Here is a 57,671-nt window from a genome sequence, read left to right on the forward strand (position 1 = left end):
TTCTTCGCAATGACGGGCAGATGTTTCGTTCCTCAACATGACATTGGAGAAGCAGACGGCTGTATTGCAGATTGCTTTGTGCCTCGCAATGACGGGCAGATGTTTCGTTCCTCAACATGACATTGGAGAAACAGACGGCTGTATTGCAGATTGCTTTGTGCCTCGCAATGACGGGTGCTTAAAGCAGATTGCTTCATTCTTCGCAATGACGGGTATCTATTAATCATTTAAAACAACAATTATGAACATTGTACAAAGGGCTAGTAGCCCAACACCAAAGTTTTTTAAAACATTACGCAATATTGGGCTTGCCTTAGCGAGTATTAGTGCTGTTATTGTATCTGCACCTATCGCATTGCCTGCGGTTATTGTAACTGCTGCCGGGTATATAGCAGTAGCAGGTGGCGTGATAAGCGCTGTGAGCCAGCTTACTGTAGACAATGGCACCCATACAAATGGTAGGGTAAACAAGTAGTTATTATGCTAGCGCATTTAAAACTAAGGATTGGTACCATAGCGGGAACAGCAGGTGGAACGCTATTGAGCATTGTAACACATTTGGGCGAAGAGATAGTACGCACTGCTGTACTAGCTGCGATAGGTGCAGCAGTAAGTTTTGCGGTGTCTTTTTGTTTACAGCGAATCGTACAACGCTGGAAAAAATAATATAGCCTGCTTTGGTAAAAGCCCTGAGCAATCAGGGCTTTTTGTTTTTGTTTCGCATATTTTGTGGATGGCGCTGAATGTTGGTTTTGGAGGTTATTGGTCATAGGTCATTGGTTATAAGTCATTGGTCATAGGTATAAGTCATTGGTCATTGGCAATGGGTCATTGGTTATAGGTCATTGGCAATAGGTCATTGGTTATAGGTCATTGGCAATAGGTCATTGGTTATAGGTCATTGGTTTTGGGTTTTGATGAACTGCAAGTTGAGTGCGTGGTGACTATTTGATAGGTTTCTTTATGTGCTTTTTGTTTTTTTCGATTAGTTGCATTACGTGGTGGTAGTTGTATAACAATAGCCCGCCCACTTTGGTGTATTCGATTTTGCTATTTTTACGCATGTTTCTTAATGTGCCTAGGGAAATGCCTAGCATTTCTTTTACTTCCCAAGTTTTTAGCCATTGGCGTTGTGGAATTTTAGGCGGGGTGTCTGTGATTAAAATTCTTATTTCTTGCAGAATTTCTGCTTTAACTATTAATAGTTCTTGCATGGTTATCATTGCCATACTTTTTTAGAATATTTAACAAATATTGGATTAGAATAAAAATAATGCTCTAAGTTATATATTAAACTATTTCACAAAGATCATTGGTTTTATATTTTAACATTTTTTTAGATAAATACCAATCTTATTTACAGGTTTAATAGTAGGTATTTTGGTTAAAATTTAATGTTCTCAGATGCTTATATTATTGTGCTTTTCTATAAATTCCTTCATAGAATAAGGCATGCTTAGTTTTATCGTTCATTTCAATAATTACATCAAAATGTGTGATAACATAAGGATAATGCAAAAAATAAGGTAAGAACTTGGATGTTATCCAAAAAAAACATATTCTTGCAACCAATCAATTTTCTAACGCTTTGTTTTGCTAGCATGAATTTAACTGTCGAACTTTGTATGTTAGCACTTTATATTTGTGACTGACAGTAGCGAAGCTGTGATAATTTTTAACCTTAACTCTTTTTTTATGATTGAAAGGCGTATATCTTGCTTTTTTGGGGCAGTACTGTTAATTTTACTTTTGTGTTTTTCATCGTGTGTAACCAATAAAAACATTGCGTATTTTCCAACACTACGAGACACGAGCTTTGTTGTAAATAACAGCAATTTGAATCCAAAGATTCAAGCAGGCGATATTATTATGGTAATTGTTAATAGCCCAGATCCAAAAACAGCTACCTTGTTCAATTCCATTAATAATAATAGTGTTTCTGGTGTTCAATCTAACTCCACTATTTCTGCTACTTCGGGTTTGTTGGTGGAAAGGGACGGATCAGTAGTTATCCCTAAAGTAGGCAGGTTAATAGTTGCTGGTAAAACTAAACAACAAGTTACCATTGAATTACAAGATTCGCTAAAAGATTATATTAAAGATCCTATTATAACCATCCGGTTTATGAATTATAGAGTTACCGTTTTGGGTGAAGTAGCCAAGCCAGGTGTTTTATATACCACCAATGAAAAAATGACTATACTTGAGGCACTTGGACAAAGTGGGGATATTACTAATTTTGGCAATCGTACTAATTTACTAGTTATTCGTGATAGTGAAAATGTCTCAATTGCTCACCGCATTAATATATTGAACAATTCTATTTTTAATTCGCCATATTATAATTTGCAACCTAACGATGTATTGTACGTGGAACCGCTAAAACAAAAAGCATATTCTACATCAAAAGCTGTAATTCTAATTCCTATAGTATCTTCTGTACTAACAAGTATTCTATTAATTTTTACTCTTTTTAAATAATAAATTTAATTGAAAATGGATTCAAATGTGGATTTGGTACAAGTAGAAGAATCTAGCTTTTTAAAAAAAACATTAGATAGCTATTTGCCCTTCTGGCCCCTGTTCGTAATAACCATTTTTTTGGGTATAGGCAGTGCCTTTGTGTTATTACGTTATTCAACACCTTTATATGTAGTTAATGCGAAATTGTTTATCAAAGATGATAAAGCGGGATCTGACCAATCGAAACTATTTGATGCTTTAAATGTGACAGGGGATAAAAAAAATGTAGTTAATGAGATTGAGATTTTAAAATCTCCATTAATTATGGAGCGTGTTGTTAAACAATTACACTTATATTACAATTTATCGGTTAAAGGCAGAGTAAATAAGTTGAATGTACCAAGAAATGAACTTCCATTTAATTTAACTGCATTACATCCTGATTCTATTGAAGGAACATCATCTGAAGTACCTATTACATATCTTGCTAGATTAAAGAAAATTAGCGTTTATGGAAAAGAATACCCTTTGAATTCTATTTGTAAAATTGGGTCTGATAGTTTTTTTATCTCAAAAGATTCTTTGAATTCTATTAAAGATGCCAGTTATTTGTTAGAAGTTTTTCCTAGTCAAAGCGTAGCAAGAAAGTTAATTAGCAATATTGATATCAGTTTGGCAAATAAACAATCATCTATTTTAAATGTAAAATATCAAACAATTGATATAGTTGAGGGTAAATTAATACTGGATAAATTATTTGAAGTTTATCGATTAAATACATTGGAGGAAAAAAATGCTGTAGCATTAAAAACACTGAATTTCTTATCTGAACGACTAAAAATAGTTACAAAAGAACTTGATAGTGTTGAGAATAATATACAATCATTCAAACAAGCTAACAATATCGTAGATTTAAGTTCTCAAGGAAAATTGTACTTGCAAAATATTGCTGAAGTAGAAAAAAATAATTCTGAATTGAATATACAATTATCTACTATAAAAGATTTGCGTAATTATGTATTAAATAAGTCAGGCGGTTTAGTTGTGCCTGCAATCAATAATTTAAATAATCCGCTTTTAGTAAGTTTACTGAGTAAGTTGACAGAATCACAATTGGAATATAATCGTGCTGAAAAAATTAATAGTTTAAAATCTGATATCTTAGTACAGATTAAATCTGAAATTAGCAAACTTAAATCTGAAATTCTCGATAATATTTCTAACCTAGAGACTAATTACCAAATTGCAAAAAAGGAAAATAATCAAAATTCGTTGCGCATCTCTTCTGACTTGGGTCAAATACCTGCTAATGAGCGGCAACTACTTAAAATAAGTAGGGAAAGCATCATTAAAAATAGTACTTACACATTTTTGCTCCAAAAGCGAGAGGAGACTGCTCTAAGTTACGCTTCTGCAGTAGCAGACAATAAAGTAATAGAACGAGCAAATTCTAATAATATACCAATATCTCCCATTAAATCAAATACATATTTACTTGGTTTAGTTGTGGGTTTTCTTTTGCCCGTGTTATATCTACTATTAAAAGAAACCCTTAATTATAAGATTCTTTTTAAAAATGAAATTGTAAAAGGTACATCGATACCAATTGTGGGTGAGTTAATGCAAGGGTTGGATAAAGAGACAATTGTGATACGTGAGGGCAAAAGAAGTGCCATTGCAGAGCAAATACGTATATTAAGAACAAATTTATCTTTTGTAGGAATTGTAGATAATAAATCTAAAGTTATTTTGCTTACTTCATCCATTTCTGGTGACGGAAAAAGTTTTGTGAGTATTAATTTGGCAATCAGTTTAGCCCTAACTGGTAAAAGAGCTATTTTACTGGAATTGGATTTAAGAAAACCTAAAATTAGTGAAGCCCTAGGCTTTTCTAGAAATTTAAAAGGTGTTAGTAATTTTTTATCGGGTCAAGCCACTGTTAATGACATACAGAACAAAGTAGATGGCTTTGACAATCTATACTACATCAGCGCGGGTGCTATACCACCGAACCCTACTGAATTATTGGGTAGTAAACAGTTTAGTGATTTGATTGAAAGTCTAAAAAAAGAGTATGATTATGTAATTCTGGATTCACCCCCAATAGGCTTGGTATCAGACTCAATGGTAATAGCAGGTTATGCTGAAATTACCATCTATGTGGTTAGGCACGCATATACGCCTAAATCTTATTTGCCTTTTATGAAATCTTTATACCAAGAAAAGAAATTCAATGATCTTGTTGTTGTTTTTAATGGGTTAAAAACCAGAGGCATAAACGGGGGTTATGGGTATGGTTATGGTTATGGTTATGGTTATGGCTATGGCTATGGCTATGGCTATACGGATGATGTAAAGAAGAAGAGTTGGATAAAGCGCTTGTTTAGTAGAAAATAAGATTTGGATTTCACGAATTTTAAGATTTGGATTACACGAATTGTAACGAATTACACGAATTAGGATGGCGATTATACGAATTTTAAAAATGATTTTAATTGATATTTTTAAATTCAATATCTTAGTGGAACTAATTTTTCTTTAATAGTATATTGATACATGAAAACATATACTTTAACAGTAGTGACGGTAAGGCAAGAAACTGATGATACGGTTACACTTGCTTTTAAACAGCCAGGATTAAAAAAAATTAGATACGAAATTGGGCAGTATTTAAGCTTGGTATTTAAAATTAATAGTCGGCGTTATGTGCGCCCTTAGTCTATTTCGTCTGCACACAATGTGGATTAATACTTAGAAGTTACTATTAAACGTGTGCCTAATGATATTGTTTCTAACCATATTTGTGATGTGGTAAAAGTGGGTGATGTTGTTGAAGTATTAGAACCAATGGGTGATTTTGTAATTCCTCAAGTAATTGACTATGCAGACCATAATATCGTGTTGTGTGGGGCGGGTAGTGGTATTACGCCGCCTTACTCTATGGCGAAACAAATTTTAAATGGTTCAAGTAATAATCGGCATGTGACACTGGTATATGGTAATAGAACGCATGGTACGGTTATATTTAAAGCGCAGATTGAAGCTTTAGCTTACCCCAACCAATTTACTGTCTAGAATTTTTATGCACAATTGGTAGTTACAGAGGAGATGCCCACTATCGTGCAAGATAGAATTGATCCATCTGTGGTTTTAGAGGTACTGTCTCAAGGGTATACTATTACTAAAACATTGCACTATATCTGCGGCCTACTGGTTTAAAATCTTCCGGAAAGGCGGATTTAGAACAACGTTCTGTACCTTATGCACAAATATTTTCAGAAGATTTTGAATTGGTAAAAGACGAAAAAGACTTTATTGATATTGTTACGCAAGTAGTTACTGTAAAAAATAATGGCGTTGCGCAAGCAATAGAAGTTGTAAAAGGCAAGAGTATTTTAGAGGCAGGGCTTGATGCCTTACTAGAAATGCCTTATTCCTGTCAAACAGGTAATTGTTCAGTATGTAATGGTAAGCTTATTAGCGACACGGTAAAGCAAATTTTGCCAAAGCATAGCGATTTAGCAACTAACGACTACCAATTGTGTTGCACCTATCCTGTATCAGATAATGTTGTGTTTGAGATATAATTTTATAATTTTAATCAAAATTTACTATTTATGAAGGTAGTTATTTTAGCAGGCGGTTTAGGTACCAGATTAATGGAAGAAACTGAAGCTAGACCAAAACCTATGGTTGAAATTGGTGGTAAACCTATTTTGTGGCATATATTAAAAATATACGAGGCATACGGGTATAATGATTTTGTACTTTGTTTGGGTTATAAAGCGCATCTTATTAAAGAGTATTTTTTAAACTATTATTTGTATAATTCAGACGTAACTATTGAGTTAGAAAAAAACAAAGTGGATGTTCATTTTTCTAATACTGAATCTTTTAAAATCACACTTGTGGATACTGGTCTTAATACTAATACTGCGGGTAGAATCAAAAGGGTACAAAAATATATTGGGGATGACACTTTTATGCTCACGTATGGTGATGGTTTATCGGATGTAAATATTGCTGAATTGGTTAAGTTTCACCAAAGTCATGGCAGGTTAGCTACTTTAACAACTATACAAACACCCGGTAGATTTGGTAATATTGAAATGGATGCAGCAGGCAATGTAGATCATTTTGTAGAAAAGCCACAGGGTGATGGCATGTGGATAAATGGCGGATTTTTTGTATTAGAGCCAGGTATATTTAAGTATTTGGAAGGCCATATGGATGATATACAATGGGAGAAAAAACCTTTGATAGACATAGCTGATGATGGGCAGCTCGCAGCTTATAAGCACCACGGTTTTTGGAAGCCTATGGATGCATTAAGAGACAGAATAGAATTAGAGCAACTTTGGAGTAGTGGTAATGCGAAATGGAAAATTTGGTAGTAATTTTAATTAACAATTAGTAATTATCATTTAATGTTTCACAATTAATTATTCAATATGTCATTCTGGAATATATATCAAGGGAAAAAAGTATTGGTTACGGGCCACACAGGTTTTAAAGGTTCTTGGCTATGCATTTGGTTGCAAAAACTTGGTGCAGATGTTTATGGCTATTCCTTACCGCCATACAGTGATGCCGATAATTTTGTGACGACAGGTTTGGCTAATCGAATGCATCACCATGAAGGTGATGTGCGAGATAGAGTAGGTTTAAAAGCCTATTTTGAACAAGTACAACCTGATGTAGCTTTCCACTTGGCGGCTCAACCTTTGGTATTGTTATCTTATGATGACCCACATGGCACTTTTGAATCGAACTTGATGGGAGCAGTTAATTTTTTTGAAGCTGTACGTAGTACACCATCTGTAAAAGTGGCTATTAATGTTACAAGTGATAAGTGTTATGATAATAAAGAATGGGTGTGGGGTTACAGAGAAAATGACCCTATGGGTGGCAAAGACCCTTATAGTGCTAGCAAAGGTTGTTCAGAATTGATTACAGCGTCGTATATACACTCTTTTTTTAGTAGAGAAGGGACTTGTGTTGTTGCAAGTGCTAGAGCTGGTAATGTGATAGGTGGTGGTGATTGGGCAAAGGACAGGATTATACCGGATTATTTTAGAGCTTATAAGGAGAATGACAAGTTGTTTATTCGTAACCCATACGCCACCAGACCATGGGAACATGTACTAGAACCCTTGAGTGGGTATTTGAATCTTGGAGCCAAATTGTGGTTAGAGGGACGTAAATATTCGGGTGGGTGGAATTTTGGGCCAGAGGATACTGCTAATTTTTCGGTAAAGGAGTTAATTGATAAAATTTTAGAGGTAGATAGTAAAGGCGGGTACACTATACCCGAGAATTTGGAAAAGCCGCATGAAGCGACATTGCTAAAATTGGATATTTCTAAAGCTGTGAATTTGTTACAATGGAGGCCTTCGTTAACGTTTGATGAGACAGTAAGCTTTACTTTAGAAGGGTATAAAGACGAGTTTGAATCAAGCGGTGAACTATATAAAAAACGAAGCAATCAAATAGATAATTATATTGCAAAAGCCTTGTTAAAAAATTTAAAATGGGCTTAGTTATAACTATTTTATTTTAATTGATAAACAACATAAATTTAATTAAAAATGAAAGTTTCTATAATTGGTGCGAATTCGATGTTAGCTAGTTATTTAATCGATTCTTTAAACAAACTTGAAAATATTGAATTGTTTCTTTTCGGTAGAACCCCATTTAGCCGTGACAAATTAACTGTCCCGAATCAATTTATATATTTTAATTATCCGTCAAAAGAATTAGATTTTGATTTATTATCAAATTCGGATTTAATAGTTTATTGTGCAGCAGCTGGGGTTCAAAGTGGACAAAAAATTGATACTTCAATTATATACGAAATAAATACTTTTTTACCAATTCGTATTATCACATTCCTTGAGAAAATATCTTTTAAAGGCAAATGGATTAGCTTTGGATCTTATTTTGAAATAGGTAATAATAATAACCCCCATTCTTATACAGAAGAAGAAGTAATAAGTAGTACAAAAGAAGTGCCTAACCATTATTGTTCTTCAAAGAGAGTTTTTAGTAGATTTATATCAAGTGGGTTGATATCGATTTCTCATTGGCATTTTATATTGCCAACAATTTATGGTTCAAAAGAAAATCAGAATAGGTTAATCCCTTATATCATACATGCTTTAAAAAATGACTTACCCCTTAAATTAAGTTCAGGACAACAAGTCCGCCAATATTTACATTGTAATGACGTAGTAAAACTTATAATGATAGTTGTAGAAAATCTTTTTGAATCTGGTTTATATAATTGTGTTGGCGAAAAACCTATAAAAATAGCTGATTTAATAAATGAAATATTTACTTTATATGATAAAGATTCATCATTATTTCTAGGTACGTTAAATACTAGAGATGAAAGTATGAAATATTTAGCACTTAATTCTGCTAAATTGCAACAATATATACCCAATTTTGTACTTGGAACTTCATTAAAAGATGGGATTATAGATTATTTATGAGTATACAAACTAAAATAAAACTAATTCCTAGAAAATTAATAGCAGATTCTAGAGGATATTTTTTAAAAGTTTTAACTGGAAAAGAGGATTTTTTGCCTTTATATACAGGTGAAATATACATTACATCTGCTAAAAAAAAAGAGGCAAAAGGTGGACATTATCACCCAAAAGCTAACGAATGGTTTATTCTCTTACAAGGCCAGTGTAGATTAGATCTTGAAGATATAAGCGATAATGAGAAACTAAGTATCTATCTTAGTGCTGATATTCCTCAAATGGTATTTGTTCCAAATAATATTGCACATGTTTTTGTAAATACGAGTGAAGTTGATGAGTTTTTACTATTGGCCTATACAGACCAGTTATTTACACCTGAGGATACTATTCCTTTTAATTTCAAAATAAGTGATTAGTTAGTTTGTTTTATAGTTTAGACTATCCTCTTTGCATATTTTAATATTTATATATTTTAGTAACTAGCTATAAATGATTTATTCTTAGAGAATAATAATGGGTTCAACTGACATAACTTAGCTAACATTCAAATATAAAACCAGTTACTCTTTTATATGAATATTTTAGATGTAGACGTAGTAATGCCATGTGCTGGTAATGCAATCTATTTTAAAGAAGCGTTGGTTTCTGTGTTAAATCAGACTATGTTGCCTAGGTGTATATATGTAGTAGATAATTCGATAAATACAAACGTATATAAAGATATTGTTGATGAATCAAATTCTGATTTAATAAAATATATTAGGGTTAAAAAAAGAATTTCGCAAATTGAAAATTGGCAATATTGTTTGAGCATTGGCGATTCAACATATTTTGCTTTTTTACACGATGACGATGTGTGGGTAAATACCTATTTAGAAGATGCACTAAGTGCGTTGCAAAAAAATACTGGATCCTCAATTGTATTAACAGCGCATCATTTTTTTCAAACAGGAACTTCAATTTATACCATAGAACCAAATGAATTAATACAGAAGAAAGAGAAGTTTAATTTCTATAACTCCTTGACAGATAATATAAAAAACTATATACTTTCTACTACTAATGCATGTCATATGAGTGCTTTAATTTTTAAGAGGTCATCCATTAGTTTTCCTATAAATTCAAGATTCTTGCCAGATCAATCCTTTTTAGCATCATATCTGTATATGTCTAATATATTATTGTTGTCAAAGGTCAATACATATATAAGATTATCTCCGGGCAATGTAACTTCTTCGATGCATAGAAAGGGGTTTGTATCAATAGAAACAATGCAGCATTTGCGTAGTGTGACTGATACATATATAAGGACTAAGGGAATAACAGCGAGGGATGTTGTACACAGGCTTGATATTTCTTATATGTCGTACACTAAACGTCTTAAGCAAGCTTGCTTTTCGTGGCCATTGAACCCAATTTTATTAAGATTTGGAACTGAATTAATTGAGCAAGAGGCACTCGTATTGCACCATAGGAAACTTACGAGTATTGTAATAAAATTGAAATCTTTTTTCTGGGTCATTTTATGTCTCGTTGCAGATATCAGATATTTTTTGAGGGATTTTAATGATAGATAATATAAATAAATGAATAGAAGTTTTGGGCTAGATTTATCAAGAGCAATTGCCGTTTTAATGGTATTAGCAGCTCATTTTATTAAAAAAGTTGATTTTTTAGGTTTTTGGGGTGTCGAATTATTTTTTGCCTTAAGTGGTTATTTAATTGGACAAATAATTTGGCGCAGCCTTGGAACTACTGCTAATCTTACTTTTAAAAAAATTGTTAACTTTTGGCTTAGAAGATGGTTTCGTACTCTACCCAACTATTTTTTGTTTTTCTTTGTGATGTTTTTTTTTCATAATTTAGTCACTGATGATTTGCCGTCTTGGTTAGTTATAATTAAATATGTTTATTTCGGTCAGGGATTATTATCTGAGGTTTCGACTTTTTACAGAGTTTCATGGAGTTTGTGTGTGGAGGAGTGGTTTTATTTACTTTTTCCTTTAGTTTTTTTTATTTTTAAATTAATAAAATTATCTTCTAGATTTTCATTATTTTTTACAATTTTAATCTTTTATTTCTTTTCTTTTATTATGAAAATATATACTATTAATAATGTACAATCTTTACGGGAGATTACGCTCGCAAGATTAGATGCAATTGCTGGGGGGGTATTGGTAGCTTTAATAAGTATGAATTTAAAAAACAATCAGTTACTGTACAAAATTGGATTTTCAGTTGGAGCTAGTTTTTTATTATGTTCTTTTTGTTATATTCTTTTTTTAAATCCAAATGGAGTAACTCAATTAACAACTAAAAGTATTATATACTTAACTATAACTCCCTTGGCATTCTCTATTTGTTTGCCAACTATTAATTTGTTACCTCAACCAAAAAATAATTTTGAATGGTTTAGAAAATTTGTAGAAAATATCAGTTTATGGTCTTATTCTTTATATCTAAGCCACATACCTATTCTTTTCTTAGTATATAAAATATTTGATACTTTTCGAGAAAATATTTTAATGAATGTTTTATCAAAAATTACAGCTTTAATCATTACACTTTTAGTTTCTAGATTTCTCTACAAATATTTTGAGTTGCCTATAACAAAATTGCGACCAAAAGAACTTTAAATTATTATGTTACTTTGAAAGATACAACGACGTCTAAATTATTATCAGCCACTTTTTTGGGTTTGATAGCTAGGGTTTCTACGATTGGAATTAGATTTTTATCGCTGCCATTAACATTAAGTATTATTTCCAAAGATAGATATGGTGCGTGGTTGATAATATTATCTATTATTGGCTGGTTATCAATGTCTGATTTGGGAGTACCTTCTGCATTACAAAACATGATGATAGAGCTAGAAGCGAAAGGGTACAAGAAACGTGCGGAAGCAATATTGATTTTCGGGACTAAATTTTTATTTTATATAGGGGTAACAGTAGCTCTTGTATTTTCTGTTAGTACGATTTTTGCTCCTATTGCCACTTGGTTGAAAGTAAAGCCTGAAATTGCTTCTGAAGTTAAGTTAGCGTTAATTTTTTGCTTAATTAGTTTTGGATTTAGTTTGCCTTCCAAGGTCGGGATAGTTCTGTACAATGTTCACGGAAAATTAGTAATGCCACCAATTTTTGATTTATTATCAAGTATACTTTCTTTCATAATTTTGTTAATTGCGGTTTTATTTCATTGGAATTCACTTTTTGCGTTGGTGCTATGTTCTTTGTTTGCTTTAGCGGCTGGATCTTCTTTATCAACATTTTTAGCATTTAGGAAGTTTGGTTATAGTATAAAAGTAGAAGAACCTAATGCTAAAGATAAAAAGCAGCTACTTTCTAAAGGTGCTTTCTTCTTTTTAACTACCATTGGCGAATTGTTGATATTGCAAAGTGACGCCTTATTAATTGGGTTTATGTTAGGCGCTAGCAATGTGCCTTTGTATATAATACCAGCTTCTTTATTCATTAATTTTATACAAATTCAAAATATTTGGTTAAGACCATTGTGGCCGGTTTTAACAGGTTTTTATGCGAATTCTCAAATTAATTCTATAAAATCGTATCTAAATAAAACGTTACTTTATTCTGTATTAATGGCTGTGTGCTTTACGCTATTTCTTATTTTTTTTGGTAACTGGTTTGTGAAACTTTGGTCACATGGTTCTGTAGGCATACCCACATTTGCAATGGCATTTGGTTTTGGCTTTTACGCTTTGGTAGCATGTATAGATAATGTGCTAGCTACTTTTATTAATGCAGCAGGTAAAATTGAGGCAAGATTTGGTTATACTTTGGGCTTTGGTATTGCCAAAGTTATTTTTGGTTTTTTAGTTTTAAAATTCATGAATAATGGCTTACAATTTTTACCACTTTTTTATGGTATAATAATGCTTGCCTGTTCAGTTTTTTTTGCATTTTGGCAAATTAAAACAATATTTACTAAATGTGAGTTATTATAATCAGTCCTCAAAATTAGTTTTTGGTATGAATTGCCGAAAATTTAAAACACAATATTTCAAATAGTATTTAAAGTCAAAGAATGAAATTAATTGTTCTATATTCAACTTTACCTGTCGTAGGTGGTAACTCAACAATTACCTTGTCATTAGCCAAATTCTTTAAGCAATGTGGCTACAATGTTACTGTAATAGTTAGAAATCAAAATGATCATGGTATAAATTATATTGTTATAGAAAATCTAAAACAGATACATTGTAATGTTTTTGTTTTATCTACCAGAAGTAGTTATAGCTTCATCCAATTATTATTTTATATCATAAGGATTAGACTTAAAAAAGACAGGGATAAAAATTTTATTTCAATTGGTATGGGGCTAATGGCGCCTTTAATTGCTTTTTTGGGTGGATTTAGACATAAAATTTACTATTTTATAACCCACGATCAAAATTTAGTACCTTTAAGAAAGTTGGGAAAAACGATATATTTTTTTACAAAGGTTATTGTAATTTCTCCTGCCTCATTAGAGCCTTTTTCCCAGAAAATTAGTAGCAGGCTTCCTTGTGTTTGGTTACCCCAATTTAGTGAGTTAAATGTTACTTATGAGACAATAAACAGAAATAATGATCAAATAGTATCATTTGGATTTATTGGAAGTTTAAAAAAATCAAAAGGAATTCTTTTACTTCTCAATATTTGGGATCAACATATGCAACATGCTGAACTTAAAATATTAGGTGGTGGTGAGCTAGAAAATCAAGTTAGGAGTCATGCAGAATCTAGTATTAATATTAATTATTTTGGAAGTTTCTCACCGACTGATAGAGATGTTGTATTACCTAATTTTTTTAAAAGCATAGACTATTTGGTAGTTCCTTCAATTGGCGATCATGAAGGGTTACCAACAGTAATTTTAGAGGCGCTTTCATTTGGGGTTTCTGTAATATCAACAACTGGTGGCGGAACAATAGCATTTAATCAACCAATACTTAACGATGACTTTTATGATTCAGTAAGTCTAGTAAATGAAATAAATCTACTTGATTTTCTTGCTAATCTAAAAATTCCTAATATAGAACAAAGAAGTAGGGCTAGGTCAGCATATAAAAAATGGTTTTCAAACTCTGCTTTATCTAGTAAATGGATAGAAGTATTAAAATAATAATGCCCAATTTAATGCCCCATAAAGAAGTGACTAGAAGATTTGACTATAATGCTATTACAAATAGTATCCAACTTAAATTTATTGCTAAAATTTGTACGAGATATCAATTTATATCTAGCATAATATACGCATTATGTTTTACTCTTTTTCCAAATAGCAATAACGTAGCCTTGGCTTGTGGCTTGTTGGCAATTACGCTAGCATTAATTCCAATTGTTTACGTTATTAGAAATAAAGATTTTGCATTGCTTTTTAGTTGCATTTGTATTTTTAACATATCCCCAATTTGGTGGTTATACTTAGAAGCGGTATTACCTGGCTATGATGCATATGTCTATACACCTGCAGTAGAAAGAATGGTGTCTTTTTTTTGGACATCTATTTTTTTAGGATTTGTCAACATGATCTATTCTTCTCTGTTGGGCGATGTTTCTAAGTTTTCACGAAATTTTTTTCATTTTTTCACTAAAATAAAAATAGATCCTAAAACCTATTCTATATTTACATATATATTCTTTTTTGTTCCTTTGGCTGTTTTTGCATTTTATTATGGCTCATTAAATACATTATGGACGGCAATGACTGCTGGAAGAGGAGGCGATGGGGGTGGGGCAGCGGGTGGATTATTAGTATTAAATAATGTAGGTGATTCAGGCTCTTTAATGTTGCCTTTTAATTGGATTTGGCAACTCGTACCTTTGTTTGGAACTGTAGCGTTTACTGCTAATGAAAATAAAAAATCGGTTAATGCAATTGCCCCTCTATTACTTGGCGTGTTAGTTGTATTTAATGTTTTTTTGAGTGGCTCTAGAGGAATTACACTTTTTGTAGCTGGTCCAGTTTTCTTCTTTCTTTTTTATTATAATTGGGATAAAGGGCTTAAATTTTGGTCTGTTGCAATAACGTTGTTTTTTATAATAATAGCGGGGATGGAAATTCAAGAACGGTTTAGAGGAAATATATTAGATGTATTTTTCAAGCCACAAGAAGTTGTTGCTAAAGAAGGTTTGAAAGACATTACTAGTTTTGATCCTACAAAAACTCATAGGGATAATAATATGTATTTAATGTCACTTATTTTTAAGTATTATCCTAGTAAGTATCCTCACGGTGGCTTCAATAGTTTTTTTGCTGTTATATTAAACCCAATACCTAGAGTTATATGGCCTGGTAAACCCTTTGTTGGCGGCAATGGTGACATAGCAGATGTTTCAATCGGTGGGTTTATAAATGATGGCCCCTTAGTTATGGGAACGTTAAGTTTATCATTCTCTATTGTGGGGGAAGCATTTATAGCTGCTGGTTTTTGGGGAATATTAATTTATGCACTTACTTATGGGATTATCTTATTGTTTTTGGATGGAATATTTTATTATGCAAGGCGTGAAAATCCTGTGTCAATAGGTGTTTTAGGGATGAGTGTATTTCTTTCATTTTGGGGCTTTCGAGCTTTTTTTGCATTCATAAGTTTTATCTATCCATTATTAATATTAGTATTTATTCTAAAAAAACTTTCTAAACAAAAATGAAAATAGTATACACTGCACCAAACAGATCGCACCATTATCCTTATGCTGAGTCTATGAACGTAATAGGTTGTTTACATGCTTTCGTAAGTGGTTTTAGTAGGCTTAGTCCACGGTCGCCTCTACCTAGCATCGGAAAAAAATTGAAAAGACATGATTTTTTTCAAACTTTTTTTGTAGCGTTTTTAAGATTCAGATTCCCTTATGCTGCAATAAAAATAATTTTAAAATTGGCTAATCTACAATTAGATTATGCTTCGTATAAATGGGCTAAAGAATCCGATGTATTTATATTTTATAGGACACAAGGTTATAACACAACACGAAGGGTAAAAAAAAACTTACCTAATCCACCTATTTGTATTATTGAAGAAGTAAACAGTCATGTAGACTACTATCATGAGTTAATGTTAGATGAATACAAAAAATTAAAGACTAAAGTGCCGTTTCAACTAGAACCAGATGCGGCATTACGTTTAAAAACATACGAACTTGCTGACTTGATTTTGGTTCCATCAGAGTTTGTAAGACGTTCTTTTATTGCTAAAGGTTTTGATGATAAAAAGATACTTAAAGTAAATTTCGGATTTCCAAAAATAGAACTAAATTATAGGCGTAAAGAGAGAAATGCCAATGACGTATTTAGAGTTTTGTATGTAGGACAAATACATTATAGAAAAGGTTTAAGATACGCTTTAGAAGCTTTTAAAAGGTTAGACCATCCTAATAAAGAATTTGTTATAGTAGGTCATCAGACTACTGTAACTGGGTTAGAAAATTTTGTTATTCCTAAATACGTCACTTTTAAAGGTATTTTAAAAGGAGAGCAATTGGCAAATGAATACAAACTGGCGACAATATTTGTTTTGCCTAGTTTGGAAGAGGGTTTAGCTTTGGTGCAAACTGAGGCACTCTCATACGGATTACCACTAATAATTACCACTAATACTGGTGGTGACGATTTCGTAAAAAATAATCATGAAGGATTTATAGTGCCTATTGCCAATAGTGATAAAATTCTTGAAAAAATGCAACTTTTAGCCAACGACCATCAATTAGTTAACGAAATGTCTAAAAATGCACTTAATACTGCAAAAACTGTACGTAACTGGGGTAATGCAGCAGATGAATTGATTAGCGGTATAGAAAAATTTCGCACAAAAGCGTAAGTTTATATATGTGATTATTAATAATGTTAAATGAATAATAAAAAGTCTTTCTGTAAGAGAATTTATGTCGGCTGCATCGGGTGAGCCGGCTACAGAGATACAAAGGTTGTCTAAACTTTTTAATGATAGGTTAACAAAGATATCTGTTATTATTTCGGATACTTTTGCATTTGCTAGCACACATGATGGTTGGGCGATTGTTATAAATGAAGCTATAGCTGCTGGCAAACCCATTATTTCAAGCAATAAGGTGGGTGCGTCTTTAGATATTATAACTTCATATGATTATGGCATATTATGTGAATCGGAAAACGTGCATGAATTTAAAGACGCAATAATTAAATTGATTGCATAATGAAAATTATAAAAAAAAAGTAATCGAAAATATATCACAAAAAAAGCAATATATATACATTTAGATTATTATACTAATAAATCTTTAATATATTTGCAAATCAAATTTAGCTAATTGAAAATTCTAATAATAGGTCCATTTCCTAATCCAATAAATGGCTGCTCATTAGCAAATAAGACTATTTTTAATAATATAAAAAGCCTTGGATTTAACTGTTCATTTATAGATACTAACACATCTATTGTATCTTCTAGTCAAGGAAGTAAATTCTCATTAAAAAAAGCATTTTCATTTTTCCCCATTTTTTTACAATTATTTAAAATAAATAGGGCATCTATTGTTTACATGACACCTGGTCAAACTTTTTTCGGGATACTAAAGTATTCACCGTTCATCTTGGTTTGTTTAATCTCTAAAAGGCCTTACATAATACACTTACACGGAAATTATTTAGGTAAGCAATACCAATTGCTCACGGGGATTAAAAAGAAGATATTCTGTGCGCTTATTTCTAAGGCTTCTGCTGGTATTGTACTGTCCGAATCATTAAGAGCTAATTTCAAGAATTTATTACCTGCTACTAATATTTATGTTGTTAAAAATTTTGTTAATGAAAGTTTGTTTTCACTTAGTATAGAAAAAAGACGTGATAAAATGCAAATTTTATACTTGAGTAATTTGATGTCTCAAAAGGGTATACTTGAGCTACTTTCTGCTTTAGAAATTCTTGATGACTTGGGTATTGATTTTTCTATAACTATAGCTGGTATAATAGAAACTAAAGTTGAAGATAAAATATCTAAACATTTTCTTAGTTTGAAAAATAAATTATCTTATCAAGGCATTGTAAATGGTATCGAAAAGAAAAATGTGTTAGATTCAGCTAATGTATTTGTATTACCAACTTATTATGAGATGGAGGGGCAGCCTATAGCATTGTTAGAAGCTTTAGCAACTGGTAATATTATTGTTACAACTAATCATGCAGGAATTCCAGATGTGATAAGTAAAAAGAATGGATTCCTAGTATCACCAAAATCTATTGATGATTTGGTGAACACTCTTTTGGATATTCAAGAAAATCTTCCAATATATATAGACCAATTTTCTAAAAGTAATATTGACTATGCGAAGAATAATTTTACAGAACAAATATTTACAAAGGGTATTATTGATATTATGCAAAAAAACAGTACTAATTAATAAATATGAATTTAGGCGAAATTAAATCAAAGGTAAGATTGGATTTATTTAATCCATTAATTGGGTTAGATAGAGGTGCTAGTAAGTACAAAGAAATGATATGGTATTTATTTAAGATATCTTTTTTTACGACCTTTTTGCCTTTTCCAAGTCGATTTAAAGTATTCTTGCTCCGAATTTTTGGTGCAACAGTTGGCAATGGGGTTTTATTAAAGCCTAGAATTAATATTCACATGCCATGGAAACTGAAAATAGGTAATAATGTTTGGATAGGCGAGGAAGTTTTCATCTTAAACTTTGAAGAGTTGGTTATTGGTGATAATGTTTGTATAAGCCAAAGGGTCTTTTTGTGTGGCGGTAACCATAATTATAAAATTAAAAATATGCCATATAGAAATGGCATGATAATATTAAATAGTGGTTGTTGGCTTGGAGCAAATGTTTTCATTTCCCCAAATGTTGAAATTGGTGTTGATAGTGTTATTACTTCTTGCTCGGTAATTACTAAATCTGTACCTCCAAATTCTATTTTTGGGGGTAACCCCGCATTGTATATTAAACCTCGATGGTAATAAATATAAAGATGAGTATCTCGAAAAAAATCCTTTTAATATCCTATAACTACGAACCTGAACTAACGGGTATAGGTAAGTATAATGCAGAAATGTGTAAATATATGGCTGCAAGCGGTCATGTGGTAAAAGTTTTAACGGCTTATCCTTATTACCCTAATTGGCAAGTATTTGAAGGTTATACCAACAAAGGCTACAAAAAAGAAATGATTAATGGTGTACAGGTCATTCGATGCCCATTTTATATACCAGTTAATCCCACTGGTGCAAAACGTATTTTACAAGATTTCAGCTTTTATATCAGTACGTTATTTGTTGTTATTTGGCAGATAGTAAGGTTTAAGCGATTTGATATTATTGTTACACCATCACCAAGTTTTATGTGTGGTTTTCATGGTTTGTTGCTGAAGCTGTTTAGACCATCTACCAAATTTATTTACCATATTCAAGATTTGCAAATAGATGCTGCCATTGATTTAAACATTATTGAGGAGGGTTGGCTACAGCGCTTACTCGTAAATGTAGAACGCTTTATATTAAACCATGCTACTGTAGTTTCTACCATCTCTACGGGTATGCAACAAAAGGTTTTGGATAAAAAAACAAAGCTTACCAACGTTTTACTATTTCCAAACTGGGTAGACAATACTAGAATATTTAAAACGCAGCCTGACCCGGCTATTATTGCTAGTTTGGGTATTCCATTAAACAAGAAAGTTTTTTTCTACTCTGGTGCCATAGGTGAGAAACAGGGGTTAGAGATTATTTTAGAAGTAGCCCCAAATGTGGCGAAGCAATGTGAAAATGTTGTGTTTGTGATTTCTGGTACGGGGCCTTACAGAGAGAAACTGAAGCAAGCAATAGTTGATAAGTGCATAACGAATATTCTTTTTATTGATTTACAGCCCATACCTGTTTTTAATCAATTGCTTAATTATGCTTACTGCCATTTGATAGTACAAAAAGAAAGTGCTGGCGATTTATTGCTACCTTCGAAATTAACGAATATTTTAGCGGTTGGAGGTTTAAGTATTGTAACCGCCTTAAAAGGCACTAGTTTGTATGACGTAATAGATACTTATAAAATGGGTGTTTTGATACAGCCAGAAAATGTGTTGGTATTTGAACAGGCGATTGTGGCATTGGCTAAAAATAATCATACAATTAAGGCTAGTATTTCTGAGAATGCAAGCAAATATGCATCTACTTATTTGAATAAGGCTAATGTTATTGATCATTTTATGGAAGCAATAGCCCCCTCAATCCCCCAAAGGGGGGATTAGGAAAGAGGTGTAAGTTGGCGCTTCGCTTTTGGGTGTTGCTCGCAGATTTCGCTGAATGGCGCTGATAGGTAAAGTCAAGTTGAGTGGAGATTGTTTTCCCGTTTTCGGGACGAGTAGTTCTTCGCAATGATGAGGTAAGATTCTTTGGAACTCAGAATGACAAGTTATTATTGATTATTTATTTTTCACAAGTCGCTTCAGGTTTTAATGCTCCTTTTGGGGAACTGAGGTGACTACTAAAATACATATTTATGAAAATTGCAGTTGTAGGTACAGGCTATGTAGGCTTGGTTTCAGGTACTTGTTTTGCAGAAACTGGTAATAAGGTAACTTGTATAGATATTGATCAAAGCAAAGTAGATAAACTATCTAGTGGTCAGATTACTATTTATGAGCCTGGTTTAGAGAAGATTTTTTTACGAAATTTGAATGAGAAGCGATTGACGTTTACAACATCGCTAGCTGATGGTGTAAAAGATGCTGCCATTGTATTTTTAGCATTGCCTACACCACCAGGTGCGGATGGTAGTGCTGACTTGAAATATGTACTAGGTGTGGCCAATGATTTGGGTAAAATAATGACTGACTATAAAGTAATTGTAGATAAAAGTACAGTGCCTGTAGGTACTGCACAGAAGGTACACAATGCCATAGCAGCTAACTATACAGGTGAATTTGATGTGGTAAGTAACCCTGAGTTTTTACGTGAAGGGGTAGCTGTAGAAGATTTTATGAAGCCTGACAGAGTTGTGATAGGCGTGAATAGTGAAAGAGCGAGGCAAGTAATGGCTGAATTATATGCCCCTTATGTGAGACAAGGGAATCCTGTGATTTTTATGGATGAAAAAAGTGCTGAATTAACTAAGTATGCGGCTAACTCTTTTTTAGCTACTAAGATTTCTTTTATGAATGAAATTGCACAATTGTGTGAGCGACTAGGTGCAGATGTGGATATGGTGCGTAGAGGTATTGGTAGTGATGATAGGATTGGTAAACGCTTTTTATTCCCCGGTATTGGATATGGCGGTAGCTGCTTCCCTAAAGATGTACAAGCCTTAATTAAATCATCTGAAGAAGTAGGTTATGATTTTCAGATATTAAGAGCTGTAGAAGATGTAAATGAAGCTCAAAAGCTGCATTTAATACCTAAAATAAAGGCATATTTTAATAATGACATTTCTGGTAAACATTTTGCATTGTGGGGGCTAGCTTTTAAACCCAACACCGATGATATACGAGAGGCGCCAGCTTTATATTTAATTGATGCTTTGGTAGCTTCTGGTGCTACTGTTTCAACTTATGACCCTGAAGCAATGCCTAATGTAAAGGCGATTGTTGGTAATAAAATATCGTTTGTTGAGAACCAATATAGCTGTTTGGATAATGCTGATGCACTAATTATTGCTACAGAATGGGCTGAATTTAGGACACCTGATTTTGATATTATTACCGAGAAATTGAATAATAAAGTTGTTTTTGATGGTAGAAATTTATTTGATAAACAACAAATGAAACAACTTGGCTTCCATTACGAAAGTGTAGGGAGGCCGTAGGGAAAGGCAGGAAGATATAAGGCAAAGAGGCAGGAAGTGAGGGAAACAGTAGACTGTTAACAGACAGTGAAGTTTTTACACAACTAATATAACTATTTTTTTAAGACAATATAAAGAACGGCATAAAGCAATAAATAGATTGCTTCATTCCTCGCAATGACGATGAGAAAGGGCGATAAAGGAAGGCAAAGAGGCAGGAAGTGAGGGAAACAGTAGACTGTTAACAGACAGTGAAGTTTTACACAACTAATATAACTATTTTTTTTAAGACAATATAAAGAACGGCATAGAGCAATAAATAGATTGCTTCGTTCCTCGCAATGACGATGAGAAAGGGCGATAAAGGAAGGCAAAGAGGCAGGAAGTGAGGGAAACGGTAGACTGTTAACAGACAGTGAAGTTTTGCACAACTAATATAACTATTTTTTTAAGACAATATAAAGAACGGCATAAAGCAATAAATAGATTGCTTCGTTCCTCGCAATGAGGATAAGAAAGGGCGATAAAGGAAGGCAATGAGGCAAGAGGAGATGACAAGGCAGATAGGCAAAAAGGGTAATACAGAAATAAAAATTATGAATTAATAATTGAGAATTATCAGGAATGAATAATTGTAGATAACTGATAGTTACTTGTACAAAAATAAACTTTTATGCATACTAATTTAGACAAAACAACAGCAGTTAAGGGGCGTGTATTAGTAACTGGTGCAGCTGGATTTTTAGGTTCACACTTGTGTGACCGATTTATTAATGAAGGCTATCATGTAATAGGCATGGATAATTTAATTACTGGCGATTTAAAGAATATTGAACATTTATTCCCATTACCAACATTTGAGTTTTACCATCATGATGTGTCTAAATATATCCATATACCGGGTGAATTAGATTATATCCTACATTTTGCTTCGCCGGCAAGCCCGATAGATTATTTGAAAATTCCTATTCAGACTTTAAAAGTTGGTTCATTAGGTACGCATAATTGTTTAGGCTTAGCAAAAGCCAAAAATGCCAGAATTATCATTGCATCTACTAGTGAAATATATGGTGATCCTTTGGTACACCCACAAACTGAGGAGTATTGGGGTAATGTAAACCCTATTGGCCCAAGGGGTGTATACGATGAGGCAAAACGCTTTCAAGAGGCTATTACTATGGCTTATCACACTTTTCATGGTGTAGAAACAAGAATAGTGCGAATATTTAATACTTATGGGCCTAAAATGCGCCTAAATGATGGCAGAGCTTTGCCTGCGTTTATTGGCCAAGCATTGCGTGGTGAAGACTTGACTGTGTTTGGTGATGGAAGTCAGACACGTTCTTTCTGCTATGTAGATGATTTGGTGGATGGCATTTACCGTTTGCTAATGAGTGATTATGCGTTTCCTGTAAATATTGGTAATCCTGACGAAATATCGTTGTTAGATTTTGCAAAAGAGATATTGACATTAACTGATTCATCGGTTAAAATTTCATACAAGCCTCTGCCAAAAGATGATCCTAAGCAACGCCAACCAGATATTACTAAAGCAAGAGAAATTTTAGGATGGTCGCCTAAAGTAAGTAGAGCAGAAGGCTTGAAAACAACTTATGAATACTTTAAAAGTTTGCCTAAAGAAGAACTGTTTAAATTGCCGAAGCAGTTTTAGCCCCCTCAATCCCCCCGAAGGGGGAAGCAGTAAGCATTTCACCACAAAGGCACATAGGATATAGTCAAAGAGGCAGGAAGTTGGAAAATAGTCGGCCGAAGAACGTCAACAGACGATAGAAATATATTTTAAATAATACAATACCAGTAAATTTTTTTATTGGTATTTTTTTTGCTTATAACAGTGTTAGGAATGTAATTTTACATTTTGCCATTTTTTTGATAATATTCGAGTATGCTATTTTCTTTCGGTAAACCTAAACCTGTAACACCTGATTTGTCTTTTCTCATGGTAGATATGCACTCGCATTTATTGCCAGGTATAGATGACGGCTTGCAAACCATTGAAGACACTATTGATTATATGAAAGCTTTGCAAGCAGTTGGGTATAAAAAATTTATTTGCACACCACATATACTTTCGGGGGTTCATAATAATAGCCCAGAAACTATTTTACCCAAATTGGCATTGGTGCAAAAAGCTTTAAAAGATGCAGGTGTTGCTGTTGTGGTAGAAGCTGGTGCTGAATATATGATTGATGATACTTTTGAGCAATATCTAAAAGAAGGTAGGCAACTACTCACTTTTGGTCAGAATCATATTTTGGTTGAAATGAGTTATATGTTAGAAGCTACTAACTTATATAATGTATTATACGATTTAAGTATTAAAGGGATGCAGCCAATTTTGGCACACCCTGAACGTTATAATTACTACCATAACCAATTTAAAAAATATCAAGACATTAGAGATAGAGGCGTGTTTATGCAAGTAAACTTATTATCACTCTCTGGCTATTATGGCAAATATGTAAAACAAACAGCCGAACGATTGATTAAAGAAAGAATGGTTGAATTTATAGGTACTGATATGCACCATGCTAATCACTTAAAAGCAACACAGGACTATGTAACTAGTGCTGAATTTTATAAACTAACAAAGGATATTAAGTGGCTGAATAATACGCTGTAAAAGGCAAAGCGTATTAAGGCAAAGAGGCAGGAAGGAAAAGAGATTGCTTCGCTTCGCGCAATGACGGGTAGGCAGAAAGCCATAAGGCAAAGAGGAAAAAGAAAACTGTCGCAAAAGGGAATAGAATCTAAAATTCTATTCCCTTTTTATTTACCACCTCAACAAAGCACTAGCCCAAGTAAAGCCGCTACCAAAAGCTGCTAAACATACTAAATCGCCTTCTTTAATTTTGCCCACTTCAAAGGCTTCGCATAAGGCAATAGGTACACTAGCAGCCGTGGTGTTGCCATACTTCTGAATATTATTAAACACTTGATCCTCTCGTAAACCTAGCTTCTGCTGTACAAACTGCGCAATGCGCAAGTTGGCTTGATGCGGTATTAACATATTAATGTCGCTTGGTTGCAAGCCATTTGCTTGTAAGGCTTCTACAATTACTTCTGGAAATTTTACCACTGCTTTTTTAAATACGCTTGGTCCATCCATATATGGAAAATTTTGTGCAGAGTCAATCATTTCGTGGCTCATAAACATCTCACCAATTTCAGCTTCAGGAAAAGTGGCATAGTTTTTTGCCGCCCAATGGTTAGCATGTGTACCAGGATTGTACATGGCTAATATTTCTGCGCTCTCACCATCGCTATGTAAATGGGTACTTAAAATACCTTGATTTTCTTGTTCAGTAGGTTGCAGTACCACAGCACCTGCACCATCACCGAAAATCACACTTACATTTCTACCTCTTGTACTAAAATCTAGCCCAAAAGAGTGCTTCTCGCTACCTATTACCAATATGTTTTTGTACATACCAGTTTTTATAAATTGATCAGCAACGCTTAAAGCATATACAAAGCCGCTGCATTGGTTTCTAATATCTAGTGCGCCTATTTCTCTCATTTTCATGGCACGCTGTACCAGTACACCACAGCCCGGAAAATAATAGTCGGGAGAAAGAGTTGCAAATACAATAAAATCAATGTCTTGCGGTGTAATGCCAGCCCGTTGTATAGCAATTGTGGCTGCCTCAACAGCCATTGTAGTGGTAGTTTCTTCTGTGCGGTGTGCGTAGCGACGCTCCTTAATACCAGTACGTTCTTGAATCCATTCGTCATTGGTTTCCATGTACTTGGTAAGGTCGTTATTGGTAACTATATTATTAGGTACATACATACCTATCCCTGCAATTTTACTTAGTGGCATTTACAATCGTATTTGTTTGTTAAAACGAAAATAAGTGAAATGTGCGCTATGCTTGTTTTTATTTGCCGCTGATTTTGCTAAGCCAAAGTTTGCCACAGAGGCACAAAGACACAGCGGTACACAAAGAAGAATTGAACGCTTACTCGTTTGAAGTGTAATAAAGAAATTGCTAGCAGATTTCGCAAATAAGCCTAGCGTTTTAGTGTCACATAATTCTTAAGCTATCTTACCATAGTAATCGGTGTGTTTGTTTTAATTCCCTGAGGGATTGAGGGGGCAGTTTTTACGCTACCTTTGCAAACGTTTTACTAAATACTTACAACACGTGTCAGAAAAGAATTTCATAGATTATATACGCATTTTTGCAAGAAGTGGTCATGGTGGTGCCGGGCAAACGCATTTTATGCGCAACAAATTGACCGCAATGGGTGGGCCAGATGGTGGTGATGGTGGTAGAGGTGCACATATTATATTGCGTGGCAATGCTAACTTATGGACGCTTTTGCACCTTCGTTATTATAAAAATGTATTAGCAGAAAATGGTGAGAATGGTAGCAAGAGTAATTGCACTGGTAAAGATGGTGCCGATATATATATAGATGTCCCTTTAGGAACCATTGCACGTGATGAAGAAACTGGCGAGATAGAGGCTGAAGTGTTAGAACATGGGCAGGAAATAATTTGGTTACGTGGCGGTCGTGGTGGTTGGGGTAACCAACATTTTGCCACATCTACTAACCAAGTGCCTGAGCACTCGCAACCAGGTGAGCCAGGTGTAGAAGGCTATAAGAATTTAGAGCTAAAAGTATTGGCAGATGTAGGTTTGGTGGGTTTTCCTAATGCTGGTAAATCTACTTTACTATCTGTAATTACAGCGGCAAAACCTAAAATTGCCAATTATGCATTTACTACTTTGGTACCTCAGTTAGGTATGGTAGAATACCGTGATGGTAAGAGTTTTTGCATAGCAGATTTGCCAGGTATTATTGAAGGTGCTGCCGAAGGTAAAGGCTTGGGGCATCGTTTTTTGCGCCATATTGAACGTAATTCTTGCTTGTTATTTTTAATTCCTGCAGACAGCAACGACCATAAACGTGAATTTGAGGTATTGCTAAATGAACTGGAAGAATACAACGAAGAAATGCTGGAAAAAGATTTCATTATTGCAGTAAGTAAAAGCGATATGCTTGATACTGAATTGAAAGAAGCCATAAGTAAAGAGTTGCCAGCTGATGTACCTCATTATTTTATTTCTTCAGTTACTAATACTGGTTTGGTAGAACTAAAAGATGCCCTTTGGAATATTTTGAATAAACCCGTTTAGATGGGTTTAACACATAGATATATAGTTAGGAATACGAGCATATAGATTATTTATAATTACTTGTTGAATCATTTTTAGAAGTATTAAATACTTTAAAATACTATTTTTAATACAATTTCTATGTTTTTTAGCTCTTTGCTATATGCCTATGTGTTCAAATAACCCATATTAAGAAAGTGTTACGAAAGCGTTTGCGTAAATTTACGTAAAACTTAGGGTTACTTTTTATCTCTCTTAGGTATTAAGAGTAACATTAGCAGATTTTAAAAAAGGTTTTACCCTCTCTTCAACGATATGTCTTGTCTGCTAGCAATGAAACACTTCTGCTGATTCAGCTTTTGCTTCGCTGTATTTTCTACTGTTTTGCTTGACTTGTGAATGATAATTTTATTATTAAATTTTTAAATTGAAACAGTTATGAACATGCAAACATTAAACAACATCGCAAAAAGAATTGTAGTAGCAAACATATTGGCAGTAGCCCTTTTCTTTTCAGTACAAGCTAAGGCTAACTCTATTATTACAAAAACTTCAGAAAATATCGTTTTAGATAGTTCATCAGCTTACAAACTAGACCTTATTTATGTAGGTAACAGTGCAGAGGGTTTAGAATTTGATGTGAGATATAATAACTTAAGCGGTAAGTATTTTTCTTTTGTAATTAAAGATGAAAATGGCGATGTTTTATTTGAAGAATCGTATAACAACAAAGCATTTTACAAAAAAGTGCAACTGCCAGAAGTAGGTGATGTAAAAGTACTAACGTTTACTATTTTAAACGAAAAGAACAAGATTGTACAAACAAAAGATGTAAAAATATCAACCAACTTGGTACAAGATTTTTTGGTAAAAATTAACTAAGCATCTTTTTTTAATTAAAATTATCCTGTTAAAAATATAAGTAATGGCAACTTTTTAAAAGTTGCCATTACCTTTTTTATGATGATACACAAGTAAGTATTTGATTACAAGTTCTCTTTTACATACAAAATGGGCATAAAGCATCCCTTTGATGTTAGTAACCAATATAAATTTTCCCATTCTGAAACAAAATTCATTTAAAAACTTGCGGTTTTACCAAAAAGTATATTTTTGCACCCGTAACTAAAAAATAATTACAATGTCAGACATCGCAACAAGAGTGAAAAAAATTATCGTTGATAAATTAGGAGTTGACGAAGCAGAAGTTACCACAGAAGCTTCTTTTACCAACGACCTCGGTGCCGATTCTTTGGATACCGTTGAATTAATCATGGAATTTGAAAAAGAATTTAACATTTCAATTCCAGATGAGCAAGCTGAAACCATCACTACCGTTGGTCAAGCAGTTGCTTACTTAGAAGAGAACGCTAAGTAGTTTTCACTCGCTTTTCTTAAAGAATAATTTAAAATCCGCCTTACTTAGGTTTAAGCCAAGGTAAGGCGGATTTCTAACTTAAAGGCTTTCCTATATGGCACTTAAAAGAGTAGTAGTAACAGGTATTGGTACATTAACACCAATAGGCAATAATTTAGACGATTACTGGAACAATTTGGTGAACGGTGTATCAGGTGCTGATAAGATTACACTATTTGATGCCTCAAAATTTAAAACACAGTTTGCTTGCGAGGTAAAAGGCTTCGATCCTGTAAACTACATGGATAGAAAAGAAGCTAAGCGTATGGATCGTTTTGCACAATTATCTATTGCTGCAAGCGATATGGCTGTGTTTGATAGTGGCATTTCTAAAGAAAATGTAGATGTGGATAGAGTGGGTGTCATTTTTGCAAGTGGCATTGGTGGTATCAATACCTTTCAAGAAGAGGTAATGAATTTTGCAAAAGGTGATGGAACACCTCGTTTCAATCCTTTCTTTATACCAAAAATGATTTTAGATATAGCTGCAGGGCAAATATCTATGCGTCATGGTTTTAGGGGGCCTAACTATGCTGTAGTAAGTGCTTGTGCTAGTAGTACCAATGCAATGGTATCTGCGTTAGACACTATTCGCCTAGGTAGAGCCGACGTAATATTATGTGGTGGTGCTGAAGCCGTTATTTGCGAAGCAGGTGTTGGTGGCTTTAATGCCATGAAAGCCATGAGTGAGCGTAACGATGACCCTACCTCAGCTAGCAGACCTTACGATAAAGACCGTGATGGTTTTGTAATGGGCGAAGCTGCTGGTGTATTAGTATTTGAAGAATACGACCATGCTATTAAGCGTGGTGCCAAAATATATTGTGAAGTGGCTGGCGGCGGTGCTACTGCTGATGCTTACCATTTAACAGCCCCACATCCTGAAGGATTGGGTGCAAAAAATGTGATGATTTCTGCACTGCAAGATGCAGGTATGAAACCAGAAGAAATTGATTACATTAATACACATGGTACTTCTACACCGCTTGGTGATGTAGCCGAAGTGAAAGCGATTACCGACGTATTTGGTGCGCATGCTTATAACTTAAACATTAGTAGCACTAAGTCTATGACAGGCCATACTTTAGGTGCTGCAGGTGTAATAGAAGCTATTGCTTGCATACAAAGTGTGGTGCATGATATTGTACCGCCAACGATTAATCACTTTACAGATGATCCTGATTTAGACAGCAAGCTAAACTTTACTTTTAATACTGCACAAAAACGAATTGTAAACGCAGCATTGAGTAATACATTTGGTTTTGGTGGTCATAATGCTTGTGTAATAGTTAAAAAATACGTGGCATAACGTGGTGGAAATACTAAAAAGATTACTAAAAAAATCAACCACCCAATCATTTGAAGAGAATGTAAAAAATACTTTAGGCATAAAGCCTACTAACATGGGTATTTATTACACCGCTCTTAGCCATCGTAGCGTAAAAGATACACCCGAAGAAAATAACGAACGTCTAGAGTATCTAGGCGATGCTGTTTTGAGCGCTATTGTAGCCGACTACTTATTTAAAAGATACCCATATAAAGGCGAAGGTTTTTTAACCGAAATGCGTAGCAAAATGGTTAATCGTCAGCAATTGAATGATATTGCTGTGAAAATGGGTTTAAAGAAGATTACCCTTTTCAATAAATTCGATAATTCGCTGCGTAACAGCCAGATTTTTGGCAACACCCTTGAAGCGGTTGTTGGTGCTATCTATTTAGATAAAGGTTACCGTAAAACGCACCAATGGGTGCTAAAGCAAATAGTTATCCCTCACATGTTTGTTGATGACTTAGAACTCGTAGACATCAACCTTAAAAACAAACTGATAGGCTGGGCCAGCAAAAATGGTAAAGTACTCACCTTTGACCTTGCTGAAGAAAAGCTAGAAAGTGGCAGACGCATTTTTATTATCAATACCGTTATTGATGGCGAAGTAATTACCCAAGGTAAAGGCTTTAATAAAAAAGACGCTAGCCAAATAGCTGCGCAAACTGCGATAGAAAAATTAGGTTTGTAGCATTAGAAATCAATAATGCCATTCATCCATTCTGGGTCTAATGTGGCGTTATATTTTTTGTAGAAATTCATAGCAGGCTCGTTCCAATCAAGCACTTGCCAGCACATGCGTTTGAAGCCTCTGTTTTTAGTTTCATTCATTACTGCTTCAAATAACAACTTACCTATCCCTTTGCCACGCATTTGTTCTGTTACTAGTAGGTCTTCTAAATAAATACACTGACCTTTCCAGGTGCTATAACGAATATAATACAGCGCAAAACCTTGTACTACTTGTTGCGCATCTTCTGCCACAAAAGCCCACCAAACAGGATTTTTACCAAAACCACTTTCTTCAAAATGATCTAGCGTTACTATTACCTCATCAGGTGCTTTTTCGTACACAGCTAGTTCTTGAATTAATTCTAATAGTCTTTTACAATCTGCTTTTACGGCTGTTCTTAGTTTCATAACACGAATTAAAGATAAATGCACGAATTACACGAATGAAGGTAGTTGCACGGATTTTTACAATTTCACGAATTACACGAATTTCTATCAGGGTAAACTTTTATTCCCCTTTAGGGGTTAGGGGCTGCTTGGGGTTTCACCAATTGCAATACCGCTTCTGCGCAGCCAAATGATAAGGTAAAACCACTACCACCATGGCCATAGTTATGAATAATATTGGTATTAGCTTCTTTCTCTAATCGCACTGTTTCTCTAAAAGGCCGTAAGCCTGCCCAATTACCGATGATGCGTTTGTGCTGCAATTCAGGAAATACATTGCTTGCTTTTGCCAACAACTGTTTTAGCGTTTCTGGCTCAGTGGTTTCAATGCCTACATGTTCTTCGTAAGTACCGCCAATAATGGTAGCATCTTGCCTTGGTACAATATAGGTAGGCGTATGATTGTCTAGAAAAATAGCATTGGGAAAACCTGGCTCTACCAACAATACTTGACCACGTACAGGAAATATGCTACTATCGTTGCATAAGGTACTTGCGCCCAAACCAGCACAATTCACCACTACATCATAAGATAGACCGACTGTTTGTAAATCAGTAATATTGGCTTCTTTAAATACAACACCTTTGTCAGTTAAAATGCGTTGTAAATAAGGCAGAAATAGTTGTGTTTCTACCAATGGTACTTTGGCCTCAAAGCCTTGTTTGTAGCCATTTGGTAATTGCTCAGTTGGCACTTCTTTACAAGTATTTTCAGGCATAAAAGATATCCATCTTTCATCATCAACAATGCCTTCTTTAATGCCTTTAACTATTTTTATAAAACTAATGCCACTTGCAGCGTCAGCAGATAAATCTTTAAAATATTGATAGCTTGTTTCTACCCAATTAATAGCTCTTTCATCGCCACGAACGTGGTAAGGAAACCAAAATGCTGCTGCTCTATTTGAGGTAATATTTGGTGAAAATGCTTTTGCCAACACTGTTACTTCAAAGCCATTATTTACCAAAACATAAGCGGTAGATAAGCCACTAATACCTGCACCAATAACTGCTATTTTTTTACCCATTATTTATGCTAATGCTTGTTCAAAATCGGCAAGAATATCTGCCACATTTTCAATACCTACGCTTAAGCGTATTAAGCCATCGGTAATACCAAATTTAAGGCGTTCTTCTCTTGGTACGCTAAAGTGCGTCATACTTGCTGGGTGCGATAGCAAAGTATCAACAGTACCAAGGCTAACAGCACGCACACACATTTGCAATTTGTCTATAAAACTTTTGCCTGCTTCTAAGCCACCCTTTAGCTCAAAGCTCATTAAAGCACCAGGATGTTTCATTTGCTTTTGGCATAAATGGTAATCGGGGTGAGATGTTAAGCCTGTATAGTTAACATGTGCTACCGCAGGATGCTGTTCTAAAAATTTAGCAACAATCATGGCATTGCTACAATGGCGATCCATGCGTAGTTCTAGTGTTTTCATACCTGTAATTAAAAGGTAAGCATCAAACGGATTGCCATTGCCACCAAGTAAGGCATGCCATTTCCACACTTTGGTTTTCATCAATTCTATGTCTTTACCTATCAATGCCCCACCTATAGCTGTACCATGACCATTTAAAAACTTAGTAGTACTATGAAACACAAAATCAACACCGTATTTAAAAGGTTGCTGTAAGTAAGGCGTTGCAAATGTATTATCTACACTTACCAGCATATTTTCTGCTTTTGCAAGTTTGGTAATGGCTTCAATATCTACACATTGTATGGTTGGGTTAGCCGGTGTTTCTAAATGCACTAGCTTAATAGAAGGATTGTTTTTGATGGTTTCAGCGGCAATATTTAAGTCACGTAAATCTGCAATAATGATGTTGATACCACTTTGTGCCAATACTTTGTGCATTAACTCGTAAGTACCACCATACAAAGAGAAATGCGATAAAACGCTATCGCCACTTTGTAGATTAGCTAAAAATAAAGTAGCCATAGCAGCTTGCCCACTAGCGTGTAACAAGGCTTTTAATTGCAATGGCTTGCCTGCCTCATCGGTAAGGCCAAAGGCTTCTAATGCAGCAATGGTTTGCTCGGCATTTTTAAATGTAGGATTGCCCCAACGGCTGTATATTTTTTCTTTATCAAGGCTGGCAAAGCGTTCCATACCTTGTTCTGCTGTATCGAATGTAAAGGTAGATGTGGCGTAAATAGGCGTTAAATGCGATGATTCTGCATGGTTATTATCTGCACCATGAATAGCTACTGAACTAATACCTGTTAGTGGAAATGTTTGGCTCATACATTGATTTATCTGTGATAAACCAAATGTAAGGTTAACAAAGCTATTTTGTAGTTTATGATTGATGATTGGAAATTGTACCACATTAACTGCAAACAAACTACATGTAAAATGACTAATCAAAGCTATTCAGCTAGTGGGCAGATCCAACTTTTGCCCAAAATAGAAAAGCCACAGAAATAGCCACGTAGTTTCAACTCTTTACCACGATGAATAATTACGCCACAGTAGGTTTTGCCATTGGCTGGGCTGTACACAGTACCGTTTTCGTACATGCTTGTATCGGTTGCACTGCGTGTAAATCCTTTTAAAATTATCGAATTGAGAATGGGTTGCGTTTTAGCTTTATGATCTGGGTTTAGCTTATCGAGTTTTACTTTTCCATCTGCTTCTAAAGGGCGCACCATCCAAATTATTTTGCCATAAAAAATACCATCGGGGGCTTTAAAAATTTGAATCTTCACTGTTTTTTCTTCATTGTACCAAATGCGCTCTATTTTGTCTTTTTGGGCAAATGTGGTGCTATAAGTTAATAGAAGTAATATGGATAGTGCAATACCTTTCATTGGTACGATACTACAGAATTTATTTTGAATTACTACTCATTTAACAAGACATTTTTAGCTAATATCACTGCAACATAATTGCAAAATGAGTGCTACCAAGAGCTTTACATTTATTAAGCTACAGGTTCAACTCATTTCTTGTGATAGTTATAACAAGTTTTGAACTGGCAAATGACCATTTGAGCCATTTTTTGAAGCGTAAAATGCTTACTTAACAAACATTTCATGCACAGGCAATAATAAATACTTTATACTCTCACTATCATTCCTTTACATTTGTAAATTGCATTTTTCGCAGGCTGCTTGGTTTTGGCTAAGCAAAACATCAATCTTATCAAATTAAAAAATGGCTTTACCGTATCTCGTTAAACATATTTATAACAATGGTTCGGAAGAAGTAATTCGTCGTGGTAAAAAAATACATGCCTTGGGCAATGTAGAATTGATAGAGTACGATGAATTAATGGCATCTGTAAATTTTAGGGTTAAAGACGATAGTTATTCTACTTATTACAAAGTGTATGTGTCGCAGTTTAAAGATCCTGCTACATTAAAATTGCGCTGCACCTGCCCTTATAACCTAAGTGAAATTTGCCGCCATAAGGCTGGCACACTATTCACCTTGCAAGAAATGTTGGATAAAAATATGCTTGGCGAACGTGAATTAGTGTACGATCAAAAGCATACGGTGGTAAAAATGAAAATGCTGGATTTAAAGATGATACGCATGTTATCATCACCAGAAAGTTTTATTACTGCCGAGAATTTTTTACAAGATAAAAAAGCCAAAATAGTAAGTGCCAAAGATGAACGTGTAACGGCCAATGTAGAGTTAGGTGGCACGATGTATAACCTTGTTTTACTTAAAAACGAAGAGCGCAATTTTGATACAAGTTGCACTTGCAATAGCGATACCAAACACCCATTGTGTGTACACAAAACCATTGTGTTTTTACAGTTGCTAAAAAACAAAGGCGCTAATTATTTCGATACCATTCGTAACTGGGATGCTGTAAAAAACAAGCTACTAAGCATTTACGGTTATAGCCTTAACGACGATTTAAAAGGCAAATTTGAATTTACGTATACCGATGGTAAACCCTTTTTACGTGTACTAGATACCTCTATAAAACGTGTAATTACTGTAACCAATACGGTAGATGTAAAACCAACAATAGTAGAAGAAGCACCAAAGCCACAAAGCAAGGTAGATGCTACTAACGAGGCATTTGAAGCCACAGAAATTAAGGAACAAGTACTGGCAAATAAAGCTGCCTTTAAGCTTGGCGTGGTAATGACAACCAACGAGCAGCAATATCCATTTATACAAATAGATGCGGTACAAGGCGAAACAGACGAAGACTTCTCTAAATACACTAGCAAAGTAGAAAGATTAGACTTAAACAAGTTCATTAATACCGATGTGTTTAATGAAGATGACAAAATGATGGTGCAGCAGTTGCGTAAGCTATTGCCTGTAGAGGTACATAAATACCTTAACCGTAACTCGCCTTTTAGTGGTATTTGGGAAAATATTATTCAGCAGCATACCGATGAACTGCCTGAAGAAACCCGTAATCTAATTAATGAGTATTTACAACCAAAGTACAAGAAATTATTAGCCGATTTATCGGGCAGTAATTTTGTGTTTTACCTACCGTTCAAGAAAAGCTTTACTACCGCAAACCTAGAGCTAGCCGAGTTTTCAGCCGAAAGCATTGTGCCTACTTTTGCTGTAAGTTATGATGCTGGCAAGTACACGGTAGAGTGTAATGTTAAGTTACCTTCGGCAGAATTAAACATCACTGAAAATGAGTGTGCTGGCGTGATGTTGTTTCAATACCACAACCAATTTTTTACTTGGAATAAAAGTGAAGATATTGCTGTAGTAAGCAAATTTTTACCATCAGGTACACTTGAAATTGATGAAGCAGATTGGGCTAGTCATTTACAAGAATTCATTTTGCCACTTACTAAAGATTACAACGTCAACTTTGGTAATCTTGAAAAAGAAGAGATACGTGATGTATTGCCAGACTGTAAAATACTCTTGAAAGAGAAAGGTGATTATCTAGTACTTGAGCCAGTATTTAGCTACAAAGGCTACGAGATAAGACAAAGTGATAAAGACAAGATTATATTGCCTGTATCAGATAAAATTTTGGTGATACAGCGCAATGTAGAGGCAGAGAAAAACTTTATTCAGAAGATAGAAAACTTGCACTCAAACTTTATTCGCCCAGCAGATAACTATACGCTAGCGCTAAAAGGTGCTGATGTATTAAAGAACAACTGGTTCTTCTTGTTTATAGATGCGGTGAAGGATATGAATGTAACCGTGTATGGCTTTGATGCGTTAAAGCATTTTAGATTCAATACGGCTAAGCCTTCTACCAAAATATTTATTAGTAGCAATACCGATTGGTTTGATGCCAAAGTGCAAATAAGTTTTGGTGAGCAACAAGTAACTGTAGATGACATAAAGCAAGCCCTTGTAAACAAGCAACAGTATGTACAATTGCAAGATGGTACATTGGGTATATTGCCAGAAGAGTGGATTAAGAAGTACTCGCTATTGTTTAGAGTAGGTGAAGGTAAAAGCACTAACATTAAGCTAAGTAAGTACCACTTTAGTGTTATTGAAGAGCTATACAATGAGCGTAATGAAGAGGAATTATTCTTTCAGCTAGAAGAGAAATACGAAAAGCTGAAAGAGAATTATGCCATAAAAGATATCGCACCACCATCACACTTAAAACCCATTTTACGTCCTTATCAAGAAAGTGGTTTTCAGTGGTTAAATTACTTGCGTGAAGTGCAGTGGGGTGGCATTTTGGCCGATGATATGGGTCTTGGTAAAACCATACAAACCCTAAGCTTTATGTGCCATTTAAAAGAAGAATTAGGTACACTTAAAGCATTGGTGGTTTGCCCAACTACTTTGATGTATAACTGGCAAAATGAAATTAAAAAGTTTGCACCTAACCTTACTTTCTACATTCACCATGGTGGTAGCAGGTTGCGTGAAAACTTACAGCAAGATCATATTGATGTCATCATTACTACTTACGGTACGCTACGTAGCGACATAAAGCAGTTTGTAGATATGAGCCTTGACTATGTGGTACTAGATGAAAGTCAAGCCATTAAGAACCCAAGCAGTAAAGTAGCTAAAGCGGCTTGCTTATTACGAGCTAAAAACCGCTTGTGCTTGAGTGGTACGCCTTTGCAAAACAATACGTTCGACATATTTGCCCAAATGAATTTCCTAAACCCAGGCATGCTTGGTAGTGTAGAGTTTTTTAAGCAAGAATTTGCAGTACCTATTGATAAGTTTGGCGAGAAAGAACAGAAAGAACATTTGCGCAAACTACTATACCCTTTCATTTTGCGTCGTACTAAAGAGCAAGTGGCTAAGGACTTACCTGAGAAGCAAGAAATGGTACTCTTCTGCGAAATGGGTGATGAACAACGTAAAATATACGATGCATTTAGAAACGATTTTAGAGAGAAAATTTTAGGTACGGTAGATACGCAAGGTGTAGGCAAATCGCAGTTAACTATTTTGCAAGGCTTAATGAAGTTGCGCCAAATATGCGATAGCCCATACATAATGAACGAGCCTGAAAAGTATCCAAATGTGTCTGTGAAATTAGAAGAGATAGGTCGTGAGATTACTGAGAATATTAGTAACCACAAGGCACTAGTATTTTCACAGTTTTTGGGTATGCTAGCATTGATAAAACAGCGCTTGCAAGAGCTAGGTGTAGCTTACGAATATTTTGATGGTAGCACATCGGCACAAGACCGTGAGAAAGCCATACAAAACTTCCAAAACAACGAAGAATGTAGGGTGTTCTTAATTTCACTGAAAGCGGGTGGTGTGGGTTTAAACCTTACGGCTGCTGACTACGTGTACATTGTAGACCCATGGTGGAATCCTGCGGTAGAACAGCAAGCCATTGACCGTACACACCGTATAGGCCAAACCAAAAACGTATTTGCCTATCGCATGATTTGTACCGATACGGTAGAAGATAAAATACTGAAACTACAAGAGCGTAAAAGAGCCCTTGCAAGAGACTTAATTACTGATGATGACGGCTTTGTAAAGAGCCTAACAAGAGAAGACGTGGAATACTTGTTCTCTTAGTTTCTAAACCCGACAGGTCTTCAAGATCTGTCGGGTTTGTTTTAAATTCAGTAAGCTATTTTTTATTTGTTCTTTTAAATTCAATTGTTTCGTGCCATGCCTTTTTAGGTCTGCTTGCAGGATAGCCGTTTTCAAGGCGGTATTTTTTTCTTTGTTCGGTAAAATCCCACCACGTTTTTGTGGCGTCATTCGTTTGGGCAAAATTTACCACCAATCTAAATTGGTCTTCAACGCAAGGGTCTACCCAATAGCCTTTTTTCTGTTCGTATTCATCTGTTAATGTGGCGCCGCTTTTGTTTGTAAGCTCATTAAGTGTGTAGTAACCCAAGAATACAAGGTCTTCTGCAAACTTGATACCTATTGATGGAACGGTCTGAAATTCCGCTAAGGCATACACTTCTTTTGCACGTTGCGATGGTGTACCCAAAATAACCTCTAATTCGTCTATAGCATAGTTGAGAATGTCAGATATTTTCACTTTGTGTTTTCTCAAATTGACTCTTTCAAAATCAGTCAGCGTAAGCTCTATGTTTGTTTTAGGCTTCATCTTCGGCGAAAGTTAGTAAGTATCCGTTGTTATCTTCAATTGAAAATTCGGTAGCACCATAAAAGGTTTTTTCAAGCCCTTTAATCACTGTTACCTTGTCTTTTATTTTGTCAAATAAATCTCTAATGCCGGTAGTTTGAATATACAACAACAAAGAGCCTCCTTTTTGTCTTGAAACTGTCGGTAGTTCATCACCCAAGCTTTCAAAAGTTTGAAACATAAATACAACAGTTTCGCAAGTCATCATTGCAAAGACGTAGTTGCCCTCTTCAGGCACTGTGGTTGTTACACTAAAACCCAATTGCTTGTAAAAGTCAATGGTTGCATTAATGTCGTTTACAAAAATGTTTGGCGATACTGATTTCATGTCGTTCTTTTTCTGTTGAGTTTTGTGAATGTTTCGAAGGTAAAGAGATGGCAGATATGTATCTGCTTATTGTATGAATGGGATTAAGAAAACCCAAATTATTTAAGGTTTCTGGTGTTAATGCAGCACATCTCGAAAAATGAGATGATGCACTTGTTAAGTATAACATATCTTACTACATGTTTTCCAAATCAATACTCACTTACCAAATAACAAGCGTTTATTTGCACCCACTCAAGCAAGTCAAAAATCGCCATGATGCATCGCTATTTTGTTATTAATAAACCCTACCACATGGTATCTCAGTTTATCAGTTCGCACAAAGTGCACCTGCTAGGCGAGTTAGATTTCGATTTTCCAGAAGGTACACATGCCATTGGTCGATTAGATAATCACTCAGAAGGCTTACTATTGCTTACTACCGATAAAAGAGTTACCAAACTATTATTTGAAAGTAAAACACCACACAAAAGAACCTACTTGGTAAAAGTGCGCCGATATGTAAGCGAAGAAGCCTTATTACAATTGCAAACTGGTGTAAGCATTATTATTAAGGGTGGTGCTAGCTATACCACACCACCTTGCGATGTACAAATTGTAACACCACCGGCAGACTTGTTTGTTGGCGGTTCTAAGCAACGAGAAGACTTGCCTTACACATGGCTATCTATTACCCTTACCGAAGGTAAATACCACCAAGTGCGTAAAATGGTAGCTGTAGTCAATCATTCTTGTGTGCGTTTAATTCGTACCAGTATTGAAGACATTACACTAGGTAACCTACAGCCGGGCGAAGTAAGAGAAATGGCTGAGGCAGATTTCTTTCAGCAATTACATATTGATGATTGGCAAGCGATTAGTAAATAATATAGTACAATGAAATATTTCTTTAAATGAGGTATAATTTTTTAATCTGCTGATTAGTAGCTAGAATGAAGTGTTTTTCGCTATCTATTATGGTATTTGATACTTTATTGTTATGCGAAGCTTTGTGCTAATATTAGTGACGCACGTTTAGTAGTATGATTAAAAGCATATTTTTTTGATGATTTAATGTAGGTAATTACCTTTTTATCTTAGCTTTACCCAACTAACCATTATTAGCTAGCCTGAAATACCCCTAAAAATGACACTGAAAGAATTTGTTTTTGAAAACAACAACCATTTCGTTGGTGTGCAACAGCATACTTTTTTTGGCAAAAGTGTGTTCTTGGTTTTAGTTACCAAGAATTTTTTAATTGGCTTGGAATTAAATAAAAGCCTAAATGTAGAAAATGTACCTACTTTGTTTTCACAAAGCTTGCCAGAGAAAAATACACCTCGAGGTTCTTTCTCAAACCCATATTCTTATTTGAAAGAAAAACACGTAAGAGCGGTTGAAAAAAAGTATCTCTTCGACCAGAGTATTAATGCCATAAGTAGCCGTAATTTCCGTATTGATAGAATAGACATAGAGAATGTGCATTTTGAACCATTGAAGATTGCAGGGTTCAATTACCCTCATGAAGGTAAAATACATATTCGCTATCAAAAACGTGGCAAAGCTGGTAAAGGCATCAGAACCACGCAGGAAGAATCCTTTGTAATTCTTGGCGAACAAAATGCTACTGAAATAGTGAAAAGTATAGTAAAGCAGCCCATTGAAGAAATGGCATAGCAACAAAAATTATCAAATAAGTGAGGCGTGGTTATAATAACTACGCCTCACTTATTTTGGCTTCCATCTCATCAAGTTTTACTTTACCTTTTTGAATTAAATCTTCTAATTCTTCTCCTAAATCTTGCAATTTAGTTTTAGCATCTGCTACAACTTTTTTGCCTTTATCGCTTGATAAAAATAGCGCTATTGCTGCGCCAGCGGCTGCACCTAGAATAAGCCCACCAAAAAACTTTTTGTTGCTCATACAATAATGGTTTACATAAATTTACTAGAACAATAACTTGGCACAGTTTTGCATAAATCGTACCAAACACAATTTGCATGGAAAATAACAAACAAGACCTTAAGATTAATCGATATTTTTTCTTGGTCGTTATTATCATATTTGCGCTGCTTTTATTGTGGGCATTAATGGAATTTTTTACAGCCTTCTTAGCAGCAGTCATGTTTTACGTACTTAGCAAGCCATTGGTATATTGGCTGGGTAAGCAATGGAGCTGGAAACGCAATACCGCCGCTATTTTAGTGATTTTCGTATCGTTCTTTATTATTCTGTTGCCTATTGGTGTTTTTGCTACCATGCTTTATGGTAAAGTAGTACAAGTTGCTGCTCACCCTGATGATATCATTAAGCCATTTAAACACTTTGGCGAAATTGTTCAGCAGCGTTTTGGTATCAACATTATTTCAAAAGATAGTTTGGCTAAAATACAAGGGATGGCTACGCAAGCCATCTCATCTATACTTAACGGTAGTTTCAACTTTTTTACTACCATAAGTATGATGTATTTTTTCCTGTATTTCATGATTATGAACACAGGAAGATTAGAAGCAGGATTAATTTTATACCTGCCTTTTAAGAGAAGTAAAATGGAACTATTTGGCAATGAATTAAAGGCACAAACTTTTAGCAATGCAGTAGGCGTACCATTAATATGTGTGGTACATGGCTTGCTAGCTTTTGTAGCGTACTTAATTGCGGGTGTAAGCGATGCTGGTTTTTGGGGTGTTGTTACAGGTTTTGCTTCTGTAATACCATTAGTAGGTACAGGCTTAATTTGGCTACCTACAAGTGTTTATTTATTGGCGCAAGGCCATACATGGCAAGGCATTTTTGTAATTATCTGGGGCTTACTGGTTATTGGTACAAGTGACAATGTTATTCGCTTTGTGTTAGCAAAAAGAATGGCAGATGTACACCCAATAGTAACTGTGTTAGGTGTAATTATTGGGTTAAGATCTTTTGGTATTACAGGTTTAATTTTTGGGCCATTAATAATTTCTTACTTTTTGATATTGCTTAAAATTTACTACGTAGAGTATCAAAAACCAGAGGTAGAAAGACAAAAAAATTTACTGCCGAGTTACTTGCAGTTTAAGCAAATAAAACCTCAAAGAAAATAAGCATAGGATGGAACTTAAAGACGGTGTGGCTAGTTTTTATGCAAAAGACCATGCAGCTTGGCGGGCTTGGTTGCAAGAAAATCATACTTCTGAAAAAAGTGTTTGGCTAATTATCTATCGAAAAGAATGCGCTACACCAAGCGTTTATTATAGCGAGGCTGTTGATGAAGCGCTATGTTTTGGCTGGATTGATAGTAAGCCTAACAAAAGAGATGATGAAAGTTATTATCAGTTTTTTGCAAAGCGTAACCCAAAAAGCAATTGGAGTAAGGTAAATAAACTAAAAGTTGAGAAACTTATTGCAGCAAACATGATGACTGAGGCTGGTTTTAAAATGATTGAAATAGCCAAACAAAATGGTAATTGGGATGCCCTAAAAGATGTTGATGAAGTAATACTACCTGTTGACTTACTTGAAGCATTTAGTAATAACAAACAGGCATTTACAAATTTTGAAGCATTTTCTCGCTCATCACGTAGGGGTATTTTAGAATGGATATTAAATGCCAAGCAACCTGCTACAAGGCAAAAACGCATTGCAGAAACGGTACGTTTAGCCGAGCAAAACATTAAAGCAAATCATCCCTTACCTAAGTAACTAGCTATTGGTTACAGTATGTATACTACTAACGATTATTTTACACATATCAATGAGTTCTTCGTTGGTAATTATTAATGGTGGTGCTATGCGCAAGCTTTTATCGTTAAATAAAAACCAATCGCTTATAAGCCCATTGGCAATACATTCTTTTATCACTGCATGATTGGTGGCAAAGCTATCAAACTCAATAGCCATCCATAAACCAGCAGTACGCACAGCTTGAATCATTGGGTGTTTAATGTGTTGTAATAGTAGTTGTTCTTTAGCGGCTACCTTAGCTATGTAATCAGCCTCTAGCAATACTTTAAAACCTGCCATACCTGCTGCACAACTTACTGGGTGGCCACCAAACGTCGTAATATGCCCAAGTACAGGGTTGCTAGTAAGTGTGCCCATCAAGCGTTTATCGGCTATAAATGCACCCAATGGCATACCGCCACCAAGTGCCTTGCCAAGTAGCAAAATATCTGGTACCATATCATATTGTTCAAAAGCCCAAAGGCTACCTGTCCTACCAAAGCCTGCCTGTATTTCATCTAAAATTAGTAGCACGCAATGCTCGTTACATTTTGCCCTTACTGCTTGCAGCCATTTTGCCGAAGGCTTTACAATACCACTTTCTGCCTGTACGGTTTCTATAATCACACAAGCTATACTACTATCAATTGATGCAAGCAAATCATCACTATTAAAATCGTAATGATAAATATTTGGTAGTAATGGTCTGAAAGCATTTTTAAAATATTCATCGCCCATTACACTTAATGCACCTTGCGTACTTCCATGATAAGCATTTTTACAACTAATAATCTTACTTCTGTTAGTAATACGCTTTGCTAATTTCATAGCGCCTTCTGTTGCTTCTGCACCGCTATTGGTAAAGTACACGCAGTTAAGCGAAGGTGGCAAATGCTGTGTAAGCAGTTCAGCATAAGCTACTTGTGGTTGCTGAATATATTCACCGTAAACTATCAAGTGCATATACTGTGCGGCTTGCTGCTGTACAGCTTCTACCACTTTAGGGTGACTGTGACCAATATTAGCAACACTAAAACCACTGATCATATCAAGGTATCGCTTGCCATGTATATCGTACAGCCAAATGCCTTCTGCTTTAGCCATTTCTAAGCCTATTGGTGCATCAGACGTTTGTGCTACATGATTTAAAAACTGGTTACGAAGCGACATGGTGATTTGAAATTTGGGATTTGTAGTTTAGGGTTTATGAGTTTGATAGTTTATTAAGTTTAAAAAGTTTACACAGTTTAAGTACAAACATTTCACAAGGTAAAGTTAGCTTATGAAATAGTTACTACTGCTTCTATTCATGCGATAATCATTTTTTCTATCTACTTTTAAACTTTAGAACTTTATAAACTTCTTGAACTATAAATTTCAAACTCCAAACTAAAGATAATGGCTTACATACTTACTGTACTTGATAAAACACCTGTTTTTGGCACTAATTGTTTCGTAGCACCAAACGCAACTATTGTGGGCGAAGTGGTAATGGGTGATGATTGTAGTGTGTGGTTTAATGCGGTAATACGTGGTGATGTAAATGCTATTACAATGGGTAATAAGGTAAATGTACAAGATGGTGCAGTGGTGCATTGTACATACTTAAAAAACCCAACGGTTATTGGTAATAACGTATCTATAGGGCATAATGCATTGGTACATGGCTGCACTATTAAAGACAATGTGCTAATAGGTATGGGGGCAATTGTGATGGATAGATGCATTGTAAATAGCAATGCCATTATTGCTGCAGGTGCAGTAGTAACCGAAGGTACAGTGGTAGAAGCAGGTACTATTTACGCAGGTGTACCAGCTAAAAAAATTAAAGACATTTCTAAAGAACTAATAAGCGGCGAGATAGATAGAATAGCCAATAATTACGTGAAGTACGCTAGTTGGTTTGAAGCTTATAATGAGAAAAAATAGTGCTCGCAGATGTTGCAGATAGCGCTTATTTTTCATCCTCTAAATCAAAACTTTCACCAAAAATATGAAGCTTATACTAACTGCCATAGCCTTTATCGTGTGCTTATCAAGTTGTAGTGTTTTTCAAAAAAATCATTATTCTACACCTATTGGTGCTGAAATGATAGAGAAATATTGCCAAGCGGGTTTTAAGCCACGTAATAAGCGAGAGAAAGCTGAATATAAAGCTACTTGGAAGCAAGTAAACAGAGATAGGCGACTCGCCAAAAAGCAACAAAAGCAACAAGGTTAAGACCAGCTTTTCTCTTCAATGGTATCTAGTATTTTTAGGTAATTAGCGTATCTGTCTACTGATATTGTGCCTTCGTTTACGGCGTCTTTTATAGCACAATTCAACTCGTTGGTGTGCATACAATTATTGTACTTACAGTCATTAAGCAGTGCATTCATTTCAGGAAAATAGCCACTTAGTTCTTGCTTCGTAATGTCTACCAAGCCTAGTTCTCTTATACCAGGCGTATCTATTATTTTACCGCCAAATGGCAGGTCAAACATTTCGGCAAATGTGGTCGTATGTAAGCCTTTGCCGCTCCAGTCGCTTACCTCTTGTGTACGTAAGTCAAGCTCAGGAAAAATAGCATTAATAAAGGTAGATTTACCCACACCGCTATGGCCACTAAGCAAGGTAGTTTTGTTATGCATCAATGTTTTTATCGCATCTAAGCCTGTACCTTTTTGTACACTAGCTAGTATTACGGTGTAGCCTATTGCTTCATAAATAGCTTTTAGTTCAGCAAAGCGGTCAAGCTCTTTTTTACCATAAGTATCAGCCTTGTTAAATACAATTATCGCAGGCAAATGATACATCTCGCAGGCAATTAAAAAACGATCAATAAAACCTGTAGATGTTTTAGGATCTTTAAGCGTTGCAAATAGTAAGCTTTGGTCTAGGTTAGACGAAATAATGTGGTGCTTATTTTTATTGTGTGGGCTAAGGCGTGCCACATAATTTCTACGGTCGTAAATTTTGGTAATTGTGCCAGTATCTTCAAGCTCATTTTCCATTTCTACATCCACTTCATCACCCACAGCAATAGGATTAGTAGAAGTAAGTCCATCTATTTTAAACACCCCTTTTATACGAGCATTTAACACCCTGCCTGCCTCGGTTTTTACAATATACCAGCTACCTGTACTCTTATACACTAATGCTTTCATTACTGCGAAGATAACTGATAAGCCAGTCAATAGACCATAGACAATAGACGATGGTTGAGTAGCCCGCATTGTAAATTTTTTATGTCACCAGCGTTGGTACTACTATGATGCTTTTGTTGCGTCGCACACTTGTACGTTCTGTTCGCTATGCAGCTTTTATTAAAGAGTAGGTTTATTATTCGGTATAAACTCAATCCACAATAATATGAACAACATTGAAATGAGATATTCATTTGTGACACTTAAAAGGAATGACCTCGCAGATTTAAACACATTCATAGAGAGCTGGAGTAAAAGTTTTATGTATTTAAACATGGCTTCATACACAGATTTAATTTATAAAGAAGAATTGAGTTTAGAAAACATCGAAGAACTATTCATATGGAAAAACGGTATGAAATTGAGTGGTAAAAAAGATACCGCCTTAAAAGAGAAGATACTATCAAAGCACGAAATAATAAATCAATTGAAACGTGATTGGGACACAAACATTTTCGATAAAGCATTTTCTAACCTAAGTGCAATTTGGAAGATTTTTTTAATGCACATCATTCAACCTGATAAATATCCAATATTTGATCAGCATGTTTTTAGAGTATTCAAATATATCTCAGAACAAGGTAAAGACGCATACTTACCAACTTCGAATGGTGAGAAAATAAAAATTTATCATAAAGACTACAAGCCATTTTATCTGAACTGTAAAGACGTTATGAATGATAATTTCACTTCGAAACAACTTGATAGTGCTTTGTGGACGTTCGGTAAATTTTTAAGTGAGTATCCAAATCTTATTTTATAACACGCATCAACTCTACACTTCTCAATATTGTTTGTATTATCCCATCCGCCCGGCGGACAGACAGAATTACACTTAGTTTACTCTGTTTGCCGGGCAAACGGATAGAATGATGCTTGGTTTAGCCCGTTCGCCGGGCAAACGGGCAGAATCGTTCATGGTTCTTGCTGTTCGCCGGGCAAATAGCAAGAACAACGCATGGTTGAGCCCATTTGCCGGGCAAACAAAAAAAATCAACAATAATTGGGTTGCGTATTCGAAATATTTTATATTAGCAGTATAAAATCAAGCAACTATGACTAAAGAACTGTATCCATTAAAAGTATCTAATCTCACCTATTTAGAATCTGGTCAGATAATAGAACGCCACTTAACAGATGTAGGCACGCTAGACCAAACCAAGCTTACCGATGCTTCACTAAAAGCGTATCTGCTACGTATGGCAGCTAAGAAAACGCTATTTGTAGGCGCATTAAGCCCCATACAAAAAAGTGATAAAACAGATAAAATAGCCGAAGCTGATGACGAAAGAGATACCGCTTATTATGCAATTGGCAAGGTTATAAACTTATATAGTACCTCAGAAATAGCTGCTGAACGTGAGGCTAGTGCATTGCTGAGTATTGTGTACAATAGCTATCAAAACTTGCCAACACTTAACTACGAAGCCGAAACATTGGCCATAGATAAAATGCTTACTGACTTGCAAGATGCTAAGTACACACAAGCTATTGCATTGTTAAATATGGGCAGATATATTACAAGGCTTAGTGCTGCTAATGCAAGCTTTAAAGCATTGTTTGGCGGTAGAGTATTGGATATTTCTGGTAAAGAAAATTTTGATGCCAAAGCCTTGCGTAAAGACCTATTTAAAGTGTACTCAGACTTTGCTAATTACATAGTAAGCCAAGCAAAAGCACCTGCCACAGAAAACGACCCACAGTTTACCGATGTACTAGCCCTTATAAATACAGGGCGTAAATATTATGCAGATATTATTGCAAAACGTGAAGGCGGCAAAGGCGGTAATACTAGTGGCGAAGCACCGAAAGGGTAAAGCATTTCACGCAAAGAAATAAAGAAGACAAAGACCGCAAAGAAACGTTGTGAGCTTGCTATGCTTTGTCACTTTTCGTTTACTGGCGCAAGTGTTCTGTTAGGTTCACTTGTGCCCACTAAACAATCCGATTTGTAATCGGAAATACATAACTGCGGTATTAAGAACTAGCGTACAACCACAACAAACAACCCTTCATTATTACCAATAGCCATTTATCACAAAATGCCATTCTTTTTATGCAATGGCTTATCTTCATTTTTGCTGATTAACTGCTGCTTTTAATACGGATACATAACTGCAACATATATATCCATTTTGGCGCAAGAGTTTAGCTGCGTAACATTCACCAATTTAAAACATCTGCATATGAACAAAGTAGTAACTACCTGTTTACTATTAGCCATTACAGTATTAACTGCTAATGCACAAGCAAGCCCTTCATGGCTGCGCTATTCAACCATTTCACCAGATGGTAAAACCATTGTATTCACCTACAAAGGCGACCTGTATAAAGTATCAGCAAGTGGTGGTAATGCCATGCCGCTTACGTTTCATGAGGCACACGATTTTATGCCTGTATTTAGCCACGATGGTAAAACCATTGCTTTTGCCAGCGACCGCTTTGGCAATTTCGACATCTTCACCATACCGCTAGAAGGTGGCGAGGCTAAACGTGTGACTTTTTATTCAGCCAATGAATATCCGTATGCATTTACCAACGATGATAAGCAAATAGTATTTGGTGGTGTACGTATGGATGTGGCTAGTAACAGAACCTTTCCTACAGGCTCGCAACCAGAGCTATACCAAGTGCCTGCAACAGGCGGTAAAGTAGCACAGCTATTAAGTATGCCAGCAGAAGATGTAAAGTTTAGTAAAGATGGTAGCAAACTTATTTATCAAGATAAAAAAGGTGGCGAAAATGCTTGGCGTAAGCACCACACATCTGCTATTGCAAGAGACATTTGGGTATGGGATATTGCCAGCAATACACACAAGAAAATAACCAGCTTTAATGGTGAAGATAGAACGCCTATTTATACTGATAACGATAAAGCCATGTATTACCTAAGTGAAGAGAGTGGTAGTTTTAATGTACATAAGCAAGCACTTGATATTACTGCTAAATCGCAACAAATAACCACTTTTAAAAAACACCCGGTACGCTTTTTAAGTAGTAGTACAGATGGCACATTGTGCTTTGGTTACGATGGTGATATTTACACTTTAAAGCCTAATGCTAAGCCACAGAAGGTAGCTATTACTATAGCGGTAGATACTAAAAGTAACAACGATAAAGTGCTTGCTGTTACTGGTGGTGCAAGAGATATGGCCATATCGCCCAATGGTAGAGAAGCTGCTTTTATATTTAGAGGCGAAGTATTTGTAACAAGTATAGAAGGTAGTGTTACAAAACGTATTACCAATACACCACAACAAGAGCGCAATGTGAGTTTTTCACCAGATGGTAAAACCCTATTGTATGCTAGTGAGAAAGACGATGCTTGGGAAATAATAGAAACCAAAAAGGTAAAAGAAGATGAGCCCTATTTCTATGCGTCTACCATTTTAAAAGAAACACCTGTTATTAGCAATGCTAATGAAAACTACCAACCATCGTACTCACCTGACGGTAAAGAAATTGCCTTTATAGAAAACAGAATGACACTGAAAGTGCTGAATAAAAGCACTAAACAAACACGTACTATTTTAACAGATAAAGAACTGTTTAGTATGCGTGATAATGACCAATACTTTCAATGGAGCCCTGACGGTAAGTGGTTTTTATTTGACTATAGTGTACCTGGCATAGCTAGTAGTGAGGTAGGTTTAATAAGTAGCGATGGTAAAGGCAAAGTAATTAACCTAACACAAAGCGGCTTTAGCGATGGCGGTGCTAAATGGGTGCTTGGTGGCAAAGCCATGATATGGGAAAGCAATAGAGACGGCTTGAAATCTGTAGCGCAAAGTGGCGGTGCACAGTCTGATGTGTATGCGATGTTCTTTACACAAGAGGCGTATGACAAGTACAAGCTGAATAAAGATGATGCTGCTTTGCTAAAAGAAATAGAAGACACCAAAACCAAAGCCGATACTACTAAAAAAGCAAAGAAAGATAGTGTGGTATTTGATTGGGATGGCTTAGAAGAAAGAAAGGTTAAGCTTACCATACATTCATCATCACTTGCAGATGCATTGATAAGTAAGGATGGTGAAACCTTGTACTACCTAGCCAGATTTGAAAAAGGCTATAATCTTTGGACTACTAATTTGCGCACCAAAGAAACCAAAATGTTATTACCATTAAACAGCCAAGGCGGTAGCATGGTGTGGGATAAAGACCAGAAATTTATTTACCTATCAAGTGATGGCAGCATTACTAAAATAAATCCAGAAACAGGCAAGCAAGACTTTGTACGCATTAACGGTGAAATGACAGTAGATGTAGCCGCAGAGCGAAGCTTTATGTTTGAACATGTATGGCGCAGAACAAAGAAAACATTTTACACAGCTAGCTTTCACGGTATAAATTGGGATAGCTACAAAGCCGATTATGAAAAGTATTTACCACACATTGGTAACAATTATGAGTTTAGCGAAATGCTAAGCGAACTATTGGGTGAATTGAATGTAAGCCATAGTGGTAGTAGTTATAACAGCTTTAGTGCTAATGCCGATGCTACTGCAAGCCTTGGTGCTTTTTACGATTGGAACTACACTGGCAATGGTTTAAAGATTGAAGAAATTATAAAAGATGGTCCTTTAGATAAGGCAACATTAAACTTGAAAGCAGGCATTATTATAGAAGCCATAGATGGTGTTGCAATTACTAGCGATAAAGACTTTGCACAATTGCTTAATCGTAAAGCTGGTAAAAATACCTTGCTGTCTATTGTAGATAATGGTGTGAAAAAAGACATTGCCATTAAGCCTATTAGCATTGGTGAAGAAAATGGATTGCTATACAAGCGTTGGGTAAAGCGTAATGCAGACGAGGTAGAGAGATTGAGTGGTGGTCAGCTTGGTTATGTGCATATACCTGGTATGAATGATGGTGCGTACAGAGATACGTATGAAGATGTGATGGGTAAATATGCAGGAAAGAAAGCCATTGTGATAGACACGAGATTTAATGGTGGTGGTGATTTGGTGGCAGACCTCGCCATGTTTTTAAGCGGCAAGAAATTTATGGATTACAGTACCGACACTAGAAGTAATGGTTACGAACCAAATTTCCGCTGGACAAAACCAAGTATTTCTATCGCCAATGAAGCCAACTATAGCGATGGTCATTGTTATGCTTATACTTACCAAGCGTTGCAGTTAGGCAAGCTAGTAGGTATGCCTGTACCTGGTACTTGTACATTTGCTGGTTGGGAAAGTTTGCAAGACAATAGTATTCGCTGGGGCGTGCCGCCATTGGGTGTTAAAATGATGAATGGTCAGTACTTAGAAAACCACCAAACAGAGCCAGACATTAAAGTGCGTAACGATTATGAAATAGTGGTGAAAGGTAAAGATCAACAATTAGAAGCAGCCGTAAATGCTTTGCTGAAAGACTTGAAATAGTTACTGTTCAATCATTATTAAAATCCCTGTGTGCATGATTGCACACAGGGATTTTTCGTTAATAGAAGTTTATATTTGAGTAACCATTCTTTACAATTATGCCGTTATTACATTCATCCAAAGCGTATAAATTCTGCGTAGTTGCAGGGGCTGTCATTACATGGTTTGCCATTATAGGGCAGTTGTATTTAAACATCGAAAACCGTGTACTGTCGCTGCCACAAACCATTATAAAGTTTGCTAGTTATTTTACAATATTAACCAACATACTTGTAGCCATTTGCTTTACTTGTGTGGCTTTACAGCCAAATAAAAAGTGGGGTAAATTCTTTTCACGCCCACAAGTAGCTTCTGCTATTACCGTGTACATATTTGTAGTAGGCTTAGTGTACAATACCGTATTGCGTTGGCAATGGTCACCACAAGGGCTACAGCTTATAGTAGATAATTTATTACACGTCATCACACCAGTTTGGTTTTTAGCGTATTGGATTTTGTTTGTACCAAAAGCTTCGCTCCAGTATAAGAATGTTTGGGCTTGGTTAATATACCCGCTTGTGTACTGTTGTTATATTTTAGTAAGAGGTGCCATTACCAATATGTACCCTTACTTTTTTGTAGATGCAACGCAATATAGTTACGGTCAAGTATTTCTAAATATTGCAGTACTAGTGCTTGTGTTCTTAGGCTTATCACTATTGTTAATAGTAGTGGCAAAGCGACTTAATAAAAAGACTGCTTTATTGCGTTAAAACATTTTTAATTGCTAGCACCAAAATAAAAGCCTTCGTTTTATTAGCCATCATGTACTTTCATGCAGATAATAAGAAGTTCCAGCATTTTAGTAAGATATTAATAATCTGAGTAGCTAGTAGGTCTTAAAAACCTAGTATCATTTCTCGAAACAGTATTTTGATATTCTGATAAAGCTGATAGGGTTTTCCATTCTGCATCGCTGCCAAATGTTTTCCAATGTGCATCTCTATCGGCTCTGTTGTTAAAGGTAGTCATGTACATTAAGTTGGGCATTCTACTGCCAGCCAATACTTCAGCATAAAATACAGCATTAAAGCCCAGTCTTTTAAACAAGTCTATTTCGCCACCTGCATTAAACATCTTTACTTTTTGGCGATATAAAAACTCTGTAGAAGCTTCGTAACTACGTAACTCATATACTCTTTCTGATACTGAGCTAGTTAATTGGGGTGTTTGCATTCGTGGCATTAGCTCAAAAGCTTTAAGTACTATGGTTTCAATACGCTCAAAGGGCGGTTGATTATAGGCGGTAGTAGTGTAGCTGCTACTATCTTTTTTATTAGCCAAAACATTAGGAATATCAGCTAATTGGTTAAGGTTTTTAAGTGGCACTAGTACATAAAGTTTTTTATCAGCAGCAGTATCATTATCAATACTTGTAAATACACCAATGTTTTTAATACCGAAGGCATGCAACTCTGGTAAGTACACGTTTTGCAAATAGGTTTCTGTGGTAGCTATCTGTGCATTGGTTTTAAAATGATACACAGTTAATTGGTAGTACTCACCTTTTGGTGTGTTGTAAGCTTTGGCTTTGGTAAATGCGCTGATAGTAATGGCAAAAAACAAGCAGGCAATTGATGTTAGATATTTTTTCATACAATAACATTACTACTTTTTTATTGCCTTGCAAAATCATTAGCCAACTAGGTAACACATTTATATTTGCAGAATGAATACGAAGAAAGTACGTGTAAGATTTGCCCCTTCACCCACTGGTGGTTTGCATTTAGGTGGCGTAAGAACAGTGTTATTTAATTATTTATTTGCCAAGCAACATGGTGGCGATTTTGTTTTACGAATAGAAGATACCGACCAAACAAGATTTGTAGAAGGTGCTGAGGCATACATTTTTGAAACCTTAAAATGGTGTGGCTTAGAGCCAGATGAAAGTGCTATTCACGGCGGTCCATTTGCACCATACAGACAAAGTGAACGTAAGCCACTTTATAAAGAATATGCTGACAAATTAATCGCTGCAGGCCAGGCTTACTATGCGTTTGACACGGCTGAAGAACTAGATGCTAAGCGTAAAGAAATTGCTAATTTTCAATACAACCACGCTACAAGAATGAGCCTAAGAAACTCATTAACATTAGGCGATGCTGCTACTAAGCAATTAATTGCTGATGGTGTGCCTTATGTAGTACGTATTAATTTACCAGTAAATGAAGATGTTACTTTTACTGATATGATACGTGGCGAAGTGAGTTTTAATACTAGCCAAGTAGATGATAAAGTATTGCTAAAAGCTGATGGTATGCCTACTTATCATTTAGCTGTTGTGGTAGATGATTTTTTAATGCAAATTACCCATGCTTTTCGTGGTGAAGAGTGGCTACCAAGCGCACCTGTGCATGTGTTGCTTTGGAAATATTTGTTTGGGTTAGATAATATGCCACAATGGGCGCATTTGCCATTAATATTAAAGCCTGACGGTAATGGTAAACTAAGCAAACGTGATGGCGATAGATTGGGTTTTCCAACATTTGCAATGGATTGGACAGATCCTAAAACCAATGAAATAGCTACCGGCTTTAGAGAGAGAGGTTTTTTGCCCGAAGCATTTGTAAACATGCTAGCAGCACTTGGCTGGAATGATGGTAGCGGTCAAGAAATATTTACCATGGAAGAATTGATAGCTAAGTTTAGCATGGAACGCGTACATAAGGGCGGTGCTAAATTTGACTATGAAAAAGCCAAATGGTACAATAGTGAATGGATTAAGAAAATGCCAGTTACAAATTATCAGTCGCAGGTTAAAGCTTTGTTTGCTAAAGCAGGTATTGATGTTTCAGATGATGATAAATTCGTAAAAGTATTAGAGCTAGTAAAAGATAGATGCACTTTCTTAAACGACTTTGTACAGCAAGCATCCTTCTTTTTTAAAGCCCCTGAAACCATTGATATTGCTGCTATACAGCCAAAATGGGATAAAAAGAAAAACTTGTTTTTTATTGAACTAATAAAAGCAATAGAACTTACTAGCTCCTTCGAACCAGCAGATTTTGAACTCGAGTTTAAAGAAATGGCAGCAGCCAATCAACTAAAACCAGGCGATCTAATGCTGCCATTCAGAATCATGTTGGTTGGTGGTAAGTTTGGCCCACATGTGTTCGATATAGCAAGTATCATTGGTAAAGACGAAACTATTAGTAGAATAAAAAAAGTATTGGCTGCATTGTAAAATCAGCCTTTGGTGTATAAGTTAAGCAAGCAGCCATCCAATATATTCAGTTGAATTTCAAATCATTAAATGATAAATTGTATGAGCCGTCCCATTCGTGTTTTAGTTGCTAAAGTAGGCCTAGATGGCCACGATAGAGGTGCTAAAGTAATTGCTACCGCCTTACGAGATGCAGGTATGGAAGTAATATACACAGGCTTGCGCCAAACACCCGAGATGGTGGTTAATGCTGCTTTACAAGAAGATGTAGATGCTATTGGAGTGAGCATTTTAAGTGGTGCACACAATACTGTTTTTCCTAAAATTATTACATTGATGAAGGAAAAAGAGATGAGCGATGTATTACTTACTGGCGGTGGCATTATACCAGAAGATGATATGCGTTCGTTAAATGAAATGGGTGTAGGAAAGCTATTTGCACCTGGTGCTACCACTATCGAAATAGCCGATTATATAAAACAGTGGGTAAAAGATAATAGACCGTTTTAGTTATGAACTCGCTAAAAAGAACACCATTTGAATGGGTTTTATATTCATTAGTAGTAATTGCATTTGCAACGAATGTTTATTTTTTAGTTGCAACAGATAATCCCCCTCAGTGGACAAAAATATTAAATATTGTGGGTTGGGTCATATTATTGAGCCTAGGTGCTAAACAAAATTCTAAACAAAAATAATTTTCATGTACACAACTATTCTTACCTCACTAGAGAACAATATTTTAACCATTACCATCAATAGACCCGATAAATTAAATGCTTTAAACAAAGCCGTTTTTACCGACTTAAATGCGGTACTAGATGATGTGTATTTTAACGCAGACATTAAAAGTGTGATTATCACAGGTAGTGGTAGCAAAGCTTTTGTTGCTGGCGCAGATATTTCTGAGTTTGTAGGCTTATCGGTAGAGCAAGGTGTGGCTTTGGCACAAGCTGGTCAGGACACTTTTTTTAGAATAGAAAATTGCCCAAAACCAATAGTGGCTTGTGTTAATGGTTTTGCGCTAGGCGGTGGCTGCGAGCTAGCCATGAGTTGCCATTTTAGAATAGCTAGCGATAATGCTAAGTTTGGTCAGCCCGAAGTTAATCTCGGTTTGCTACCAGGGTATGGTGGTACACAACGTTTAACGCATTTAATAGGTAAAGGCAGGGCTATAGAGTTGCTTATCAGCGGTGCAATGATAGATGCTAAAACTGCATTAAGCTATGGCTTGGTAAATTATGTAGTGCCTCAAGAAGAATTATTGGCAAAAGCCACCAATATTTTGCAAGTAATTAATACTAAAGCACCTATTGCTGTAGCAGCTTGCATTACAGCTGCCAATGCTGCTTTAGATGAGCAACGTGATGGTTATGCACTAGAAATTGAAGCTTTTGGTAGCTGCTTCGCTACAGATGATATGCAAGAAGGCACTTCTGCATTTTTAGAGAAACGAAAAGCAGTGTTTAGTGGTAAATAAATAGCTAATTTATTTTTTACTCTAACAAAAGAATAGAACTTGGTATTTTTTTCAGATATTGCTTTTCATGCGTCAAATACTAAAAATCATTGTGGTAATACCTTTGCTGGTATGTGCTGTAACTCAAGGGCAAAATAGTAGAGAAATAGATAGTTTAAAGCGCATATTACCTCTACAAAAAATTGATAGTATTCAAATTAATGTTCTTAATAGAATAGCCTTTTTATATTCTGTAACCGATTCTACAAATACATTTTTATACGCAAACCAAGCTCAAGAAAAAGCCACAAGAAGTAACTATAAAAAAGGTGTAGCAAAAGCCTTAGAGGCGAAAGGAAATCTTTTTATTTCTAAATCTAATGGTTCTAAGGCCTTGATTTTTTTTAAAGAGGCGAGTAATATTTGGTCAACTCTAAATGATGAGCTGTCACATGCAGAATGCTACAGAAATATTGGGCAAGCTTACTTGGTAATGCTACAACAAAATAATGCATTAATAGAACTTGAAAAAGCCGAAAGAATATTTATAAAGTATAAAAATAAATTTGGTCTAAGCACAGTTTACCAAACAATGGGTAATGTGTATAGAGATAAAGGAAATAACGAAATAGCGATAGACTATTTTTTAAAAGCTTTAAAACTCGAAGAAGAAAATAAGGATGTAAAGTCTATTGGTTCTATTCAAAATAATCTGGGAAGGTTAATGAATGAAACAAAAAATTATCCAGAGGCCTTAAAATACTATACGCAAAGTATACAAACATCAAAAACGATTGGCGATTTACGACTTATTGGTATCGCTCAACTTAACATTTGCAACGTTTATGCGGTGCAACTAAACTATTCAAAAGCGATAGAATTATTGTTAGAGGCAAAGGTGAATTTTACGAAGTCAAACTTTCAACGTGGCGTACAAATTTGTATTAATAATTTAGGCGCAATTAATTTACGACAGGGTAATTACGATACTGCTATTGTTTATTTAAAATCATCGTTAGCTATTGCGAAGGAAAATCAAACACAGCTTGGTGTGGCCTTGGTGCAACAAAATATTGGTTATGGATACATGAAGCTAAAAAAATTTGATGAATCTTTACAATGGTTTAAAGATGCAGAAGCAACAGCCAATAAATACGGTGCGGACCCTTTTACGTATGGTGAAATTTATAACCATCGATCCATATTGGATTCTACTATAGGCAATTTTGAAAGTGCCCTAGTTTATCGATCAAAATATATGACTATTGCAGAGAAAACAGCAGGCGAATCTGTAATAAAACAAGTGAATGAATTAAAGACAAAATATGATGTTGAGAAGAAAGAGTTGCTTATCAGTTTACTGAATAAAGCCGACTCAATAAAATCACTTGCTATTGCTAATCAGCAAATTGCTATCAATAAAAATTTATACGACATTGCTAATCAAAAATTGGCCTTAGCAGATGCTGGTTTACAATTGGCAGATGATAGCTTACAACTAAGTATTAAAAACGAAACCATCCTTCAAAACAGATTAGATTCTATCCAAAAAGAAGAACGTATAAAAGACCTTAACAAACAAAAACGCATACAAGAACTTGAGGTGAACAGAAAGAATATTGCAATTGTTGCCCTATCAGTTTTTACAGTATTGGTATTGCTATTAGGCTATTCATTTTACAAACGTAGAACTTTGCAACAGCAAGCAAACGCACAAGCTGCATTGGCTAAGCAACAGCAACGAGCTACTATTGAAATTATAAATGCTGAGGAAAAGGAACGTAAACGTATAGCCGAAGATTTACATGATGGTGTAGGACAATTAATGACAGCAGCTTGGTTAAACTTGCAAGCTTTGGATAATCAAATACTGCCAGATAATTCGCAACAATATCAGCTTATAAATAAGACTTTATTATTGGTAGATGAAAGCTGTAAAGAGGTACGTCATGTAAGCCATAATATGATGCCAAATGCCTTGCTGAGAAAGGGTTTAGTAAATGCGGTTAAAGAATTTATTGGGCAAATAAATACAGGTAAATTATCTATTAATTTGCAAACAGAGG

Annotated in this window: 57 protein-coding genes (1 of these 57 running past the window's edge); 45 read left to right on the top strand and 12 right to left on the bottom strand. The window is 35.2% G+C overall.

The window, feature by feature from the left end; all coding sequences use genetic code 11:
* Window positions 1-241 precede the first annotated feature (241 nt).
* On the top strand, window positions 242-475 hold the full coding sequence (locus ACT9TX_RS11255; protein ID WP_481338390.1) for a hypothetical protein: 234 nt from the start codon (window positions 242-244) through the stop codon (window positions 473-475).
* Between the two features lie 5 nt (window positions 476-480).
* On the top strand, window positions 481-666 hold the full coding sequence (locus ACT9TX_RS11260) for a hypothetical protein (RefSeq protein WP_481338391.1): 186 nt from the start codon (window positions 481-483) through the stop codon (window positions 664-666).
* Between the two features lie 278 nt (window positions 667-944).
* Here ACT9TX_RS11260 and ACT9TX_RS11265 read toward each other — a convergent pair whose 3' ends face one another.
* Window positions 945-1,229: a helix-turn-helix domain-containing protein gene (locus ACT9TX_RS11265; protein ID WP_481338392.1), complete on the bottom strand. Its 285-nt coding sequence runs from the start codon at window positions 1,227-1,229 to the stop codon at window positions 945-947.
* A 607-nt stretch (window positions 1,230-1,836) separates the two neighbouring features.
* Between ACT9TX_RS11265 and ACT9TX_RS11270 the strand changes: the two genes are divergently transcribed.
* The 22 genes from ACT9TX_RS11270 to ACT9TX_RS11375 all read left to right on the top strand — a co-directional run bounded on the left by ACT9TX_RS11270 (window position 1,837) and on the right by ACT9TX_RS11375 (window position 24,368).
* Window positions 1,837-2,481, top strand: coding sequence for a polysaccharide biosynthesis/export family protein (locus ACT9TX_RS11270; RefSeq protein WP_481338393.1), 645 nt, complete (start codon window positions 1,837-1,839; stop codon window positions 2,479-2,481).
* 15 nt (window positions 2,482-2,496) lie between these two features.
* The gene (locus ACT9TX_RS11275; RefSeq protein WP_481338394.1) at window positions 2,497-4,860 is read left to right on the top strand and encodes a GumC family protein; all 2,364 of its coding nucleotides are present in this window, start codon (window positions 2,497-2,499) and stop codon (window positions 4,858-4,860) included.
* A 159-nt stretch (window positions 4,861-5,019) separates the two neighbouring features.
* A complete protein-coding gene (locus ACT9TX_RS11280; protein ID WP_481338395.1) occupies window positions 5,020-5,181 on the top strand; it encodes a hypothetical protein in 162 nt (53 codons plus the stop codon).
* Between the two features lie 54 nt (window positions 5,182-5,235).
* Window positions 5,236-5,538, top strand: coding sequence for a ferredoxin reductase domain-containing protein (locus ACT9TX_RS11285; RefSeq protein WP_481338396.1), 303 nt, complete (start codon window positions 5,236-5,238; stop codon window positions 5,536-5,538).
* Between the two features lie 215 nt (window positions 5,539-5,753).
* A complete protein-coding gene (locus ACT9TX_RS11290; protein WP_481338397.1) occupies window positions 5,754-6,050 on the top strand; it encodes a 2Fe-2S iron-sulfur cluster binding domain-containing protein in 297 nt (98 codons plus the stop codon).
* Window positions 6,051-6,080: 30 nt separating this feature from the next.
* Window positions 6,081-6,857, top strand: coding sequence for a glucose-1-phosphate cytidylyltransferase (gene rfbF / locus ACT9TX_RS11295; protein ID WP_481338398.1), 777 nt, complete (start codon window positions 6,081-6,083; stop codon window positions 6,855-6,857).
* 57 nt (window positions 6,858-6,914) lie between these two features.
* Window positions 6,915-8,003, top strand: a complete 1,089-nt coding sequence (rfbG, locus tag ACT9TX_RS11300; protein WP_481338399.1) for a CDP-glucose 4,6-dehydratase — start codon at window positions 6,915-6,917, stop codon at window positions 8,001-8,003.
* 48 nt (window positions 8,004-8,051) lie between these two features.
* Window positions 8,052-8,957, top strand: a complete 906-nt coding sequence (locus tag ACT9TX_RS11305) for an NAD-dependent epimerase/dehydratase family protein (protein WP_481338400.1) — start codon at window positions 8,052-8,054, stop codon at window positions 8,955-8,957.
* Entirely contained in the window at window positions 8,954-9,370 is a 417-nt protein-coding gene (locus tag ACT9TX_RS11310) for a polysaccharide biosynthesis C-terminal domain-containing protein (RefSeq protein WP_481338401.1), read from the top strand. The genes ACT9TX_RS11305 and ACT9TX_RS11310 overlap by 4 nt, the downstream gene beginning before the upstream one ends.
* 156 nt (window positions 9,371-9,526) lie before the next feature.
* Complete coding sequence (locus ACT9TX_RS11315; protein ID WP_481338402.1) at window positions 9,527-10,531, top strand: glycosyltransferase family A protein; 1,005 nt, start codon at window positions 9,527-9,529, stop codon at window positions 10,529-10,531.
* Window positions 10,532-10,540: 9 nt separating this feature from the next.
* Complete coding sequence (locus ACT9TX_RS11320) at window positions 10,541-11,590, top strand: acyltransferase family protein (protein ID WP_481338403.1); 1,050 nt, start codon at window positions 10,541-10,543, stop codon at window positions 11,588-11,590.
* Window positions 11,591-11,604: 14 nt separating this feature from the next.
* Window positions 11,605-12,921 carry an oligosaccharide flippase family protein gene (locus tag ACT9TX_RS11325; protein WP_481338404.1) on the top strand — a complete coding sequence of 439 codons (1,317 nt, stop codon included), beginning with the start codon at window positions 11,605-11,607 and terminating at the stop codon, window positions 12,919-12,921.
* 80 nt (window positions 12,922-13,001) lie between these two features.
* The gene (locus tag ACT9TX_RS11330; protein ID WP_481338405.1) at window positions 13,002-14,081 is read left to right on the top strand and encodes a glycosyltransferase family 4 protein; all 1,080 of its coding nucleotides are present in this window, start codon (window positions 13,002-13,004) and stop codon (window positions 14,079-14,081) included.
* Window positions 14,060-15,613, top strand: a complete 1,554-nt coding sequence (locus ACT9TX_RS11335) for an O-antigen polymerase (RefSeq protein ID WP_481338406.1) — start codon at window positions 14,060-14,062, stop codon at window positions 15,611-15,613. Before ACT9TX_RS11330 ends, ACT9TX_RS11335 begins: the two co-directional genes overlap by 22 nt.
* A 140-nt stretch (window positions 15,614-15,753) precedes the next feature.
* Window positions 15,754-16,779 carry a glycosyltransferase family 4 protein gene (locus tag ACT9TX_RS11340; RefSeq protein ID WP_481338407.1) on the top strand — a complete coding sequence of 342 codons (1,026 nt, stop codon included), beginning with the start codon at window positions 15,754-15,756 and terminating at the stop codon, window positions 16,777-16,779.
* A 64-nt stretch (window positions 16,780-16,843) separates the two neighbouring features.
* Complete coding sequence (locus tag ACT9TX_RS11345) at window positions 16,844-17,134, top strand: glycosyltransferase (RefSeq protein WP_481338408.1); 291 nt, start codon at window positions 16,844-16,846, stop codon at window positions 17,132-17,134.
* Between the two features lie 114 nt (window positions 17,135-17,248).
* The gene (locus tag ACT9TX_RS11350) at window positions 17,249-18,337 is read left to right on the top strand and encodes a glycosyltransferase family 4 protein (RefSeq protein WP_481338409.1); all 1,089 of its coding nucleotides are present in this window, start codon (window positions 17,249-17,251) and stop codon (window positions 18,335-18,337) included.
* A 5-nt stretch (window positions 18,338-18,342) separates the two neighbouring features.
* On the top strand, window positions 18,343-18,909 hold the full coding sequence (locus ACT9TX_RS11355) for an LbetaH domain-containing protein (RefSeq protein WP_481338410.1): 567 nt from the start codon (window positions 18,343-18,345) through the stop codon (window positions 18,907-18,909).
* A gap of 11 nt (window positions 18,910-18,920) precedes the next feature.
* Complete coding sequence (locus tag ACT9TX_RS11360; RefSeq protein ID WP_481338411.1) at window positions 18,921-20,192, top strand: WcaI family glycosyltransferase; 1,272 nt, start codon at window positions 18,921-18,923, stop codon at window positions 20,190-20,192.
* Window positions 20,193-20,443: 251 nt separating this feature from the next.
* On the top strand, window positions 20,444-21,745 hold the full coding sequence (locus ACT9TX_RS11365) for a UDP-glucose dehydrogenase family protein (RefSeq protein WP_481338412.1): 1,302 nt from the start codon (window positions 20,444-20,446) through the stop codon (window positions 21,743-21,745).
* Window positions 21,746-22,397: 652 nt separating this feature from the next.
* The gene (locus ACT9TX_RS11370; protein WP_481338413.1) at window positions 22,398-23,396 is read left to right on the top strand and encodes a UDP-glucuronic acid decarboxylase family protein; all 999 of its coding nucleotides are present in this window, start codon (window positions 22,398-22,400) and stop codon (window positions 23,394-23,396) included.
* Between the two features lie 234 nt (window positions 23,397-23,630).
* Window positions 23,631-24,368: a tyrosine-protein phosphatase gene (locus tag ACT9TX_RS11375; protein WP_481338414.1), complete on the top strand. Its 738-nt coding sequence runs from the start codon at window positions 23,631-23,633 to the stop codon at window positions 24,366-24,368.
* Between the two features lie 150 nt (window positions 24,369-24,518).
* Here the strand turns inward: ACT9TX_RS11375 and ACT9TX_RS11380 are convergent, their stop codons facing one another.
* Entirely contained in the window at window positions 24,519-25,568 is a 1,050-nt protein-coding gene (locus ACT9TX_RS11380; protein WP_481338415.1) for a 3-oxoacyl-ACP synthase III family protein, read from the bottom strand.
* 325 nt (window positions 25,569-25,893) lie between these two features.
* Between ACT9TX_RS11380 and obgE the strand changes: the two genes are divergently transcribed.
* The 5 genes from obgE to rnc all read left to right on the top strand — a co-directional run bounded on the left by obgE (window position 25,894) and on the right by rnc (window position 30,309).
* Window positions 25,894-26,892, top strand: a complete 999-nt coding sequence (gene obgE, locus ACT9TX_RS11385; protein ID WP_481338416.1) for a GTPase ObgE — start codon at window positions 25,894-25,896, stop codon at window positions 26,890-26,892.
* A gap of 417 nt (window positions 26,893-27,309) precedes the next feature.
* Window positions 27,310-27,753 (top strand): hypothetical protein, encoded by a 444-nt coding sequence (locus ACT9TX_RS11390; RefSeq protein ID WP_481338417.1) that lies wholly within the window; start codon window positions 27,310-27,312, stop codon window positions 27,751-27,753.
* A 259-nt stretch (window positions 27,754-28,012) separates the two neighbouring features.
* The gene (locus ACT9TX_RS11395) at window positions 28,013-28,249 is read left to right on the top strand and encodes an acyl carrier protein (RefSeq protein ID WP_379015382.1); all 237 of its coding nucleotides are present in this window, start codon (window positions 28,013-28,015) and stop codon (window positions 28,247-28,249) included.
* A gap of 94 nt (window positions 28,250-28,343) precedes the next feature.
* Window positions 28,344-29,597: a beta-ketoacyl-ACP synthase II gene (fabF, locus tag ACT9TX_RS11400; protein WP_481338418.1), complete on the top strand. Its 1,254-nt coding sequence runs from the start codon at window positions 28,344-28,346 to the stop codon at window positions 29,595-29,597.
* A gap of 4 nt (window positions 29,598-29,601) precedes the next feature.
* Window positions 29,602-30,309 (top strand): ribonuclease III, encoded by a 708-nt coding sequence (gene rnc / locus ACT9TX_RS11405; protein WP_481338419.1) that lies wholly within the window; start codon window positions 29,602-29,604, stop codon window positions 30,307-30,309.
* 2 nt (window positions 30,310-30,311) lie between these two features.
* Here the strand turns inward: rnc and ACT9TX_RS11410 are convergent, their stop codons facing one another.
* The 4 genes from ACT9TX_RS11410 to ACT9TX_RS11425 form a co-directional block, all read right to left on the bottom strand.
* Window positions 30,312-30,758 (bottom strand): N-acetyltransferase family protein, encoded by a 447-nt coding sequence (locus ACT9TX_RS11410; protein WP_481338420.1) that lies wholly within the window; start codon window positions 30,756-30,758, stop codon window positions 30,312-30,314.
* Window positions 30,759-30,868: 110 nt separating this feature from the next.
* Window positions 30,869-31,825: an FAD-dependent oxidoreductase gene (locus ACT9TX_RS11415; protein ID WP_481338421.1), complete on the bottom strand. Its 957-nt coding sequence runs from the start codon at window positions 31,823-31,825 to the stop codon at window positions 30,869-30,871.
* 3 nt (window positions 31,826-31,828) lie between these two features.
* Entirely contained in the window at window positions 31,829-33,052 is a 1,224-nt protein-coding gene (locus ACT9TX_RS11420) for a trans-sulfuration enzyme family protein (protein WP_481338422.1), read from the bottom strand.
* 125 nt (window positions 33,053-33,177) lie between these two features.
* Window positions 33,178-33,618, bottom strand: coding sequence for a DUF2147 domain-containing protein (locus tag ACT9TX_RS11425; RefSeq protein WP_481338423.1), 441 nt, complete (start codon window positions 33,616-33,618; stop codon window positions 33,178-33,180).
* A 346-nt stretch (window positions 33,619-33,964) separates the two neighbouring features.
* On the opposite strand from ACT9TX_RS11425, the gene ACT9TX_RS11430 reads away from it, so the two are divergent.
* Window positions 33,965-37,771 carry a DEAD/DEAH box helicase gene (locus tag ACT9TX_RS11430; protein ID WP_481338424.1) on the top strand — a complete coding sequence of 1,269 codons (3,807 nt, stop codon included), beginning with the start codon at window positions 33,965-33,967 and terminating at the stop codon, window positions 37,769-37,771.
* Window positions 37,772-37,826: 55 nt separating this feature from the next.
* Here ACT9TX_RS11430 and ACT9TX_RS11435 read toward each other — a convergent pair whose 3' ends face one another.
* Both ACT9TX_RS11435 and ACT9TX_RS11440 read right to left on the bottom strand, forming a co-directional pair.
* Window positions 37,827-38,318, bottom strand: a complete 492-nt coding sequence (locus ACT9TX_RS11435) for a helix-hairpin-helix domain-containing protein (RefSeq protein ID WP_481338425.1) — start codon at window positions 38,316-38,318, stop codon at window positions 37,827-37,829.
* On the bottom strand, window positions 38,308-38,685 hold the full coding sequence (locus ACT9TX_RS11440; protein WP_481338426.1) for a VOC family protein: 378 nt from the start codon (window positions 38,683-38,685) through the stop codon (window positions 38,308-38,310). The genes ACT9TX_RS11435 and ACT9TX_RS11440 overlap by 11 nt, the downstream gene beginning before the upstream one ends.
* Window positions 38,686-38,943: 258 nt before the next feature.
* On the opposite strand from ACT9TX_RS11440, the gene ACT9TX_RS11445 reads away from it, so the two are divergent.
* Together ACT9TX_RS11445 and ACT9TX_RS11450 are read left to right on the top strand one after the other, a co-directional pair.
* Window positions 38,944-39,552 carry a pseudouridine synthase gene (locus ACT9TX_RS11445; protein ID WP_481338462.1) on the top strand — a complete coding sequence of 203 codons (609 nt, stop codon included), beginning with the start codon at window positions 38,944-38,946 and terminating at the stop codon, window positions 39,550-39,552.
* A gap of 259 nt (window positions 39,553-39,811) precedes the next feature.
* A complete protein-coding gene (locus ACT9TX_RS11450; RefSeq protein WP_481338427.1) occupies window positions 39,812-40,342 on the top strand; it encodes a hypothetical protein in 531 nt (176 codons plus the stop codon).
* Window positions 40,343-40,382: 40 nt separating this feature from the next.
* Here the strand turns inward: ACT9TX_RS11450 and ACT9TX_RS11455 are convergent, their stop codons facing one another.
* Window positions 40,383-40,589 carry a YtxH domain-containing protein gene (locus tag ACT9TX_RS11455; protein WP_481338428.1) on the bottom strand — a complete coding sequence of 69 codons (207 nt, stop codon included), beginning with the start codon at window positions 40,587-40,589 and terminating at the stop codon, window positions 40,383-40,385.
* A 77-nt stretch (window positions 40,590-40,666) separates the two neighbouring features.
* Between ACT9TX_RS11455 and ACT9TX_RS11460 the strand changes: the two genes are divergently transcribed.
* Window positions 40,667-41,749: an AI-2E family transporter gene (locus tag ACT9TX_RS11460; protein WP_481338429.1), complete on the top strand. Its 1,083-nt coding sequence runs from the start codon at window positions 40,667-40,669 to the stop codon at window positions 41,747-41,749.
* A 7-nt stretch (window positions 41,750-41,756) separates the two neighbouring features.
* Entirely contained in the window at window positions 41,757-42,347 is a 591-nt protein-coding gene (locus tag ACT9TX_RS11465) for a YdeI/OmpD-associated family protein (protein WP_481338430.1), read from the top strand.
* On the opposite strand, the gene ACT9TX_RS11470 is transcribed toward ACT9TX_RS11465, so the two are convergent.
* A complete protein-coding gene (locus tag ACT9TX_RS11470; RefSeq protein ID WP_481338431.1) occupies window positions 42,348-43,538 on the bottom strand; it encodes an aspartate aminotransferase family protein in 1,191 nt (396 codons plus the stop codon).
* A gap of 228 nt (window positions 43,539-43,766) precedes the next feature.
* On the opposite strand from ACT9TX_RS11470, the gene ACT9TX_RS11475 reads away from it, so the two are divergent.
* Together ACT9TX_RS11475 and ACT9TX_RS11480 are read left to right on the top strand one after the other, a co-directional pair.
* Window positions 43,767-44,297, top strand: coding sequence for a gamma carbonic anhydrase family protein (locus ACT9TX_RS11475; RefSeq protein ID WP_481338432.1), 531 nt, complete (start codon window positions 43,767-43,769; stop codon window positions 44,295-44,297).
* A 64-nt stretch (window positions 44,298-44,361) separates the two neighbouring features.
* Window positions 44,362-44,589, top strand: coding sequence for a hypothetical protein (locus ACT9TX_RS11480; RefSeq protein WP_481338433.1), 228 nt, complete (start codon window positions 44,362-44,364; stop codon window positions 44,587-44,589).
* Here ACT9TX_RS11480 and rsgA read toward each other — a convergent pair.
* The gene (gene rsgA / locus ACT9TX_RS11485) at window positions 44,586-45,584 is read right to left on the bottom strand and encodes a ribosome small subunit-dependent GTPase A (protein ID WP_481338434.1); all 999 of its coding nucleotides are present in this window, start codon (window positions 45,582-45,584) and stop codon (window positions 44,586-44,588) included. The two genes, ACT9TX_RS11480 and rsgA, sit on opposite strands and share 4 nt — an antisense overlap.
* A 136-nt stretch (window positions 45,585-45,720) precedes the next feature.
* Here rsgA and ACT9TX_RS11490 point away from each other — a divergent pair, with 136 nt between their 5' ends.
* The 5 genes from ACT9TX_RS11490 (at window position 45,721) to ACT9TX_RS11510 (ending at window position 51,696) form a co-directional block, all read left to right on the top strand.
* On the top strand, window positions 45,721-46,317 hold the full coding sequence (locus tag ACT9TX_RS11490) for a hypothetical protein (protein WP_481338435.1): 597 nt from the start codon (window positions 45,721-45,723) through the stop codon (window positions 46,315-46,317).
* Between the two features lie 106 nt (window positions 46,318-46,423).
* Window positions 46,424-46,597 (top strand): hypothetical protein, encoded by a 174-nt coding sequence (locus tag ACT9TX_RS11495; RefSeq protein WP_481338436.1) that lies wholly within the window; start codon window positions 46,424-46,426, stop codon window positions 46,595-46,597.
* A 12-nt stretch (window positions 46,598-46,609) separates the two neighbouring features.
* The gene (locus tag ACT9TX_RS11500) at window positions 46,610-47,371 is read left to right on the top strand and encodes a DUF6261 family protein (protein ID WP_481338437.1); all 762 of its coding nucleotides are present in this window, start codon (window positions 46,610-46,612) and stop codon (window positions 47,369-47,371) included.
* Window positions 47,372-47,740: 369 nt separating this feature from the next.
* A complete protein-coding gene (locus tag ACT9TX_RS11505; protein WP_481338438.1) occupies window positions 47,741-50,944 on the top strand; it encodes a S41 family peptidase in 3,204 nt (1,067 codons plus the stop codon).
* Between the two features lie 98 nt (window positions 50,945-51,042).
* Window positions 51,043-51,696 (top strand): Pr6Pr family membrane protein, encoded by a 654-nt coding sequence (locus ACT9TX_RS11510; protein WP_481338439.1) that lies wholly within the window; start codon window positions 51,043-51,045, stop codon window positions 51,694-51,696.
* A gap of 100 nt (window positions 51,697-51,796) precedes the next feature.
* Here the strand turns inward: ACT9TX_RS11510 and ACT9TX_RS11515 are convergent, their stop codons facing one another.
* Window positions 51,797-52,579 carry an NIPSNAP family protein gene (locus tag ACT9TX_RS11515; RefSeq protein ID WP_481338440.1) on the bottom strand — a complete coding sequence of 261 codons (783 nt, stop codon included), beginning with the start codon at window positions 52,577-52,579 and terminating at the stop codon, window positions 51,797-51,799.
* A gap of 73 nt (window positions 52,580-52,652) precedes the next feature.
* On the opposite strand from ACT9TX_RS11515, the gene gltX reads away from it, so the two are divergent.
* From gltX to ACT9TX_RS11535, 4 genes are all read left to right on the top strand, one after another.
* Window positions 52,653-54,167 (top strand): glutamate--tRNA ligase, encoded by a 1,515-nt coding sequence (gene gltX / locus ACT9TX_RS11520; RefSeq protein ID WP_481338441.1) that lies wholly within the window; start codon window positions 52,653-52,655, stop codon window positions 54,165-54,167.
* An 81-nt stretch (window positions 54,168-54,248) separates the two neighbouring features.
* Window positions 54,249-54,656 (top strand): cobalamin B12-binding domain-containing protein, encoded by a 408-nt coding sequence (locus ACT9TX_RS11525; protein WP_481338442.1) that lies wholly within the window; start codon window positions 54,249-54,251, stop codon window positions 54,654-54,656.
* Between the two features lie 193 nt (window positions 54,657-54,849).
* The gene (locus ACT9TX_RS11530; RefSeq protein ID WP_481338443.1) at window positions 54,850-55,626 is read left to right on the top strand and encodes an enoyl-CoA hydratase/isomerase family protein; all 777 of its coding nucleotides are present in this window, start codon (window positions 54,850-54,852) and stop codon (window positions 55,624-55,626) included.
* Window positions 55,627-55,693: 67 nt separating this feature from the next.
* Window positions 55,694-57,671, top strand: the 5' portion of a protein-coding gene (locus ACT9TX_RS11535) for a tetratricopeptide repeat-containing sensor histidine kinase (protein WP_481338444.1). 311 nt of this gene lie beyond the right edge of the window; 1,978 of the gene's 2,289 nt are visible here — the first part of the coding sequence; it begins with the start codon at window positions 55,694-55,696; its stop codon lies off the right edge, out of view.

The sequence above is a fragment of the Parasediminibacterium sp. HNIBRBA5674 genome, assembly GCF_056745525.1.

Coding starts and splice junctions, on each gene's coding strand:
- ACT9TX_RS11255 (WP_481338390.1), top strand. CDS start 242: ATGAACATTGTACAAAGGGCTAGTAGCCCAACACCAAAGTTTTTTAAA.
- ACT9TX_RS11435 (WP_481338425.1), bottom strand. CDS start 38,318: ATGAAGCCTAAAACAAACATAGAGCTTACGCTGACTGATTTTGAAAGA.
- ACT9TX_RS11280 (WP_481338395.1), top strand. CDS start 5,020: ATGAAAACATATACTTTAACAGTAGTGACGGTAAGGCAAGAAACTGAT.
- ACT9TX_RS11450 (WP_481338427.1), top strand. CDS start 39,812: ATGACACTGAAAGAATTTGTTTTTGAAAACAACAACCATTTCGTTGGT.
- ACT9TX_RS11380 (WP_481338415.1), bottom strand. CDS start 25,568: ATGCCACTAAGTAAAATTGCAGGGATAGGTATGTATGTACCTAATAAT.
- ACT9TX_RS11480 (WP_481338433.1), top strand. CDS start 44,362: ATGAAGCTTATACTAACTGCCATAGCCTTTATCGTGTGCTTATCAAGT.
- ACT9TX_RS11515 (WP_481338440.1), bottom strand. CDS start 52,579: ATGAAAAAATATCTAACATCAATTGCCTGCTTGTTTTTTGCCATTACT.
- ACT9TX_RS11320 (WP_481338403.1), top strand. CDS start 10,541: ATGAATAGAAGTTTTGGGCTAGATTTATCAAGAGCAATTGCCGTTTTA.
- ACT9TX_RS11470 (WP_481338431.1), bottom strand. CDS start 43,538: ATGTCGCTTCGTAACCAGTTTTTAAATCATGTAGCACAAACGTCTGAT.
- ACT9TX_RS11310 (WP_481338401.1), top strand. CDS start 8,954: ATGAGTATACAAACTAAAATAAAACTAATTCCTAGAAAATTAATAGCA.
- ACT9TX_RS11330 (WP_481338405.1), top strand. CDS start 13,002: ATGAAATTAATTGTTCTATATTCAACTTTACCTGTCGTAGGTGGTAAC.
- ACT9TX_RS11490 (WP_481338435.1), top strand. CDS start 45,721: ATGAACAACATTGAAATGAGATATTCATTTGTGACACTTAAAAGGAAT.
- ACT9TX_RS11415 (WP_481338421.1), bottom strand. CDS start 31,825: ATGGGTAAAAAAATAGCAGTTATTGGTGCAGGTATTAGTGGCTTATCT.
- ACT9TX_RS11505 (WP_481338438.1), top strand. CDS start 47,741: ATGAACAAAGTAGTAACTACCTGTTTACTATTAGCCATTACAGTATTA.
- ACT9TX_RS11395 (WP_379015382.1), top strand. CDS start 28,013: ATGTCAGACATCGCAACAAGAGTGAAAAAAATTATCGTTGATAAATTA.
- ACT9TX_RS11355 (WP_481338410.1), top strand. CDS start 18,343: ATGAATTTAGGCGAAATTAAATCAAAGGTAAGATTGGATTTATTTAAT.
- fabF (WP_481338418.1), top strand. CDS start 28,344: ATGGCACTTAAAAGAGTAGTAGTAACAGGTATTGGTACATTAACACCA.
- rfbG (WP_481338399.1), top strand. CDS start 6,915: ATGTCATTCTGGAATATATATCAAGGGAAAAAAGTATTGGTTACGGGC.
- ACT9TX_RS11345 (WP_481338408.1), top strand. CDS start 16,844: ATGTCGGCTGCATCGGGTGAGCCGGCTACAGAGATACAAAGGTTGTCT.
- ACT9TX_RS11370 (WP_481338413.1), top strand. CDS start 22,398: ATGCATACTAATTTAGACAAAACAACAGCAGTTAAGGGGCGTGTATTA.
- ACT9TX_RS11495 (WP_481338436.1), top strand. CDS start 46,424: ATGATGCTTGGTTTAGCCCGTTCGCCGGGCAAACGGGCAGAATCGTTC.
- gltX (WP_481338441.1), top strand. CDS start 52,653: ATGAATACGAAGAAAGTACGTGTAAGATTTGCCCCTTCACCCACTGGT.
- ACT9TX_RS11420 (WP_481338422.1), bottom strand. CDS start 33,052: ATGAGCCAAACATTTCCACTAACAGGTATTAGTTCAGTAGCTATTCAT.
- ACT9TX_RS11455 (WP_481338428.1), bottom strand. CDS start 40,589: ATGAGCAACAAAAAGTTTTTTGGTGGGCTTATTCTAGGTGCAGCCGCT.
- ACT9TX_RS11390 (WP_481338417.1), top strand. CDS start 27,310: ATGAACATGCAAACATTAAACAACATCGCAAAAAGAATTGTAGTAGCA.
- rfbF (WP_481338398.1), top strand. CDS start 6,081: ATGAAGGTAGTTATTTTAGCAGGCGGTTTAGGTACCAGATTAATGGAA.
- ACT9TX_RS11425 (WP_481338423.1), bottom strand. CDS start 33,618: ATGAAAGGTATTGCACTATCCATATTACTTCTATTAACTTATAGCACC.
- ACT9TX_RS11440 (WP_481338426.1), bottom strand. CDS start 38,685: ATGAAATCAGTATCGCCAAACATTTTTGTAAACGACATTAATGCAACC.
- ACT9TX_RS11530 (WP_481338443.1), top strand. CDS start 54,850: ATGTACACAACTATTCTTACCTCACTAGAGAACAATATTTTAACCATT.
- ACT9TX_RS11465 (WP_481338430.1), top strand. CDS start 41,757: ATGGAACTTAAAGACGGTGTGGCTAGTTTTTATGCAAAAGACCATGCA.
- ACT9TX_RS11510 (WP_481338439.1), top strand. CDS start 51,043: ATGCCGTTATTACATTCATCCAAAGCGTATAAATTCTGCGTAGTTGCA.
- ACT9TX_RS11445 (WP_481338462.1), top strand. CDS start 38,944: ATGCATCGCTATTTTGTTATTAATAAACCCTACCACATGGTATCTCAG.
- ACT9TX_RS11360 (WP_481338411.1), top strand. CDS start 18,921: ATGAGTATCTCGAAAAAAATCCTTTTAATATCCTATAACTACGAACCT.
- ACT9TX_RS11525 (WP_481338442.1), top strand. CDS start 54,249: ATGAGCCGTCCCATTCGTGTTTTAGTTGCTAAAGTAGGCCTAGATGGC.
- ACT9TX_RS11475 (WP_481338432.1), top strand. CDS start 43,767: ATGGCTTACATACTTACTGTACTTGATAAAACACCTGTTTTTGGCACT.
- ACT9TX_RS11410 (WP_481338420.1), bottom strand. CDS start 30,758: ATGAAACTAAGAACAGCCGTAAAAGCAGATTGTAAAAGACTATTAGAA.
- ACT9TX_RS11375 (WP_481338414.1), top strand. CDS start 23,631: ATGCTATTTTCTTTCGGTAAACCTAAACCTGTAACACCTGATTTGTCT.
- rsgA (WP_481338434.1), bottom strand. CDS start 45,584: ATGCGGGCTACTCAACCATCGTCTATTGTCTATGGTCTATTGACTGGC.
- ACT9TX_RS11430 (WP_481338424.1), top strand. CDS start 33,965: ATGGCTTTACCGTATCTCGTTAAACATATTTATAACAATGGTTCGGAA.
- ACT9TX_RS11315 (WP_481338402.1), top strand. CDS start 9,527: ATGAATATTTTAGATGTAGACGTAGTAATGCCATGTGCTGGTAATGCA.
- ACT9TX_RS11260 (WP_481338391.1), top strand. CDS start 481: ATGCTAGCGCATTTAAAACTAAGGATTGGTACCATAGCGGGAACAGCA.
- ACT9TX_RS11460 (WP_481338429.1), top strand. CDS start 40,667: ATGGAAAATAACAAACAAGACCTTAAGATTAATCGATATTTTTTCTTG.
- ACT9TX_RS11265 (WP_481338392.1), bottom strand. CDS start 1,229: ATGGCAATGATAACCATGCAAGAACTATTAATAGTTAAAGCAGAAATT.
- ACT9TX_RS11500 (WP_481338437.1), top strand. CDS start 46,610: ATGACTAAAGAACTGTATCCATTAAAAGTATCTAATCTCACCTATTTA.
- ACT9TX_RS11275 (WP_481338394.1), top strand. CDS start 2,497: ATGGATTCAAATGTGGATTTGGTACAAGTAGAAGAATCTAGCTTTTTA.
- ACT9TX_RS11335 (WP_481338406.1), top strand. CDS start 14,060: ATGGATAGAAGTATTAAAATAATAATGCCCAATTTAATGCCCCATAAA.
- ACT9TX_RS11365 (WP_481338412.1), top strand. CDS start 20,444: ATGAAAATTGCAGTTGTAGGTACAGGCTATGTAGGCTTGGTTTCAGGT.
- ACT9TX_RS11305 (WP_481338400.1), top strand. CDS start 8,052: ATGAAAGTTTCTATAATTGGTGCGAATTCGATGTTAGCTAGTTATTTA.